This is a genomic window from Halorubrum sp. Atlit-26R, from assembly GCF_003666015.1.
GTDB lineage: Archaea > Halobacteriota > Halobacteria > Halobacteriales > Haloferacaceae > Halorubrum.
Window position 1 is genome coordinate 1 of sequence record NZ_QPLT01000013.1, and the last position, 57,671, is coordinate 57,671.

Sequence of the window (57,671 nt, forward strand, 5' to 3'; positions counted from 1 at the left end):
ACCCAATTCCTCAAGAAGAATAACTGTATTCGAAAGTGATAGTCCAGCAAGATGGTGGCGAATACCCTTTTCAATGATCTCGCGGGGTGTCCGCTCTCGCTCCACAAACTCCAAGTCGATCCACTCGATACACTCGGTGAGGCGGGCGGTTTTCGGCATAGAGCACTGAATCCTCGTCCCGCCTCTTCCTTAACTTAACACCGCGGTGAATCTCCAAAACGCAGGCCATCGATGGTGGCCGCCATGGAGTCGAGTTGAGTTGTTTTCGAGAACAAGACCGTCAGTCAGTGGATCACCTGTAGCTGCTTCTCAGTGGACCGAAACCGCGTCAAAGCAGTAGCACTACTCATCGACGTCGACGACAATCGCTTCCTCGGGGGGAGCGATCTCGATCTCGGCGGTACCGCGCTCAATCTCCTCGGGCGTTCTCCCCTCGGCCTCGGCGAGCAGCGCGGTGAGCTCCTCGTCCGAAATGATGTCGGCGTCGGCGGGGGCTTCGCGGCTCATGTCTTTCTCTACCCGTTGCAAAGAGATAAACCGGGGTGATGGTTCACCACCGTCTGACCACGACGGCGGCCGTCCTAGTGACTCGAGCACGCTGATCGACGCACAATCGAAATCCCAGACACTACAACATCATGACCCGAACACTCCATATCCAGATCAAGTCCGCGGATCGTAGCGGTCTTGAGGAGCGGCTCGAAGCAATCGACGCCGGCGACGATGTCGAACCCAGCGAGCCAACGCTGTCGATCGAAGATCTCGAAACGTTCGGTCGCGTCTTTCGGTCGACCAACCTCGAACTGCTCGAAGCTATCGTTGAGCACGAGCCAGAGAGCATCCGAGAACTCGCTCGCCTTGTCGACCGGAGCCCACCGGAGGTCCTCGACAACGTGAACGAGCTCGCCGACTACGGGCTCCTCGAGTTCGAAGAGGACGGCAGCGCAAAGCGCCCCGTCGTGTGGTACGACGAGATCGGCGCGGACCTCCCGCTCACATCGGCGTCGGGACGCGGGCGCAAGGCGAACGACTGAGCGCTGAGATGCCGATAGCTGGCGACGTCGATCTCGAGAATCTTCGATCCGACGGGCACTACCATGCGGAGCGAGATGCCGACTGGTTCTACGTCAACGACGAACTGGCGTCGACAATCGTCTTCAAACCTGTTACCGACGGGGGGGGGCAGGTGACGATTGGGTCCTCACTCTCTCGGTTGCGACGTCGGAAGGGGACACGGAAGCTGCGAGCGCGTCGGTATGGGTACTGAACCGAAGAACTTCTCGCCGGATGCCCGTCAGGCGGGCTACAGTACTGAATGTGAGCTCCGTGGAGAGCAGGTTTCACTCGATCAGGCGTGGCTCGACAACGCGAAGAGTCCTGCTACCCGGACTGTTACGAGAGGTATTAACGAACCAGCTCAACGGAACTTCTCTGTCGAACCATCGACCGTGACGTGCGGAACGATGTTTGACGAAGCCCTCTGTCCAGATACCCACGGCTACTGCCGCAAGTGCGACGCTTGGCTGTACTCGGTGACTACTGCTGGCGGTGATGCGACTGCGCTACACGGAGAGCAACAAGCGGCTCCCCTTTATTTAGGAGCTCTTCAACTTCCTCCCGTTTGCCTTCCGGGACTAGGTCTTCTGCGAGCAACTCAGTCACAATCGCTCGTGATTCGCGCTGATACCTCACCGTTAGTGTATCCTGAGGGCTGGGTTCGCTCATTACTCTGCTACAGGTTCCAATAAAAACACAAGAGAAATAAAGTTAATTTCACACACTCGAAATAACGCGAGATACTCCATACGCGTGCGTGACTGAGTGTTTAGCAACCTGAATCAAAAGCCCTGCTCACAGGAGCATATCCTGGTTGGGGTGCCTCTGACAACTGGGAGTGACCTCCCTAATGTGATGAGTGGTCAGACCAAGCAAATAAATTAGACAATCAGTAAATGCTGCCTTTTAAAACTCGGTGGTACAACCGCCAAGTTAATTCTCAATAACAACGGCGCCGGTCAGCAGGCTTTGTAACGCCAACGATATCCCAAAAAAGTATATTTACGGTAACGACGGACGTCTAGTACATTAATGAGATGATTCGTAGCATCGATCGGACAACTTTTGGCGAATCTCAGGCAGTTTGCGGTCAGTGTTGGACTTCTATTCAACACTTACAGGTGAGAGATGGCCCAGGAAGCGCTGTTCCAGTACACATACGTCAAAGCCGGTATCGTCGAGAACGTTGTGCTTCGGCCGACCGACGACCTCGACGACGTCGAGTTCCCCGGAATGGAGGACCGGCTTGTCGAGTTCTGAGTGAGTGCGGCCGAGTACTGGGACGCCAGCGGCGGCGAGCCGCCCCGGCCGCACTGACTGAGTAACAACACACGATACCCCGACCATGACCACACTCCACATTACCGTCGGCGACCGAGAACAGCTCCGTGAGGACGCGCTCCAGTTTGTCCAAGACGTCGAGGCCGACGATTTCAGCGAACAGGAGGGAAAGGCAACGCTTCAGTTCGGCACCTACGACGACTTCGTCGACAGTCTCACGCCGCTGCGTCTTCAGCTCATCCGGGCGATCGCAGAAGAGGCGCCCGAGAGCATGCGCGAGGCAGCGCGTCTCGTCGAGCGTGACGTGTCCGACGTCCACTCGGACCTGAAGCAGCTGGAAGTACTAGGCATCCTCACGCTCAAAGCGGGCGGACCCAGCGGTGCGATTCAACCCGTTGTTCCGTTCGACCGCATTGAGGTCCACATTGACTACCCGCTCATCGACAGCGGCGATGCCGATGGGACTCCCGCGAGCGCGTAGTCACCACGCACCGCTCTTGGAGTGTCCTCGTGTGATGGTTACTCACGATTCACAATCATACTGCTGTTCCGGAACAATACTTTCGCCCCGCTCACCTGAGCTATAAATCACAGAGTCTCTAATTTTGAGGGGAGGGAGCACCACTGGCCCGGTTTCAACAGCCGGATTATCTCTAAAACAGTGTCACACGCTCCCTCTCCCCCTCAAAATAGCTCGCGAGCTCGTGAGAATGACTACTGATGACCCAAAGACAATCCGTGGCGACTGCTCGTTCTGCGGCGAGACAGTCACGGGTCGGGACGCAATCATCCACTACGAGACCGCTGGCGGTGATCCGGGCGTGTGGGCCGAATGTCCAAGCTGTGGCGAGATCGTTGACCCCACCAATGCTCAGTAAACAGTTCATCCAGCAGATTGTGAGGCTCGAGCCGTCATCGACAACGCACCACGAGTGCCGTCACTGTGGGTACAGCGTGAAGAAGGAAGTCGATGAGTGTCCACAGTGTGGCTCTCACGAAATTGCGGCCTACGATCTTGAGTAATCGCTGAAGTGTTCACGGTTGGTAGCGATGGTTCAATTTCTTATGTAGCACCCCAACGCTAATATGGCCCCAATTGTTACATAAGGCATGGAGCAGCCGTCACCACCCACCTCGCTCCCGAAGTATCTCGCTGAGGGGCTCCCCAAACAGGACACGGAAACCCTCCATAAGATACTGAACTACGTTGAGGCGCTTATCGAGTATCGCGACCAGTCGGTTGACACCGACGAACTTCCCGAGACTGCCGAACCCGTTGAGGAGTCCGATAGCGAAGGAAGCGGGACCGTCGTCAAAGAGAAAGTTACCTGTGGCGACGATAGCTGTAAGTGCGCCAGCGGAGACCCCGCGGATATGCACGGCCCGTATCTCTATCGCTACTATCGTGAAAACGGGACGATGAAATCGGAGTACATCGGTAAGCCAGAAAGTGAGTAGGGGGATCGAGACGGTTGAGGTGTAGGTGACCCCGGCCAACAGACGGTCACCAGTACAACGACGTTACAGCGCCCGTGAGTCGTGTTCGGCAATGCTGGCAAACGCGACGTTCTCTTGAACTTGCTCGATCTCGACTGTCAGCTCATCACCGGGTTGTCCGCCGGGGACGATCACGACGTAGCCGCGTTCAACCTTCGCGATGCCGTCGCCTTGATCACCGGTCGTCTCGACCGTCACGTCGCGGACCTCACCCTCATCGACAGGCGGACCGTCCGACGTCGGAGTTGGTTCTTGCGCAGCCGATTGGGGTTGTTCTTGCTGGGCTTTCTGGCCTGTCGAAGATCCTGACGCCAGGAGCGCGATGCGGTACGTTTCGTCGGCAGCGAGTGTGTCGTGTTCGATTTCACTCGTCGGGATATCTATGACATATGACCCGTCACGTTCTTCGATTTGAGCGCTGAACAGAGAACGAAGCGAATCAGAAATTTCGATCATCAAGTATCACGATTTTAAGCCAGCCAACGTACCTAAATCTCGTGTTTTACTCCGAGGATATTCATATCCGAGAGGTGGTCACGGACACGACGTTCACTCACGCTATCAGCGTCGAGACGGCCGCAGATCTTCATGTATCGCTCGTAGAGATCACGGGATAGAACAGAATCTCGTACACACCCCCAATTGTAAGTGTTCTACCGAGCGCCGACCCCCATATTGTAAGATTTCACGGTCGCTACACACCCCCAATTGTAAGTGTTCTACCGAACGCCGACCCCCATATTGTAAGATTTCACGGTCGCTACACACCCCCAATTGTAAGTGTTCTACCGAACGCCGACCCCCATATTGTAAGAGTTCACGGTCGCTACACACCCCCAATTGTAAGTGTTTGACTGGTGGTCCGCCCTCCAGATTGTAAGTGTATCTGGTGCTTACAGACCGAGCTTTGTCTGAATATCGCTACGTGTGTCAGCCTCATACGTGTCTAGGAACTCCTCGGCGCTGTCACCGAAGAGATTTTCGAAGCGGTCCATATTGTAGAGCGTCTCGATGACAACTCGTGGCTCATCCACAATCGAATAAATATACGACCGGCCGCCACGACGACCGAGATTCACTTCTTCCGTTTCGAGAAGCCCAAACATATCAAGCGTGTCTAGATGATCCCGCACACGAGATTCAGAAAGCACATCGATATCGAGGCGATCGCAGAGATCCTTATAGAACGAATAGATGGTTTTGACTTTGGCGTCCGTACTCTGGTCGACATCAAGAAACGTCGTTGCAACCAACACAGTTTGCATTTGGACAGTCAGGCGATTGGTAACGATTCGCTCAGTATTCGCCCGGTCTACTTGCGAGCGGGCGATCCGAACGTGTTCTTCAACAACATGGTCAGCGTCCTCGTGACGAGCTATGTCGCCAGCAGTTTCCAAAAGATCAAGTCCCATTCGTGCATCACCCGTGTCTTGGGCGGTGAAAGCTGCGCACAAGGGAACAACATCGTCACTAAGCACATTCTCGTAGAAAACTAAATCTGCGTAGTAGTTCAAGATCGTTCGGAGTTCATTTGCGTCATACGGCGAGAACTGAATCTCTCGTTCGGTTAGTGTGGATTTGACTCGGGGCGAAAGGCTCTCACGGAATTTGAAATTATTACTAATGCCGATAATGCCTACCTTTGCGTGCTCAAGTTCGCCCATCGCATTCGCTCGAGGGAATTCATAGAGGAGCTCCTCATCTTCGCCGAGCTTGTCGATCTCGTCGAGGACAACAAGAATACTCCCCCCAAGTTCGTCGAGCGCAGTATAGATACGATCCCAGAGTGTATCTGGGTGATGACCTTGCTTGAACGTCTTTTCTGAGTAGAGTTCGTTGGCGAGGTGGGTGATGACTTTGTAGGTCGTATCTCGCTTGTTACAGTTGATGCTAAAGACAGTAAGGTTCACTCCGGCCTCTATGGCGTCAGCCTCAAGATATTCAGTTACCTTATGAGTCGTTGCAGTTTTCCCGACGCCTGTCTGGCCATAAATAAACACGTTAGGCGGCCCAAAGCCATCAAGTACGTCTTGTAAAGCCGCAGCAAACGTCTCGATCTCCTCGTCCCGTTCAAGAATCTCTTCAGGATGATATGCCTCTTCAAAGGGCTCCTTCGTCTGAAAGATATCGTTTGCACCCTTGAATGGCGAGTCCATATCACATCGTATTAGGCAATGTACTTGAAACCCCACCTTGTAAGTGTTGTAAGTGTTGTATCTGTTCCTATCTGTCTTCAACACCCCCACCCCGGATTGTAAGTGTTCCATGAGTCAAAACGGTAGGACCGGTTCTACACGAATTTGACATCCTCCCCGCTCTTCGTGAGACAGCACGCCGTTTGTGCGTCCCTGAAGGCGCCCTGACCAGAGCACGAGGGTCTGGCTGTGGTTTGTGAGGAGTGCATCGGGCTACCGAAGTGACGTTGTGTGCTTGGGTATCCACTTATACCTCACGGGCCGTGACATTAAGCCGACTCAACCACGTTGGTCGAGTAGACATCCGACGCAGGGTTGCTTTTTGTTGACCGAGGCTCCAATCTAACTCCAATTTTCGCCTGATGTGCTTACATTACGATACGCTGTCGGCCTAATTAATAATCGTGGTTGGCGTCTCCGTTGTCGGATTCACCCCCGCGCTAAAGCACGGGGCTTTCTCCTTGATTCTCCGTTAATCCACTGTCTTGCTGTCGGATCTACTTCTACCTATATAATATTTATATAGTTATGGGTAGAAGCAATATAATAGAGTATAGTTAAACTAGAAATTTCACATAATTCGGCTCTTAAGCGTGTGTTTACACTTACAATTAGGGGTGTACGAATGGAGCTATTTACCCGGCTTTTATATAGTACATCTCTGGGCAGTATGTCCCCCCAGGGACCCTAACAGTTGTGAGAACACTTACAATCCGGGGTGGGTGAGGTCACACTTCGAGCGTAGTGTGAAGCAGACAAACCGTAGTAGGTGTGCGATTATAAATCGCAAGGAGAATACCCGCGCCTTTACAGTAGGTGCCGAAGTAGCTGAGTCGTTGTTTTCGTTGTCGGTGACCAATCTGTGGTATGATCCACGCAACGGAGGCAAAACAGCTGTCTCGTGCTGCTTCTAGGCTGTTATTCACACATCTTGATTTTGCGACGAAGCCGAACGGACAGTATCCGAGCGAGGACTTCCAGAAAGTCCTCGCTCGGAGTTCCTTCGACGGCGAATTCGTCCATACAACCGCGAAAGAGCTTCAGCTTGCTCGGAATGAAGATATTGATCTCCAGCAACGGAGTCCGCTTGCCAAATCACTGCTCTACCACCTTCGTGGACTGAGCCCGGACGCCATCAACGCTCAGTTCGATGGCGTCCGGACAGCCACGTTCGCTCACGCCCGCCGCCAGCGGGCGTTCACTCGTCGTGTCGATGTTGCGCTCGATATTCACGAATGGCTCTACTACGGATCTGACGACACACCGCACGTCTGTGCGGTTAATCCAGACCGCGGAACAAACCTCGCGTACGCATTTGTGACGCTCTGTATCGTCGATCCCGCCGTTCGATTCACGCTCGCATCCGAATCTGTCGAGGCGAATGACTCCCGCACGCTGCGGGAGTCGATTCGCCGGCTCATCGGCACTGCTCGAGAATTCGTCGAGATCAACCGCGTCTACTGTGATCGCGGCTTCTACCGCGTGCCACTCGTTGAGACGTTCGTCGAGCTTGACCTCGAGTTCGTTGTGCGTGCGCCACAGACTGTGGGCGTCAAGCGCGCGCTTGACGCCCACGACACGTCTTCCTTTGTCACAGATTACGAGATGGTGCGAAAGAATCCACCGACTGGCCGGGTTCCCGTAACACTCGTCGTCGTCCCGCACCGCACACGGGACGACGACTCATTTTGCCTTGTGACGAACTGTGCGGTATCGAAAGATGCCGCTGAACCGCTCGCCGAAGCATACCGCCGCCGGTGGGGAATCGAAACCTCCTACCGAAAGATCGGTGAGTTTCTGCCGCGAACGTCGTCACCGACGTTTGCGGTGCGGCTGTTCGAGTTTCTGTTCGCGGTGGCGATGTACAATCTGTGGATTCTGGTGTGTCTGTTCCTTGCTGAGCAGCGAGAATTCACTGATCGACCAGCCGTCTCGACAGCACTCTTTCGGCTGTTCGTGCTGTCAGTTCCGGACGGATAGCGACAGATGCGACGGCTGACCCGGATTTCTTCGGGTCAGCACGCCGCTGACTACTGACAAGACCGTCAATCCACTCGCTGTTGCCATTTTCTCCTCTCTTGGACAGTGGTTCGCTGAGGAAAAACATCGACTTGATCGGTCTTTCTCAACCACGAGGAACGGAAATCGATTGAACCTCTCCAGTACTTCGGCACCTACTGTTTAGGCGCGGGATGAATCCGACAACCCGTTCAACAATCCACCGCCGATGGCAAGGCCGGATATTCCACGCTCTCAGCCGAAACTTTACAAGAAAAGCTCGTATAACAGGTTATACAGACGTTCAGAATGCTGGAGGTCCACCGCACCCACCGCGCAAAAATTCTCAACCACAATCAAGTGGCTGAGATACTCGACCGGCACGGGTGGAGCGCCAGCAAACTCTGGAACGTCGCCAACTACCACTCCCGAGAAGTCTGGGAAGAAACCGGGGAGATTCCCGATCACGGCGACCTCAAAGACGAGTTGAAGACTCACCACAAGTACAAGGGGCTACATTCGCAGTCCAGTCAGCGCGTTCTGGAGGAACTCGCTGAAGCCTTCAACTCGTGGTACGAAAAGAGGAAGTCCGACGACAGGGCGAATCCGCCCGGCTACCGCAAGCGCAACTACTACGATACCGACGGCAACCGCGTCCACGAAGAACACCCGCGTAGCACGGTGACGTGGAAGCAGAACGGCATCCGCCACGACACCAAGAACAATCGAGTGCGACTCTCGAAGGGTGCGAACCACAAGGAACACCCCCGAGCGCGGGAATACATCCTTGTTGAATACGAAACGCGCCCCGGCGTCACCGTCGAGAATCTTCAACAGGTTCGCGCCGTCTACGACCAAGCGAAGGAGCGGTGGGAACTCCACCTCGTCTGTACAGACGAGATCGAGACTCCCGCTGCTCCGGGTACCGAGACAGCGGGCATCGACCTCGGCATCAGCAACTTCGCCGCTGTCGCCTACAGTACCGAGGCCGCTGACCTGTACCCCGGAACCCGTCTGAAACAGGACGGGTACTACTTCCCGAAAGAGATTGCCAAGTGCGACGACAGCGGTGGTGAACGAGCCACACGTCTCCATGCGAAGTGGTCGGAACGCCGCACCCACTTCTTCCACGGTCTCGCCAAACACGTCGTCCAACGATGTATCGAGAAGGGTGTTGGCCGTATCAATGTCGGTAACTTGGAAGGCGTCTGTGAGGACGAGAACGGCAACTCGAAAAACTGGGGCAAGCACGGCAACCTCGATCTACACGGGTGGGCATTCGACCGCTTCACCAACATCCTCGAATACAAAGCGAAGGTCGAGGGGATCGAAGTTGTGGAAGTGGACGAGAGTGCCACGAGCAAGACGTGTTGTATGTGCGGGAGAGAGGAGGACAGCCAGCGCGTCGAGCGTGGCCTGTACGTCTGCGAGGAGTGCGATGCGGCGTTCAACGCGGACGTGAACGGAGCGGAGAACATCCGACTCAATATCAACGAGGAAAGTAACTCCGAGTCTCCCGGACAGTCGTTCGGAGATAGGAGTACCGGCTGGTTGGCACAGCCCGCAGTCCACCTATACGACTTGTCCAGCGGATTCCAACCGCAGGAACAAGTGGTAGACTGTAAACCCTAATATCCCAAATGCGGTCGGGATTCCTCCGCGTTCACGCGGAGGAGGATGTCAACTCCGTCGCCGAAACCGAGAAGTGACTTTCACCCTCCGATGACGAATTGATCGATAATCTCTGTGAGCAACCTCAGACATTTAGCATCTCGCTCTCTCAGAACAAATATGTCGTTTCGGGTCACCTGGCACAATCTTCTTGAGCGGTTAGATGACCTTCCGGAAGGGGCCACGTTCCGAACACCACTCTCGAACGACCGGTTTCAGATAACTGGCGTCCAGGAACACCGTGTCATCATCAGGTTCACAGACCGCGGTGAGTCGAAACCCCTCCAGCAAGACCAGTTCGAGAAACTATATCGGCGTGTCACCGACTCTACCGATGGGTTCGACCTTGATCGACTCCCACCCGATGCGGATCCATACCCGACGGTATTGAGTCTCCATCCACGATTCGAGGTGAATGACGACCAAGGTGTGATCATCGAGACCGAAGCGCCAACCACCTCATTGTTACTGGACGAGGGCCCGTCCTCTGAGCCTGCTCCCGATGAACGGACAGAACCTGATCTCGACGTCTACGCGGATGCGCTGTTGCTCGTCGACGCGCTGGAACGTCACGAGGTTACAGCGCTCGAAGAGGTCGAGACAGGGACACTCATCGACCTGTATACCTTGCTCTCGGACGTTCAACGGAACGCCAACGACCTCCGCAAGGAGATCGCGGACACGCTCTTAGACCGACTCCATCACGACCGACCGGTCTCGGGATCGTACGGCTCGGTCCAGCGGACCGCTCGGACGAACCGCTCGCTCAAAGATGACGAGGAGGTGCTGGACACCCTCGAATCAGCCGGGATCGACCGTGATCGGGTGGTGAGCGTTGATCGCGGGAAGGTTGACGATGCCCTCGAGGTGACTGATGTCGCTGAAAGCGACGTCTACGAGATTGAAGAAACCGAGTACGTTCGGAAAGCCGAGGTGGACGAAGATCGCAAGGAGACGCGGCTCCAAGGGCTGAAAGACCAACTTGCGGCGAGCGATGCTGACGACGCCGACCAGCTCCGCGACGAAGTCGAAGAGCTCGAATCGCGGATCGAGGAACTGACCGAATTCAAGTCTGGACAGTCGTATCATACGCGCTCGAATGCCGACCGATGAGTTGGTCTGGCGACGTGACGGGGCGAGACACGTTACGGTCGACGTCGGCCCTAACGTGAGTGTCTCTCAACGGTCAACGCGAGTCCCTCGAGCTCTCCAGCACAGGGTAGTTTATCCGTCTGATGTGAGAATTGCTGGTATGGGTGACCCGGATTCTCCAACCGTCTCGGTATCTCTCTCCAGTCCCACGGATATTCCAGCAGTCCTGAATCGAGCTGGCATCGATCACGTGAGTGTCCATGATCACCGACTCCTTGCTATCTATCACACGGCAATTCTCAACGTGACGACTGATCCGCATCAGATATCGGATGCACAAACACTCGAGGTCGAATGCTGGGAGGATCCAATTCCATCTCGTGCTGATGGAAAGTCGTCACAAGATATTCTTCAGGACTTCACCGACGTGTTCGACTGAAGATAGTGTATACACTGTTCTGTGACTACTCAGTCGGTGACTCGCTCGCGAGTCACAGCGATGAGTAGCCACAAGAACAGCCACGCGAACAGAAACACGACGAGGAGCCCAGTTGGAGACAGGGCTCCAAGCGGACTCATGAGATCGGCTAACACTGGGAGGGAGAGGAGGAAAATAATTCCAGCCCCCACGCTCCCACCGAGGCACTCAACGAGTGTCCAGACTGCGGTTTCACCCGTCTCAATGTCGCTATCTGGGTGGTGGTGCGACTCTGCCCCCGCATAGCTTGGTGTGGCCATACATACCACCTATCAAAAGTACATATTCGATCGTTATATATCTGTCTTCGGAAGCCTCATAGAGTGAAACGCCTTCTTAGTGGTTTTTAGCCCTGAGTAAGCCGTACCGCCCTACAACTGGCAACGTGACGAGATGGACAGACAGGCCACGGTCGATGTCGACCGTGACGTGGGCTCAGGATTCACTTGTCAGCGATGCCTGCTGCCTTATGTAACATTTACCGTCCCCTATTCACCGGATTTCTACATAAGGCATTGATTTACAATATCGATTGAACGAACCCGAAAAACGCCCGTTGCGGGTTTGTCGTGCCACCGAGTGGAAGAATTAGCACAATAATCTCGGCCAATCTCATAACCAGTGTTAGCGACAGAAAGAACGATTATAATGGATACACGTTAGCTGTTGGAATATGAGTGTGTCACAGGGTGAAGCTGATCTCTCGGAGGACGAACGTGCGGCTCTTGAACTGGTTCGCGAGACGGGTGGGATTCACCAGAGCGACTTTTGGAAAGAGTTGGATGTCTCTTCGCGAAAAGGAAGCCGAATAGTCGAAGCGCTTGAGAGTGCCGAGCTGATCCAGCGTGAAGAAGCGGTGTACGAAGGTCAGAGAGCCTACTATCTCGCACCGACTGCGCGTGAGTTTGACTTTTCACTGCTGATGGCGGGTGATATGCTCTCGCCATTCATCGGTGAAGAAGAGGTTGACCCGCAGTCAGACGTCTTCTCCCAATGGCTGATGAACCTCACGTACGAGGAAGAGTGACTCTGTTCTCGAGGGCTTCTGACGGCTCTTAGTCACTACATCTCATACTTTTGTATTAGAATCTTTCGCACAGGGGGTTCGCTGATTACTGCGATAATCCACACAAGAGCGTCGTTACTTAACCAGCATAAGATTGTAGATTAAGAACACACCACGCTTCCGGTGTCGGAATCGGGATCGTGGCTGCCGAGGTGGTGACCGTCACCATCCCGAATAGCAAGGACTGACGCCCGCCACCAGTTCGTTGGTGTTAGACACCAACAGAAAGTTTATTATATGTTGGTCGGTTACACCAACATAGGTAGCACAGATGGGATCGACGGTCATCTACGAAGACGAGGATACGTTCGACGACGGCTCCCGGTACGAGATGATTGCGACCGGCATCCCCAAAAACGACGATTACCCTGAAGGGGTCAAGTACCGGTTCCAGTACATGGCCGAAGACGGTCGAACCTTCCTACGGTTCGACAACTTTCCGGACCACCCCAAGGTTGATCGCCACCACTACCACACGCCCGATGGCGTCTACGACGACATCGAGTACACCGGCCTCAAATCTCACGTCCAGAAGTTCTACACCGAGATGGACGATCGCCGTGAGAGGTGACCCACCATGCCCGACGAACCCAACACACCCGACGACACCGACGACGTCAACAGCACTGGCTCCGGTGACGAGGAGATCGTGATGGACGACGCCGAAGCCGAGGCGGACTTCCTCGAGGACCGCGACCTCGAAGACTACCCCTCGGTGCTCCGGATCACATCCGACTCCGAACAGGCGCACCGGCAAGACGCGCTCGATCGGCTCGACCGCTGGGAAGCCGGCGAAGAGGTGCCGCACGTCATCAACTTCCAGAATCCGAGTGACCTCCGAGCGCTCCTTACCGATCGTCGCGTGGAGCTCCTCCGGAGCATCATGGCCGAGCGCCCGGACAGCATCCGCCAGCTGGCCGACCGGATCGACCGTGACGTCAAGACCGTCCACGACGACCTCCAGGTGCTCGCCGAGTACGACATCGTCCACTTTGAGCAGGCCGGGCGGGCGAAGCGCGCGTTCGTGCCCTACGACTCCATCGAGGTCAGTCTCGAGATCACGACGCCGCACTCAGCCGACGACGCTGCCCCCGCCTGACTGTTCGCCCGACCTCCCGGTCGTGACGCCGGTGGTTAGTCTTAATTACAACACCCAGTCTAACCAATATTGCCCGTAGTAGCAGCTTCTGTGAGAGCGTATGGTGTTCGAGGGAGAGTTATGCAACTAATCCGTCTCAGCAACGATCGGACTATAGGTGAGATCTTCATCGCCACTTCCTGCTCGAGCACTCCCCTCACCGAGGTCAGTGAGATAGTTCTGTGTGAACGCGACCTGTTCGTCTGTCAGGTCATACAACTCACCCATCAACACATCGACGTCGTCGACGATTGGGCGGAGTGCCGTCATCCGGAAGCTCGATCCACTAAACCCGTCCTTCATCCGGGACCAAAGCGTGTCTGCGAGTTCGATAATCTCGTTTTCGTACTCCTCAACCACAGATTCATCGGGCCATGGGAACGCCGAGAGTTGCGTCCAATTGTGGTGATGCTGATTGCCGTACGTCATCCAATAGACGTAGTACAGCGAGGAATTCAGCACCAAGAACGCTGTCTTCTGTTCTAATTCCGAGTCAAAGTAGACTGGGTCTACATCGGTTGCATCGTATAGCTTTCCTAGCATGGGGTTCATCCAGTAGCCGACCCCGCGGGTCCGCCATACTGAATAGGCATCACAGTCCGGCTGCTCTCGGGTATACTTGTCATCGAAGATTGTATTGGACTGCTCCTTCAGCGTCGTTAGCAGCTGATGTTTCGTTTCTCCTCCGATCTTGGGGAGGAGTGGCCCGTCAGATCCCTCGCCGCCAATACGGTCTCTAAGGATCAGCCCATCCACTGGACTGTATTCGAGAGTTTCGAAGCGGTGCTGTCTGTTATCTCGGTTGAACACGGTGAAGTCGCTCGTGTGGATGGTCCCCGTCGTATCTGTGTTCTTCTGCCCCGAAAGGAGCGCAACACGGACTAGGGCGTTCTCGAAGACACCGACCCGTCCCCACATCCCGAAACAGGCCACACGTGCGGGGTCAAGCGTGGAACGGAGCAGATCGTGGAACTCCTCAAGCGATGACTGATAGATTAACCGGAGGGTCGTGACGTTGCCGAAGTAGCCCTGGTCGGCCGTCAGTTGTAGCTGCCGTTCGACGAACGGCGCCGAAACATCGTTCACTGAGCCAGTGAGGTACGGCGCGGTGAACATCTCCTCATTTTGGTTGAGGATGTCGCCATAGGGCGGGTTGCCGATGACAATGTCAAACTCGATCTCGGGGTACATCCCGTTGGCTTCCTCGAGCGGGAGCAGCTCGGGGAACTCGATATCCCAGTGTAACGGCTTCCCCGTGATGTGATAGAGGTCGTACCGTGTCGGCTGCCGCTCAACGACGTCGAAGACGAATCCGGCGTCGAGGAGCTGGCGGAGGTCGTCGGCGATGTCCTGGTGTTCCGCGAGCTCGCCACGTGCGCCGCCGGCCTCTTGGATGCGCTCCCCGACGTCAAGTGTCGCGCTCTTGTTCGTGTCCCGCCACTCTTGCCACTCGAACCCGGCATCAGCAAGCAGTTCTTTGTCTTCTTCAGAGAGTGCGATCGTGTCGCCGTCCTCATCCCACCGCTGAGCCTTCACTGACTGTACGGTCGGGTGGAACTCGCCGTCCGGGATCGACGCAACGAGGGCATCAAAGTCCTCAACGCCGGTCACCTCCGACTCAAACGTGTGAGTTAGGTTTCGGAGGAACTTCTCATCACGGTCCTTGCGGATCTGTTGTTCGAGTTTCATCACCTCCTGGCGCGTGCCCTTGTTCTCGAACTTGTAGGCACGCCGCTTTTTTGCGAGCGTTGGGAGCCGCTCGTCGATAGCTCCGAACTGTGTCTGTACATCCCCTCTGACCGGGAAGCCAACGAGAGAGTTTCCGGCGACGATATTCACATCGATGTTGGGGAGCCGTCCGAACTCCTCGTTCCAACTGTTGCCCTCGATGATCTTCAGCCAGATGCGAAGCTTTGCGATCTCGACGGCGACGTCGTCAACGTCGACACCGTAGATGGCGTGTAGTGCGAGCTCCTGCTTCGCGTCGTATCGTTCCTGGGGCGACGGCTCTTCGCCGCCGTTGAGCCCACGGAGGAGCGAGAGCTGTACCTGGTGGAGCTCTTCCATTGCTGTCGTCAGGAAGTGCCCAGAGCCGCAGGCTGGGTCGAGGATGGTTAGGTCTGTGAGCCGGTCGAGGATGTCCTCTAGCGCACTCGGGTTCGCACCGTACATCGCTGCGCCGTCTTCGACGTGCCGCAGGATCTCACTGAGATCTGTCTGCTCAATCTGGGTGCGGACGTACTCCTCGGCATCGTCGTCAGAGTGCTCGACAAACGCCTTGACGAAGAGGTCCTTCACCTTCGGATCAACTGTCTGCTCGGAGAGGTGGCGCGTCACGTCGTTGGGTGTGTAGTACGCGCCGATCTCTTTCTGGCGTCCTTCCTCACCGCCGATGTGGTTGATCGTCTTCTCGAACACGCTCCCGAGGATCGCCGGATCGAAGTTTTGTCCGCTCATCTCCAACCGGTGTCCCTCGATGAGGTCTTCGATGACGGTGGGGAGTGTCCGGTCCACAAGGTTGTACTGCGACTCGTTCGGGACGTTCTCACGGAAGAGGCCGCCGTTCAGGTACGGCACATCTGCGTACCGGCCAGTTCGGAGTTTGGGACGGCGATCGCCTTCATCCGTGTTAAATAGGTCGTAGAACAGCGGCTTGATATACGCCTCGTAGAGCGTTCCAGGGATGGACTCGGCATTATCCTCGTAGTCTCGAACCAGTGTCCGCAGGAAGCCGTCTGGGAGGACGTCGCGCGTTTCGAGGAACTTGATGAACAGTAGGCGGTTCATCAGTGTGACAGCGAACAGGTCCTGGTCCTCTTCGGTCGTCTTCGGTGGAGCTTGGATGTCATCTCGAAGACACGTGTCGTACTCGTGTTCGTCGCTCTCGCCGAACAACAGCTCGATGTACAGCTCGTAGAACTCCTCGACGTCCGCGGTTCGGGTGTCGCGGAATTCCTTTGGAGCGGTCTGGGTCAGGAGTGTGTGTAGACCCTCTGGATTAAACACCGAGACGAACGTCTCCAGCGTCTCCTCAATATCGACATCACCTACACTGCCAGACCCCAAGTACCCGAGGTCACGGGCGACAGCGTTGATGACAGGTCGGAGGTCCAAACGCTCTACCTCACTGAATTCGAGGAAGTCACCTCCGTGCTCGGCACGGTAGACTACCCACTCGAATCCATCAGTAGCGATCCCGTAGTCGGGCCAGGCCTTGTTTGAGAGATAGTCGCCAACGAGCTCCTGTTCAGCGCGGTCGATCTTATTCGGAGACTTATTCTCCCCGATGACAACGAAATCACCACCGCGCTCAACCAGACGGAAGTCAGGGGCTTCCCGTTGGGTCGTGCCAGCAGCCGACCGTTGGCTGGCGGGACGGCCAGGTTCACGGTTCAGTCCGACGGCCTCGAGCAACGGCCAGATGAGATTCCCTTCAGTCCACTCTTCGGGCTGATTGCTTAGCGCGTCGATCGTAAGCGTTTCGTCGCCTGCGAGAACTCGTTCAACCAGGTGGGCGTCGGAAACGGTAGTGCCGAGGCTGTCCACGAAGTTCTCAAGTACTTCTCGCAACCGGCCTGACTGGGTAGAATCGGGGGACATAGGAGTACTAAATCAATCGGATGACTTTGTGAACACACTCCTCCCAAGTTTACCTTCCGGTCGATGAGAGTGGCTACGAAAAGACACAGGTACAAATCGGATCAGGGCGGCGTCGGACCGGCGTACGTATACTCTGAAGATCTTATAGCCTATTCGCGTTCTTTCCGCTGCTCCCGACTATCTCTCAGCGGTGGCTTACTCACCCTAGTGGCCACATATCCTGGACGGTCGAACCAAATGTCTAGATAGGGGCCGCAAGCTCGAAACGTGGTACTACGGCCTATCGCTCGGTTGGAATGATTCAGTAATGTATCCCCAGCGACCGACGCGGTTATCGCTCCCAAATCGGCGGCTGTCGGACCCACTCCTCGTGTTGCTGAGAGGCTCTTGTCTTATCTGGCGAAACAGGTATCGAATCATCGAATTTTGACTAATTGGCGTGAAGAATATAGGATGCGAGTCACTCATCTGCTACTGTCAACTGACCGTATGCGCCAGCATACGGACAAGCTACATACCTCTACTGCGAAGCCCTCAATGGCTGCCTATAGATAGCCTAACTCACGGAGACGCTCGCGCAGTTCATCATCAGAAACTGCTTCGCTAACTGCCACACTCACGTCTTCGTTGCGTTGTTCGAGGACGCTAAGCAATTGTCTCGCAGTCCTGAGTTTGTACCTGGCGTCCGGGTCTTCCACATCGCCTTGGACCCCCTCTAATAACCCTTCTATGGTTTTGAGTAAATCTCGTGTCACGTGCTGACTACGAGGATGGGTGTGATATAGATTACTGGCGATTCCCAGAGCAACCTGCGAGATAAATTTCCCGTACTGAGCGATCCGTGAATCGCCTGTACTGACCGCGACTGGGTCAGAATATCCCACTAGCTGAGGATCTCAACAGAGCGAGTGTACATGAACGCAGACATGTTTTTAACCGGCTGATTCGTATTACGTGTGATTATGACTGCGTCGATACGCGATTTTTTAACGAGATTGAAGATCCCAACCGGAACTTGATCGTTCTCGATCAGTCCTCACCGGCCCCTGTCCGTGGTCTGTTAGACCGGTTAGTTGAGGGCCAACCAGTGTCTATCAGTGAAATTGACACTTTCGAAACTGAATCCACCGGCGACGAGGATAATACTGATATCGTCGCACTAGTCGAAAACGGTGACATACTTGCTCGGTCCACCCTGGACGAATTGCTTGAATCGATCTTATTGATCAATTCCGATTTGTACAGAACGGGTGCAATCGATCTTGGCGATGTAGTCCTCCCAGACGTACTCAGAGGGCTTGATGAGGTTCCATTTCGACTTCGTGGGTATCCAAAGTCGAACAAAGAAAAACTTCTGTTGATAATCATTTCACGGGTTATCGAGCGAATTGCCGCTGAAACAGGGGACGGGACGCTTCGAGCATCATTTCAACGACTGTCACGAATCCAAGACGAGAAGAGTACCTACGATGTATATGACACCCTCAGCAACACAGGCGTAGAGGTCCATATCTATGGGGTCGACGATCTTGATTCCTCGGAAACACCCCCTGTTCTGGTTCATACAGGAACGTCTTATCCGTACAAGCGGTCGTGGTTTGTTGTTTTCAACCCGCCGGCAGGGACCGATACAGCGGATTATGCTGCACTCGTAGCACTCGAAGATGAACCCAACGTCTGGGATGCTTTTTGGACTTTCCGGCCCGAGCTTGTAAGCCAGATCGAGAATTATATCGCGGAGAATGTGTAGCAATTCCTCTCTTGACCACCAAAGACACTATAGTTGACATCTTCAGTCTTTTTTTTAGTCGAGAACCCCGACGTTTACAGTAGTTGCCGAATCAAATCTTGCTCCGTACTAACCACGCCGTTGAGTTCGCGCAGATCACAATCGTAGCGGATCTCGCTGTGACAGATTCACTGAAAGAGCGAGAGAACGCCGCGTCAGCGGTGTTCCCGAGCGATGCCTCTCCACGATAAGGTGTACTCACCGGTCATCCCGGTCTGATTCGAGTGTGAACTCAGCCGTAATCTGTTGAGAGAACGAATCTACGGAAGATCTGTGTTGAGATCAGAGGTGTCTCTGGGACCGTATCAGCTGACGCTAGCACGTTGGCTAACACCCATAGATTGTACAACGACACCGCAAACAGAAAGTAGAAGCGCCACTCGTGGAGATCGATGGCAACGTCGACGAACGTAGGAAGTCGGCGCTGAGGCCGAAAGACTTCGAGCACTCGATCCCGGACGCCATCGAACTGGTTGCTGATGGCGTCTGGTGAGAGATTGCGCAAGTGGTACAGCAGCGATTTAGCGAGCAGATTTCGAGCCGTAGCGGTGATATCGACGTGCTCGTCGCGGTCAAGTTGGAGTGCTTTCCCACCCGTATTTGCGAATTCTCGGTCAAAAGCAATCCGAGAGAGGATTTCTTGGCTCTGTTGAAATCCTCAGCAAGTGATATATTTCGACGTAGTCGCGGTCAATATAGAACATCACCGGACTGGTCAATACAAGAGACCAAGGCTATCAATCAGTGTATTCCGACTCATCGGTAGTCGTTTGTGTAACCGGGAATATCTCTGTGTCAGGTGAGTTGACCGGGCTGTCAGGTCCGGTGAGCCACGCAGAGAGGTAGACAACACAGGCGGCGATGACAGCCACCGGCAGCTGACCCGTAAAAACCCCATAGACAACCGTGACAGCAATCGTAGCGCGAGCGAGCGTGTGACGTTCAGCATCGCCGTAGTACACCAATGCCGCGACAACAAGCGCTGAAAGCGTGAACCCCGCTCCAATAAAGACCTGACCGATCAGGACCACCGAATACGCAAATCCACCTATGCCAATCAGCACCAACGCCGCTGCAATATAACCACGCTTTGGGGAGGGCATGTGGACTTCGTTTCATCCAAATGTCTTAAATCACGGGCATTAGTCACGAATAAACTCTCATCGACCAGCTTTTTCAGGTGAGAATATATCTGGAAAATAGTATTTCAACAGAGCCGTTACTTCAAATGGACGCGCGACTTCTCACAAAATAGCCGATAGGAAACGTATTCAGGCCCTGGTAGAAAGAACGTTATCCGCACGCAGCGCCGCCATAACATCGTCAACCAGTGTATCCGCTGACCGGTAAGGAAAGGCGAGATGGTGGCCATGGACAAGTCCGAGATCAACCGCCGGAACCCGGACACCGTCGGCCTCGAACACTGTTTCTGGGCCGTCTGGCAGCGCAGGAATTAGGTCGAATGTACTCTGTTGAATCCGCAGAAGGCGGTGGGATAGCGTCGCTCTGAAGGTGGAAGCGAAGCGGAAGAGCCGAATGTGTCCAAACTCCTCTTCCGCTTCGTTTAGCAAGCCGCGTCGCTGGCTCAAAAGCGCTGTGCCGCCAGTCCAACGGCGGTGAGTGATCCGACTGGCCACGGATTTCCCGGCTGGAAGCATGTCACGCTCCACTTTTTGCGGGTTCACATGGATGCGACGTACCGCGAGATCGTGGATTGGGCGAGTGAGATGGATCGCGTTCGTGGTCTGTTACAGCTGTCGCGGACGGCATTTCCCGCACCCTCAACGCTGTACCGGTCGTTTGAGAGGGTGCCCATGTCGGTGTGGCGCGGTTTCCTTCGGGAGTCCGCGACCATCTGCGATCCGGGCTCGCACGGTGCCATCGATGCCACATTCTTCGACCGGGAAACGGCATCGAGACACTACCAACACCGCTCGGATCGCCACATACGCACGCTCAAAACGACGGCGCTCGTCGATACAGACTCGTGTGCCATCCTCGATCTTCACTGCTCGGCACACTGGCCTCACGACACGCAAACTGGCCGTCGAGTCGCCCTTCGTAACACCGAGAAAATCGAGAGTCTCGCCGGCGACAAAGGCTATGACGACCAATCGCTCCGGGACGCCCTCCGATCAGAGGGCGTCCGGCCCCTGCCGCGTCATCGGTTGTTCGCTGCGTACGATCACGCGCACAACGCACGGTTGGACAGCGGGCTATACGGCCAGCGCTGGATGGCCGAGACCGCCTTTTCGGCCATCAAGCGTCGGTTCGGCCCCGCTGTCCACCCTCGCGCGTGGTACCGCGAGTTCCGCGAGCTCGTGTTGACCGCCGCAGTCTACAACCTCGAACAGGCTCTCAAACAGTGATCCCCACGCCGTCATCGGATTCAACAAAGCAGTCGAATGGAGACACGAGTGGATAGGACGCCTGGTCAAAAGCAGCTTCGAGCTCGCCACGCAGTGGATGACCGCTCATCGGTCCACACCTGTTCGCGTTTCCATTCCGTTGTCAACGAGATCTTCCACAGTGACAGAGATCTCTTCGACCCGCTCTGCCTGGCGTTCGTTGGCTGCTGCGACATCCGCGATCTCAGTACTGACTTCACGGGACTGCTCGAGTGTGTCATCGACCATCTGTGAAACCTCTTCGGTACTGGCCGCTTGGTCATCGGTTGCTTTGGCGACCTCGTCGATTCCTTGGGCGGCATCTGTGACAGCGTCGGCGATTTCTTCGAGGTTGTTCATCGCAGAGTCTACGCTCTCAACGCCGTTATCCACCTGATCGGTTACCTCATTCAGGCTCGACACCGTTTCCTTCGTATCGGCTTGGATAGTGCTCACGGTGTTTTCGATCTGGCCGGCCTGCTCCTGTGATTTCTCTGCCAGAGACTTTACTTCATCGGCAACGACAGCGAACCCAGATCCGGCGTCGCCCGCCCGAGCGGCTTCAATAGATGCGTTCAGCGCGAGCAAGTTGGTTTGATCGGCGATATCGTCGATAATCTCGACGATGTTGTCGATCTCGTTGATCCGCTCCTGAAGCTGGTCGACATCGTCGGCAACGGCCTTGGTAGCGGCGGCGACATCTTCCATGGTATCCATCGCCTCTTCAGCCGAGTCTCGCCCATCGGTGGCATGAGATTCAGCTTCGGCACTCGTAGATGCCACTTCGTCGGCGGTTGAGGCGACCTCTTCGACAGTCGCACTTAGATTAGACACCTCACTTGCGACCTGTTCCATATTGTCGACCTGTTCGGTCGCGATATCGGTGATCTCTTGCGTACTCTCCGCGACTTGATTCGTCGAGTTGCGCAGTTCCTCGACAGATGAATCCACGTTCCCAGCGACCGATCGCTGCCGCTCCAGTTCGGACTCAATTTGCGAGCTGTACGACTGGATGTACGTATCCATCGCGACCTGCTGGTCGAGATTAATGATCTTGAGTGCCGATAGCGCCTGCTCGATGGTCTCGTCGACGGCCGCCTCTACAGACGTTATCGGCGCATCGTCGTCTGAACTCTCAGAGTGTGACTCCTCAGCCGGGCGGACTGCCGACCCATCGCGGGCAACAGCACCCCCGTCAGTCTGGACGGCTCGGTCCTTGATATCCTCAGCGATGGCCTTAAAAATGCCTTCGTAGTAGATCGAATACGCCCCGAAGTACACTTTCGGACCCAAATCGAGCATATCGTGGATCTTTCCGATCCGAGCGCGGCTGTCGAAGTACGACTGATCGTACAACCCGCGTCCGAGGTCTTTGAGATACTCGGCTTGACTCCGCTTTAACGCCTCGACTGACTTAGTCGACGAGTCAATAATCGCCATCGACTCGGAATAGTCCTGAAGGTGTGCGTAAAAATCCTCGACGAGGTCGTCTGCGATGTCGTTGAGCAGCGGTTCAAGCCCACTCAGCCGCTCAACGTCATCTGAGTCGAACCGGGTGAAATCCTTTCGCCACTCAATTTCCCGACTGTCAATGCCGATCTGTTCTGTAAGCCGGCTCCCGTCTACCGTCTGTCTATTTTGATCGCTAACCTTGTACTCGTCAGATGATTGTTGCTTATCCATACCCTGTTCGAGTGACATTAACATAAAAAATAACCCCACTAATTATCAGACCTAGTAACAGATTATGCGGACGAAACCCTCGAATCGGTACAGACGGAACACGGGTCACCGATCGGCGCTACAGGACATATAAATAGCTCCGAGAATATTAAGAAAAATGAGTTCTGTAGTGACTTCGAGATGTTCAACGTCAACGTGTTGATCGCGACTGTCGCGAGGATCGACCCGTCGATCGCGTCCGTCGACGCCCCTGGACGACTCGACATGGGAACCGTAGCCCCGGTGAACGTGATATTGCGGAGTTCCGCGGAGGCTGACGTGGAACTCCTGCTCGACGCGGACCGAGGCGGTTCCGGCGTCAGCCTCCCGCTCGAACGCCCACACACCGTAACGTGTGTCCCGACAGAATCGACAGCAACAGGGTCAAAATCACAGTCTTAGACACGCACAAGATCGCATCACGGCGATCCGTGACAACCGTCACGGTGGTAGCTCACCGATACAAATCTAGGTGAGTGCGATTCTGACGGAACACTCCGTTCTGGGCCAGTCGCAAATCCAGACACACCTAGGAATTAGTCCGGCTGTAGCCTCTAAGTCTTGTACTGGCTGACCTAGCAAACTCCTAAAATACACAACCGATATGACATTTTGGCTCTGTTGAAATCCTATTCTTCAGATATATTTTCGCCTGAAACAGCCGGTCGATGAGAGCTGCTTTTTGAATCCGGTTACGTGTCCTGTTCATCTCAAACCTCGCTAAAACCTCGTCCGATCAAGTACCCAACTATTGTAATCACGCTAGATACGATTGCTCCGGTCACAAGTGGAAATATGAAAGCACCCGGTCCCGCCATGATTGGGATGAACAGATTGAGGGTGAAGCCAAAACAGGGGCCGGACGCGAGTATCCAATTCCCAACGATATCTGCTCCCTGAAATGCCCGGAAGACAACGATGCCAGTAACAAGGAGCGCACCCAGCCAAACAATAGCCGATTGTACTGAAGTCGAGGGTTCCAAGTCCCAGACCCGCAACCCAGTCAACTTCCCAAGAACAAACAGAAAGGCGGCCGTGGCCACCAAAATCTCACTTGTTCGCTTGTTCAAGAACATATGCATCTATCTCATCTTCCATGAGATGTGCTTTGTGGGCCAAACCGGGATGGACTAGGCGATCTGCGAGTTCCCTGTACTGAGAGGTTCTTGAGTATCTTGTATGTAGTACGGCTCCGAGAACAGATCACCAGTTGAGTATTTCAACAGAGCCATCATATAGAGTATTACTGTGAGTGTTAACCGAACACCGATGCTGCTACCACCTACGTTACGCTCCTACCTCAACGTGTAAATCTGAGTAAAATATTTATTCCTCTACTCGTTACTCTGCTGTCAAGAAAACATGACGGAGTATCGTGTAATCTACGTTGACGATGACCAAGCGTTTCTCGATTTAGGGGTCTCCAAGCTTCAACAATACCCATCGATAACAGTAATCGACGAAACATCACCACAGGCGTGCATAGAACACCTCTGTGGGGAAGGCAGAATCCACTGTCTGGTGGCTGATTACGATATGCCCGAGATGGATGGGCTTGAACTCCTTGCCCAAGTTCGAGAGATCAATCCCGACCTCCCATATATTCTGTTCACCGCGAGAGGAAGCGAGGAGATCGCTAGCCGAGCGATCTCTGCGGGCGTGACGGATTACCTGTCGAAACACGAAGGATCGAATCAGTTCGAGTTACTCGCAAACCGAATCCAGAATTACGCTGACCAATACCGGGCCAATCAGGCCTTACAAAAAGAGCGCCACCGGAACAAATACGCCCTTCAAGCGGTTTCTGATGTCGTATGGGAACGCGATCCCACTACGGGGACGCTTCAGGTCTCGGACGGGTTCACAGGGTTGACCGGATATGACAGTACAGACGTAGACCTCTCATTTGAGTGGTGGACAGAGCACATTCATCCTGACGATCGTGATCGAGTCAAGATGAATTTCAATGAGCGACTGTCTGCGGACCAGACCACGTTCTCGGGAGAGTACCGATTTCGACGTGCCGATGGATCGTATATTGTTGTTGAAGATAATGGATACGTCTTGTACGACGAGGATGATAACCCTCGCCAGATCATGGGTGCGATTCGAGACATTACCGTCCAACGGGAACGACAACAGGAATTAGAACGGTACCACCAAGTCATTGATACCGTCGCTGCGGGAGTGTTCGTGTTGAACGACGCTGGCGAGTTCGACCTGATGAACCAGCGATTGACGGAACTGACCGGGTACGACCACGAGGAATTACTCGGCGCCCCTGTGACGAAGATCGTACACGAAGACACGCGAACCGAGGTCGAATCCACCCACGAGCAGGTGATGGCCGATGAAGCGAGACCACTCGAATGGCGAATGACCTCAGCAACGAATGGGTCATTCCCTGTCGAGTCACGAGTTACTGGACTTGTTGACGAGTACGGTGGCGGCACAGTATGGGCCGTCGCAGATATGACTCAGCGAGAGCAGCGCGAACGGGAACTGCAACGACAGAATGAGCGACTCGATCAGTTTGCGACGATCGTCTCGCACGACCTCCGCAATCCGCTCTCCGTCGCCAAAGGGTTCTCCGAGATAGCACAGGAAACAGGTGAGACCGAGAAGCTCGACCGCGTCATGATGGCCCTCGACCGAATGGAGGCAATCGTCGATGATGTCCTCGAGTTAGCTCGACAAGGCCAGACAATAACGAATCCCTCAGCGATGAGCCTCAGACGGTCTTGTGAACGGGCATGGGAGAGTGTCAATACGAAAGATGCACAGTTACGAGCCGAGTGTGACCCCGACGTGCTGATTACTGCTGATGGCGATCGACTCCAACGATTATTCGAGAACCTCATACGGAATGCGATCGAACACGGCGGTGATGACGTTACCGTCTACGTCGACACGGACGAGAACGGGTTTTCTGTCACAGACGATGGATCGGGGATTCCAGCGAGCGATAGGGAGACAGTGTTCGAGGCGGGCTATTCAACGTCGGATCAGGGGACCGGATTCGGGTTAAATATCGTCAAGCAGATCGTCGAAGCGCATGACTGGCAGATCACGGTCACAGCCAGCGAATGTGGAGGTGCTCGATTCGAGATCACAGGCGCAACCATCACGGCGTAACCGGTTCTTCAATTCGATGGAAGACAGCGAGTACTCGCTTGAGGGCATTCGTCTTTCGCTCTTGTGAAGTACATTGTTGGTGAGTCAGAGAACTTCTCGAGAAGGTAGTGGTATACACGGAACCGCAAAAACACCCACTTGTTTAATCTAATTGCACGTCCTCGAAAACATGAGCGAAAACGGACCCACGACCGCGGCGATCTACGCCCGGGTCTCGACGTCAGATCAGGACGTGTCTCGGTAGCTCGACGAAGCGCGTGAATACCTAGTGCGTCTCGGTGTCGGAGACGTTGAGGTGCATCCAGGGGGGCAGTCAGCAAGACGTGGATCAAACAAGATTAAGAGTGTGTCGCGACATGCTTACGGAAGCGTAGGTGATCTAGAATGGGTTCCCAGAAACGGGTAGGAGTTGTGCTTGCAGGCGGATATTCTACTAGGTTCGGCGAGCGAGAAAAGGCGCTAGCAGAACTAAATAAACGTCCCCTTATTACCCATGTCGTCACGAGAGTGGACCCGACAGTCGATCGAATACTCATTAATTGTCGACGAGACCAACAGGCAGACTTCGAGAGCGCGCTCGATTCGACAACGGCAGATGTCGAGTTCGTCTGTGACCCGGTGCCGGATTCGGGACCCGCAGCTGGACTGCGGACCGCACTCGAAACCGTCTCCGAACCAGTGGTTGCCGTGGTCGCCTGTGATATGCCGTTCGTCGACTCATCGTTCTTGGACTGGTTGTTCGAAAAAATGGACGACGCAGACGGAACTGTTCCGTGCGTCGACGGAACACCCCAGCCGACTCACGCGGTCTTCGCAACAGAGCCTACTCGACGAGCTGCGGACAACGCAGTTAGGGCCGCGTCCGGGAGTCTGCGGGATGTCCTCGATCGACTTGACCTCGTTGAAATCCTAGAATCCCGAGTGCTGGAACAGACTAACAGAACGACTTTCGTAGACATAAACACCCCGGCAGATCTGGTAGCGTGGACTGACACCGATTCGGCTCCGTTGAGACGTATGGACTAGCTGCTCCGAGACGGCCCGGCGACACACCATCCGCAGCACAGACTTGGGCGTACCCGACGCTATTCTTCTCAGTGGTTGCTTCGTCGTACCTTGACGACGCAGCGGCCGGAATCGCTGAGCCGCTCAGTCGAACGCGGCGAAACCGGCGAGTACGCGTTTCACGGTCGGGTTAGACAGACCTGCGGCGTGTTGACGCAATTTATCAGCGGACAAGGCGAATACCCCGAGGCGATTCACCGGGTTCTATTTATCAGCCTATAACCGAGAATTTGTATGAAGGTACTCGGTGTCGCCGGACCGTCTGACTCCGGAAAGACGACCGTCGTTGAAGGGCTTGCTGCCCGACTCAGCCAGTGCGGGACAGTCGGGACTGTGAAACGGCTCACTCACGAGCCAGACATCGACACCGACGGGAAGGATACTGCGAGACACCGAGACGCCGGATCAGCGCACACAGTCGGGGTCACCGACGGTGGCGAATGGTTCGGTACCGGAGACGGATGGACGCTTCCTGATGTACTAGACGACTTTGCGCCCGAGTGCGACTACGTGATCGTCGAGGGGTTCAGTGGAAGCCACCTTCCGAAGGTGTCACTCGGCGACCGATCGACAGCGTCCCCGGTCGTGGCTACGGCCGCTGATGCCGACGCTCTGGACCTCGACGAGGTGACGGCTATTGTCAAGGACCTCGCGTCCTACGAGACGCCGGCATCTCTCGTAGTAACGCTCCGGGACTCGCTTCGACCGAAACATTACGAAACTACCGCGACAAGCACTATCCCAGCAGCAGTAGTAGCCTCCGACGACGGGGTGGCAGCACAGATCGAAGCGGCTAATCGGCGCCTCCGTTCTGTAGACGGTGTTTGTGCGGCATGCGTTCATCACCAGCGATCGCGCTTCGACGGCCGTGACGACGTCGTTCACCTGGCAGTACTGGCAGAGGGCACTGTCAGAGCAAACGAGGCGATCGGTGGCGAAATCGAACGACTCGTCAACACTGGCTGACTATCTGCGCATACGCAAGTGGTTCAAGATCGTCGTTAGGATCCTCGATATTGGGCAGTAGTTGAAAAGCGTGGAGATGAGTTACCAGAATTGGCGAGAGAATGCCTTTTCGTCAAAGAACGGTCGGCATCAGCCGTGAGCGAGTAGGGTGGTGTAGTTCACTCGTGGGGAGATATCACCCTAACACCTCTCGAGTCGTCGCTGCCAACGATTTATAGTACTGTTCACACGCTTCTTTTTCAACAAGCCTCAAGAATTCTTTAGTCCAAGCATTGAGGTGTTCGTCACAGAACTGGTCGAGGCGCTCATCGAACCCTTCTTTTGCTAGGTACGCGGCGAATTCTAACTCCGTCGCGATATGGTCTGGAAGGTCCGAATGGTCTTTCGCGGGCTGGACACCAAACTCTTGATACCAGCGCGTGACTGCCATTGTGGCTGGTCCCTTGACTGGACCGAGTTCGTCAGGGTCGTCGCGGTCGCGGTAGACACTCTCGTACGGCGGACATGGCGGTCCTGCCGGGCCGATAAACAGCCGCGTGTGTTCGGTTCGAAGGTCGTTGAGGTCTACCGAACCGAGGTCGCCGAACACCGGTTCTAACTCACCCGCTTCAACGGCCATGACGAGCCGGTGGCTAGGCTCCCGCCAACACTCGGCGAGGACTGCGTACATCGCCGCTACGTCTGACTGGAGCGCATCGCTTTCGGCGGTTCGTTCGGCCGATCGCTCGCGTTCGGTCAGTGCGTCGGTTTGGTCGGTCATTGGTCTTGTTTTCCGCCGTCAGTCGCGTACGATGGCTCTGCGTCGACTCGCTGAATTGGAACGTACTTCAGACCGAGTGTAACAATAAGCGCCCCGAAGGCGATGATGCCGAGGGTAACAGCGATCTCAACGAGGGTCGGGGTGTACGCCCCCGCAGTCGCCCAGATATCGGTCGTGATACCGGTGTACTCGCCGCCGAGCGAGATGCCGGGCGCAGAGTCAATGTTGGCGACCTCGTACCCCGTGAACACGAGGCGGATCCCCTCGAACATCGTCCCGACGACCGCGAGCACGCTCGCGGTAAAGATGACTGACACGCGCTTTCGGAGCGGCGGGAGTGCCAGCATAGCCAGCGGAACGGCGCCGCCGACGACGGTCCACAGCCAGAAGTACACCGAGTCCCCGATCAGGAAGTTACTCATGATGGCCCAGAACTCGAAGTGATCCGCCCAGGCGTGCGGTAGCCGCTCGGCCGCCAAGAGGTACACCACGTGGAAGGCGAGGAAGATCCCGAGGATCTTCCCGAGGCTCGTGAGCTCCTCTCGATCGACTTCGAAGTTCGTGTACCGGTCCGCGAGGACCGACACGATCAACAGCAGGCCGAGCCCGGAGACGAGTGCTTTCGCGATGAACACTGGGGCGACGAGCGGGCTGAACCAGTCACCGCGACCGACCTGCGTCGCGAATATCCAGCCCGTCACCGAGTGGAGCGCGACCGCGGTCGGAAGCGCGACTGCCGCCGTCCAGAACATGAGTGTCCGATCGCGATCACGGCCCGCCTCGGTGTTTTTGAAGCCGAGCGCGAGGGACGACCCGCGCGCGGCTAGGTCGCGGCGAGTCAAGAGCCACAGGTACCAGAGGTTTAACAGTCCGTACAGCAGGACGATACCGAAGTCCCACACCATCGGTGACCGGAAGTCCGGCGAGGTGAAAAATTGGTACAGCCGCCCCGGACGACCGATGTCCGGCAGGATAAGCAGCCCCGCGACGATGATACACGCGAGGCTGACCAGCACTCCGAGCCGGGCGAACCCCTCGTAGCGGTGCGAGTGGAAGAACTTCGGCGCGCTACTGATGATGAGTCCGCCCGCCGACAGCCCCACGAACAGGACGAACATCATGATGTACAGCCCCCACGAGAAGACGTTGCGCATTCCTGTGGCGATCAGCCCCGTCGTGAGCTGATACCCCCACGCGGCGAGTCCGGCGATCATAAGCGCGACGAGCAGGCCGATCCAGAGCTTGCCCTTCCCGCCGAACGAGGGGATCGCAACGCGCGACGATCCGGTCTTCGCTGCCATCAATCGTCACCTCCCGATTTCGCAGGTGTAGCGTACGGAATCTCGCCACCCTCGACCGAGTGGCTGCTACTGCTCGACTCGCTACCAACACTATCAGCTTCCTTCGACGGAACATCGTCGTCACCGTCGGACCACGGCGAGACGTCGTCGAGTTCGCTCTCCATCTTGTCCGACGTCTGCGGGCGTCCGGGGCTCATCTCACCGCTGATGTAGTGCGTCTTCGGCTTCGTCCCGCGGTCTTCGAGTAACTGGTCCGTCTCGTACTCGTTGATATACTTCGAGACCGTGCTGGTCTCGTCGTCAAGGTCCCCGAAGATACGCGCGTCTGCCGGGCAATTGACGACGCAGGCCGGATCGAGGCCGTCTTCGACCCGGTGGCTACAGAACGTACACTTCTCGACGACGCCCTGCGGTCGCGCCTCGACGTCCCCCGTCCCTTCTTCCGGCATGTGTTCGGGTTCGTCCCAGTTGAACACCCGTGCGTTGTACGGACACGCCGCCATACAGTAGCGACAGCCGATACATTTGTCGTAGTCAATCTCGACGATGCCGTCGTCACGGGTGTACGTCGCGTTGACCGGACAGACCTTCACACACGGCGCGTTCTCACAGTGTTGACACGCCGTCGGCTGGTACTGCATGTCCAGCGATCCACTCCCTCCGTCTTCGGGATAGCCGCCCGACGGGGTATCCATCTTCTCGCCGCCCTCAGTGAGAACGCGGTTCCAGAACTGTCCCATTGGAACGTTGTTCTCCTGTTTACACGACACTGCGCACGCTTGACAGCCGATACACCGCTCTTGATCGATTACGAGCCCGTAGTTTGTCATTGTTAGTCACCTCCGGTGGGGGCAGCTTCAGCACCAGCTCCGAGTGGGTTACCGGATTCGTATTTGTCAGTGTCGACGTCGTCGGGAGCGGGTTCGACCGCCACACGGACGTCGTAGAACGCCATCGTCTGGCCGACCTCGCTGACCTCGTTGTGCGTGAGGTCTTGGAGGTGACCCTCGACGAAGTCGCGACTCCACCACCCCTGGTCGGTATTGACCAGGCCGGGCTGGAAGGCATCGTTGTATTTCGCCTTCACGACCATCTCGCCGCGGTCGTTGTACACTCGGACGTACTCGCCATCCCCGATACCGCGGGCCTTCGCGTCCTTCGGGTGGATGTCCAGCTGCGGTTCGGGGTTGATCTCACGCACCCAGTTCAACATCTCGTACTGCGAGTGGATGCGGAACCGACTGTGTTTTTGCATGAACATCAGCGGGTACTCGTCGGCCTTCTCGTAGTCGTCGGCAGTCCGATCTTCGAGCGGTCGCGGAACATCGAACGTCACGCCCTCCTCGCTTGGGGCGTCGTCGTCGTACATCTTGATTCGCCCAGTTTCGGTGGGGAACTCGTCGGTGTACTTGACTATCGGAACGCTCTCTTTCTTTTGTGTCCCCTGCTCGAACAGCGTGTCAAAGTCGATATCATCATCTCGCCCGGCAAGCTTCCGGAGCATATCACGTTTTGTCTCGGGGAACCGGTCACCGAACCCGAGTCGGTCCGCGAGCTCTTGTATGGCGTAATAGTCGTCTTTCGTCTCCCACAGCGGTTCTTGTACCTTATGCCGGTAACCGAGATGTGGGTGAGATCCCCAGCCCGAGCTGATATCTTCCTGTTCGAACCAGTGAGGAACTGGGAAGATGATGTCGGCGTGCTGGACCGTGTCCGTGTGGTGCATGTCCGCAACCACGTACATCTCAAGGCTTCTGATGGCGTCCCGGAACCGCTGGCGGTCCGGGAACTGATTGCCCATCATATTCGACTCGATAGAGTAGACAGCTCTGATCTGGTGCGGGTCGCCGTCGATCATCGCGTCGGGGTAGTTGGGGAAAGTCAACGATGGGCCGGGGTCGGCATCCTCTGGACTGGCCCAGTTGCCGGCGGCGAGCGTCGCACCGCCAGAGTGGTGGGCGTGAATGTTGCCGTGCCGACCGTAGTCGCCAGTCATCCCCATCAACATGGCGTACGCCTGTCCGAAGATGTGGCCGTGCTTGTACCGCCCGAGTGCGTAACTCGGAGCGATACCGCCGGGACCGCGGGTCGCAAGCCACCGAATCGCAGTCCGGATGTTCTCGGCGTCAACCCCGGTCTTCTCGGCGACCTCCTCGGGGGCGTAGTCCGCCACATGGTCCCGAAGCTTCGTCAGGGCGGTCTGACACTCGACGCCAGCGACGGTGAACTCTCCGAACAACGCGTATGCACCGCCGGTCTCGGGTTCGAGTGCGACCGGGCTATTAGTGCCCTGTTCGACGGCGACGACCTGTTGTTCGCCGCCGTCTTCGAAGACGTCGCTCGCCTTGAGTAACTCTCCGGTGTCCTTCCGGATTAACGCGGGCGCAGTCGTCCGCTTTTGTAGGAAGTCCTCGTCGTACGTTTCGTCCTCGAATACGGTGTGCATCATCGCAAGCGCAAGATGCACGTCTTTGCCAGGCTCGACGGGAAGCCACAGGTCCGCCTTCGACGCCGTCGTCGTGTAGACCGGGTCGACGACGACGAGTTTTGCCCCGTTCTCGATCGCATCGAGGATTTTCGAGGCATCCATCTGGAACTGACTGGAGAAGATATCTGACCCCCAAACGATGATGGTGTTCGCATTCTCCCAGTCCTCTGCCTCGTTTGTTGGTGGGAGGAAGGCACCGACACCAGTAACACGATTGAAGCCTCGACCGACGTTGGTGTCAATACCCCAAGCGGATTGCGTCGCCCCGAACAGCGAGGCGAGTCGCTTAAACGATTTTCCCGTTTGCCCGTAGTTCCCCGATCCCTCGTGAAAGAGGACGCTTTCGGCGCCGTGGTCGGCTTTTAATGACTGCATCTTGTCGGCGACGAGGTCGAGCGCCTCGTCCCACGAGACGCGCTTGAACTCCGCATCAGGGCCGCGCCCCTCGGGATTTGGATCGTCGGGAGACCAGTCTGCCCGCTTCATCGGGAACTTCAGTCGAGTCGGGTCGTAGACGCGCTGCGTGTGCGAGAGGCCAAGCACGCAGGCCCGCTTGTACTGCTCGTCCTCGGGCGGATGGGGTTCGATTTTCTTTACCTGGCCGTCACGGACGTGGACGTCAATCGGACACTTCCCCCTGCAGTTCGGTGAGCAGACAGTTTGAATAACTTCGTTTTCACCGACAAAACTCTGAACAGACGCGTTCAGATCCTGATCATCTTCGCTTTCGACTAGGCTCTGGAGGAATCCGCTACCTCCGACTCCCAGTGCGGCAGCGGCGCCGCCAGCCTTCAGCACGTCACGTCTGTAGGTTCCGTCGTCAGTCATCGTCGAACCCCTCCGGTTTCGTTGGGCGTTGGTCTTCACCAAACTCTTCCAGTACCGCTTCGTGGTATTTTTCGTGGAACTCGGCGTCAGTCAACTCTCCGTTCGAGACCCGGATTGCGTCACGAGCCATCTGCACACCCAGATCGGTGTCGTACTCGACATCGTCTAACATCGCCTCAGCTTCGTCCTCCCACTCATCAATCGGCGTCAATCTCGGCTGTTGTGGGTCGCTCATGGCTCTATATGAAAAATACCACTTCTCTTCGAAGGACCTCGCGGTTTATACTACAGGGTTTTATATACCCCAGCAGAGCCTTGTCTAGACGCTCCCGAAGACTGCGGTTAGTTGCTCTGTCGGATGAATCGAATCACTCCGAGAGTAGGTCTCTACCCGATCTCGTTCGTTGGACACCGACTGTAGAACACGATCTGTACCGCGTTTAAACAACGTCTCCAAGCAGTTAACGCTGAACAAAGATGTTGTTTGATTTTGTATTGAGCTCTGCGGAAGATTGTCGAACGAACCGTGTCGGTAGCCGAGGCGGCCACCGCGGACTCCGAAGAACGGTCAGACTCCCTTGTCTACAACGCTATCAAAAAGCGAACGCTTACTGGAAGGCGGCGAGAGCGAGTTTCGACTCGACCGAGTTCAGGCGTTGGGACATCGCTGACTTCGTGATGTTGAGCTCCGTAGCGAGTTCACCGACGCTCGTCGCTCGCGGCGTCTCGTAGTACCCTGACGCGACCGCCATCGTGGCCGTCTCCTGTTCAGTTTCGGTTAACGCGGAGAGGTCAAGCGTGACGCGGTTCGATCGGTCACCGTCGGTGGTGTCGACCCGCGTAAGCTGCCGCAACGAGAGGTTGTCCGTTACCTCTCTGAGATCATCTATCAGTACAGAGAGACGGTCGCGATCAGGGAGATACGCCTGCATGACAACCGCTTCGTCGGTGACTTCCGTAATCTTCGGCATACAGTCATACTCGAAGAATATCGGACAGTAACACTCAGAGGTAATCTCCTTTTTTGCGTGACGAATCTCGGTCTCTGCCGAGGTCGTCGCCGTCCCGCCACCGGACTCATTCATGGTTTCGGTGTGGCACTCTCCGTTAGCGGACTGGCGGTCGATTCGGTCCGCATCTTGACCGAACTCCTCGACGGGGCAGGCGACCGCGCCGGACGCGGATAGTTCGAACTTAGCATAGAGGTGACGGGCTTCCTCTGTACCACCACTCTCTTGATTTAACGGTCGCTCTGTGGTGTTCATCAGTAACGGTTTAAACAAACAGGTATAAAACGCTGCCTCGGATTGCCGGACTTTGAAATAGCTGATCAGGCGGACCGACCCGTTCTGGTAGTCACTCGGCGTCGACGAGGTCGTCGATCCATGTCAGCACTGCCATCGCTTTTGGGAATCCAATCGTCGGTACAGCCAGCAGGGCGACGTGTCGGAGTGCCTCGGGGTCGACGTCCTCCTCAAGTGCGCGCCGAACGTGTGAGTGAACGGCTCCCTCAGACTCGGAGCCGGCTGCCAGCGCTAGTTTAACGAGGCGTTTCTCTTGGCCGTCAATCGGACCAGCTTCCGAGCAGGCCTTCCCTAGGTCGGCGTACTCCTCCCACACTTCCGGGTGTTTGTCCGCAAGGTCACTCGCCGTGGATGGCAGTTCGCTAGCGTCTTGAACAGCGTCAGACATACACCCTATATCGGGTGAACAGTAATAAAAAGTAGCTAGTGCGTTTCCATAAAATGACTATCCAGCTTGATCTGTTCGAACGGCTACTCCCTTTTATTGAATGTAATCGTCGAATTTTAGCGTGTCATAGAAACGTTCCCAACCCCGTACCGGTCATCAGTGAGTGCTCAATACAGTTGATTTCCTAAATGCTCTCAGTGTTTCGTACCACACAGACACGTATTAGAGGGCTGGGAGGCCGGTCCGGAACGTGGAGCAGTTCCGGAATGTCAGAGGCTCTCCCTGACCCCGGCTTCCATTTAGTCCGTGCCCAAATATATCCCGACAGTTACTCTCTTTCTCACAAAGAGCTCAACAAGCACGCTTACTGACTGGGTGATTCAACCAAATGTCGAGAAGATGTTTCTATGACAGGCTCGTCGAATTTAGCAACTGTTGTGGGCCATTTTTTCCACCACCTGTCGAACAATGGTCGCCTCGGCGCCGTGGAGACGTTGTGAAACCGCAGATTCCGACACGCTAAACTCAGCCGAAAGGTCTGTGAGTGTCACCTCCCGTGGTGTGGCGTAGTACCCGGCGTTCACCGCCCGAAGTAACGTCTGACGTTGTACCTCGGTCAATCTCTCGGGTTCAACCGAGACCGTCGGCTGGTCCTCGTCACGGATGCCACTGACTCGCGCCCCATCAATGTCGAGTTCTGCAATGGTACCTAATACAGCCGCGACATCGACACCGGGATCTATCTCTACTACGACCGTGTGCCCGTCGTGGCTGTAAGCGTCATTCGATCCCATTGATACTACTGGAGCATTGTATAAGAAAGAAAAAATTGACTCTGCTGAATTATTTTGATCATTAAATACTATACTTTCTTGTAGGTCGTCAGTTCGCTCTACAATACTATACTCCCGTAGTGTGGAGATCGGTAGTGAACCGTCTTGGGCTTGACTCCGAGGCACTCGCCTTGCTTATCTATCAAATTCCGCACATATTCTGCCTGGTGTTGTTGTGGGCTGTTAACGACCACTGACACTATATAAATAGGTGTAATATACAGGGACACTCCTTGGACAGTCGAAGTATACTTCACGAGTATGTGCCGAGACCATAGTGACTGCCGGTCGTCAGCAGACTCGGGGTTCATCTTCGAGTTTGAGGCGTTCAACGACAGGGCGACGTTTGACGAAAGCGACGCCCATGGGTCACAACTATCCGCTTTTCAGCCTGTCCGGTGATTTACCAATGGCATCCACCCTTCACAATGCGCTTGCCCGTGTCGATGATCCGGCCCTTGACAACGACATCGTTTCACTCGGCCTCGTCGGCGATATTGAGATAGATGGAGATACCGCTCACATCCCGCTCGCGCTCGGCGCACCTCACTCGCCGGCTGAGACTCGGATTACTGAGGACGTTCGAGCTGTCGTTCACGAAGAAGGCTATGAGCCGTCGCTGTCAGTTGAGATCCACGATACGACGCCTGCTGGCCAGATGGACGGGGCGCCGAACGTGGTTGCTGTCTCCTCCGGCAAGGGGGGTGTTGGGAAGAGTACCGTCTCGGTGAATCTCGCGACGGCGATGGCCGAGCGAGGTGCCAACGTTGGACTGTTCGACGCCGACGTCTACGGCCCGAACATCCCACGGATGCTTGGCGTTCAAAATACGCCGGGGAGGGCGGAAGACGACGAGACAATCATACCAGTCGAGAGCCACGGGCTCAAACTGATGAGCGTCGGGTTCCTTGTCGCCGACGATGACCCGGTCATCTGGCGAGGCGCCATGGTGAATAAGATTCTCACAGAACTCCTACACGACACCAAGTGGGGAAATCTCGACTACTTCGTCGTCGACTTGCCTCCAGGAACGGGAGACGTACAGTTGACCCTGCTCCAGCAGATGGGAGTGCTAGGGGCGCTCGCCGTGACGACGCCGCAAGATATCTCGCTGGACAACGCTCGCAAGAGTGTTCGCATGTTCGATAAACATGATACGTCAGTACTCGGCGTTGTCGAGAATATGAGCGGATTCCTCTGCAACGAGTGCGGGACTCAACACGACGTGTTTGCGACCGGTGGAGGTCAACGACTCGCCGACGAGTTCGATCATCCGCTCCTCGCAAAGATTCCCCTCGATCCCTCGATCCAAGAGAGTTGTGAGGTCGGTGAACCTGTCGTCACCGATGGTGACTCGGAACCAGCGAAGGCATTCCGCGATCTCGCTGAACAGACGATGGATCAAGTCGGTCGAGAGCGGCGACGTTCGCACGCCGATGGTGCCGCCGACCTCCAGCCGGAACCGTAGTCACACAACCTGGTCACCGAAGAGCGAACAACAGCAATCGCCACCAGATCGGGTGTCGAAACTAAAATCGGTCGCACGTGACGTGGAGTCGGCGATGACGTAACTATTACCAATAACTTCTCACGAAATAGTAACGAGAGTCGATTATATACTGCCAGTAGCTGAAGTATCTACCATGCAATCGCGTTCCCGGCGGTCGGTCCTCACGGCACTCGCCGGTGGGGGTGGACTTGGGATCGCCGGCTGTCTCGGCGGCAAAGACTCTGTTGACGTCCTCGCCGCCGGCAGCCTCGCAATCCTCGTTGACGACCACCTCGGGGAGCGGTATGAGTCTGAGACAGGAGTCGCTTGTCATGGGGAGTATTACGGCACGAACGCGGTGATGAGAATGGTGACCGGCGGCCGGAAGTATCCAGATGTCGTCGTGAGCGCGGACGCCGAGTTATTACGCGACCGACTCTACGGCACCCATACCGCGTGGGATATCTCGTTCGCGTCGAACGCTATCGGGATCGCTTATGCCCCAGACACGCGGTTTGGGGAACGGCTAGAGGCGGGCGACCCTTGGTATGAAGTCGCACGCGATGCGGACGACGGTGACCTTGCGATAAGCGATCCCGATCTCGATCCCCTCGGATACCGTGCCGTCCACGCGTTCCAACTAGCCGAGCAGGAACACGAATTCGATAGGTTTGCCGAGGACGTCATGAACGGAGCGTACCAGGAGCCGGAGGAACCGCAACTACTCGCCGGCGTTGAGACTGGGAATCGCGCTGCCGCGGTCGTCTACCGGAACATGGCCGCTGACCACGGGTTGCCGTTTCACCCGTTCCCAGAGACGTACAACTTCTCGAACCCAGAGTACGCCGATCACTACGCAGAAGCCTCGTACACGACGGATGAGGGGTACACAGCGACCGGGAGACCAATCGTGTACAATGCGACGGTGCTCGAAAGCGCGGACTCGCCAGAGGCCGGACACGAGTTTGTCCGATTGCTCGCGAACGCTGATGACACCTTGCGCGAGAAGGGATTTGAGACAGACGGGTTCCCGAGCACGCACGGCGACGTTCCTGCCGAGGTGACGGACGGATGAGCCTCGTCGACGCGACCCGGTCAGTTATGAACTCCCGGCGGCTGCCGCCGCTGCTGGTCTTCGGACTCCTCGGCGGAATACTGCTTGTCTACTTTGCGCTTCCCTTCGCAGTGTTTCTCGGCCGAACCGGATCGATTCCTGTCGTCGAGACACTGCTGGAGACATCGAGCACCACGGCGGTCCGGAACTCGCTTCTCACCGCGCCGGCTGCAACCGCGGTCGCGACCGCGTTCGGTGTTCCGCTTGCGTACGTCCTCGCGCGCAAAACGTTCCCGGGAAAACGGCTTATCGAGGCACTCGTTGTGCTCCCGCTCGTTGTCCCGCCGGTTGTTGGTGGGGCGATGCTGCTCAGCGTGATGGGGCGGTTTACACCGATCGGCGCCGCCGCAGCACGCGTGGGGGTGCCGCTGACGGGCAGCCTGCTTGGCGTCGTCCTCGCTCAGATGTTTGTCGCCGCGCCGTTCGTAGTGATTACTGCACGCGCCGGGTTTGGCGCCGTCGACGAACGCCTCGAACAGGCGTCTCGGTCACTCGGATATGGACCGATAGCCACGTTCAGACACGTGTCGCTTCCGCTCGCGAGCCGAGCGATCGTCGCCGGGATTGTGCTCACGTTCGCCCGGGCAATGGGCGAGTTTGGCGCCACGATGATGGTCGCGTACAACCCTCGGACCATGCCGACGCGTATCTGGGTTGACTTTATTTCGGGCGGAATCGACGCGATCGTCCCACTCGCGCTCGCTCTGTTGGCGGTCACGCTTGTCGTAGTCGTTACAGTACAACAATTCGCTGGCGTTCCAACAGTGGTGGAACGATGACCCTCAAACTTGATGGGCTAAGCCATCGATACGAGAGCGGACGTGCCCTCAACGATGTGTCGCTTGCCCTCGACGACGGAGAACTCGTCGCGCTGCTCGGACCGAGTGGCTGCGGGAAGACGACCGTCGTCCAGGCGATCGCCGGACACCTCAACCCAACAGCTGGACAAGTGTCACTCCGCGAAACCGACGTCACCAGTGCCCCGCCGGAGAACCGCAACGTTGGGCTTGTTTTTCAGCAGCCGACGCTGTATCCGCATATGACTGTCAGCGAGAACGTCGCGTACGGCCTGAAAAGCGGTGATCTCTCAGCCGAACAGGTGAGTAACCGCGTCGATCGGTACCTCGAACTGGTCGAACTCGCTGGCCGACACGACGCGTCTCCGGAATCGCTGAGCGGAGGGGAGAGCCGCCGGATCGAACTCGCTCGTGCACTCGCTCCCGAACCGGATGTTCTCCTACTCGATGAACCGCTGTCGGCACTCGACAAGGGACTGCGTGCGCGGCTCCGCGACGAGACCATCCGAATCCAGCAGGAAACTGGCGTGACGACGCTGTTCGTCACCCACGATCAGGAAGACGCGATGTCGGTTGCGGACCGACTCGTCGTACTCCGCGACGGGGAGGTTGTCGCGGCTGGACCGCCCAGAGAACTCTACGACTCGCCGCCGACCCGGTTCGTCGCGTCGTTTCTCGGACGCTCGAACGAACTCTCAGCAAGGGTCGAGAGCGACGAGTCGTCACTGGTGACAATCGGCGGGACCGACATCGCGGTCGACGCTTTGACGGACAAGTTCACTGATGTACCCCGAGCAGCCATTCACGTGCGCCCCAGTGACCTGACTGTGAGATCTATGACACGGTCTGGAAAGTCGTCAAGTGAGATTGAGAGCATGTCGGACCGGTCAGGCGTATCGGCCGATGGTGGGGCGCCCAACGAGCGACTGGGAACGATTAGGATGCCTGGGACAGTAGCAAACGTACGCGACATGGGGCGCCGCTACGACGTGTGCGTCGAGGTCGACTCCGGCGAGTCAGTGACCGTCGAGCGGCATCGTGGCGGACTCCACGAAAATGAACGCGTGACCGTTACCGCCGCAGTGAGCGACCTCACCGTATTTCCCGTCTCAGAGCGAACCTCTGACTAATTTTGAGATAAAGAAGAGACAATACGCTAACATAAAAATAGCGTACAGGATACGGGATTATCTGAACACCTACATTAGAACTAAGTTTAGACCTATACAGAGATGGCGAAAACGCGAGTCAGTTAGGGGGCGAACGGGCAGTACAAAGTCACCGTACCGAAGGGGCTCGCGGAGACGATGGAGTTCGACGGCTCTGATGGGATGAAAGCCTGCTAAGTCCCCAGCGTGCGTGAAGAGGTACTGGGGTGGTCAAAGGCCGATGATTCAACAGCGTCATAGAACGCGTGGCTCTGATTGGCCTACCTGCCAAGGACGCACTATCATGGGAGGCCGCCCGGATGCCGCCAGCATCCGGGCGGCGAACGCAAATAGGTGTGGCTCCCTTCACGCACTTCCCACTCCAGAGGAACCATGTACTACCTCGGAATCGACCTTCATAAAGATGAGTCGCACGTCGCTGTTTGGACGACGATGCCGAGGTTGTCGAAGAGATTCGCGTCGCAAACGCGAATCTCGACGACGTTGCCGAAGAGTACGCTGGAGCCAAAGCGGAGATCGAAGCAACCAGCAACTACTACACGGTCTACGACACCCTCGACGAACACCTCGACGTGGTTGTCGCAGATCCGAGCCAAACCAAGTCGATCGGCTATGCTGAGGTGAAAAACGACCGGCTCGACGCGAACTTGCTCGCGCAACTTCGCCGAGCCGGCATGATCGCTGAGAGTTACGTTCCGTCCGAAGAGCTCCGGGAGCGGTGCGCACTTGTGCGCGGCCGGAAGAGACTCGTCGAAAAACGTACCGACGTCAAAAACGAAGTCCACACCCTACTCGACAAACACGGGATCACCTACGATTGGGATCCGTTCAGCGTGAACGGGCGAGACATCCTCGCCGGCGAGGATGTCTCGCTCGGTATTGTCGGCGATCAGCTGATGGAGTCGTTCCTCTTGATTATCGACGAATTGACCGCTCAAATCGAGGAACTCGAATCGTTGATCGAGGAAACCGCTGCGTCTCTTGAGGAGACGCAGCTGTCGATGACGATTCCCGGCGTAAGTTTCTACTCGTCGCTGCTTATTACCTCGGAAATCGGTGAGATCGACCGATTCGACGAGGCGAAGCAGGTGGTGAGTTACGCGGGATTGGATCCGGTCGTCCGCGAGTCAGGTGACTCGCGGACGGAAGGGTCGATCTCGAAGCGCGGAAGTGGAGACTTACGCTGGATCCTCGTTCAGTATGTTCAAACAGCGATTCACCGGTGTAACGATCCGTATCTTGGACGGTTTTGCGCTCGACTGAAACAGCGGAAGAATCACCAGATAGCGATCGTCGCAACGGCGCGAAAACTGCTCGTGTCGATCTTCCATATGCTGGAGCGTGAGGAGGTGTACGATCCACCAGAGGTGAGTGCCTGAGGGCCGCCGGCTCGGCGGCCCTCATCGGCCGGTCGCAGCGGATGTGAGCCACAGCTAACGCGTTCACGTTCTGACCGCCTCCCTGCTGGTTCCTGAGCTGTCAGCGTGCCTGCTTGTGATTTTCTCTCGTTACCAGGCCCGGCATCGATCCCGGCGAAAAATATAGTATCGCAGACGTGGTTCGTTGAGCTAGCAGGCTTTCATAGGTGTTGAAATCCTCAAGAAGTGATATATTCTGACCCGGTTGCGCTCGATATACTGATCACAGTATCCTCACGACTACTTGACCAGCTGTAGTAGAAACCGCTAAGAGAAGCCCCATTTTCACGGAGGCACGATCGGTGAGAAAACTAAAGCAGAGGCCGACGATAGCAGAGGCGACAAAACTGTAGGCGATAGTTGCTGACAGAGAGAGGGCCATAGTCGATTCGAACCCGACGAGTTCATGAATATCTTATGGCCAATAGGTACGTCCAGCGACCAGCTGTTTCAGACAAGAACCTGTCTGAAGAATAGGATTTCAACAAAGCCAGATCGTTGATATACGAAATCGATGCTCCCACTTCCGAATCGAGGTCCTGAGGGGGCCACTCGTGATCTATTATGATTCGGGCAATCGTGACTTTTCAATATAATTGAAGCGGTGGGCTGCTATTCGGCTTGGTCCGATGACGGCATCTGAGTCCCTGAACCTACCTCTGAAGAGCCTCTCGGCCCTTCGTCGACAACACGGAACCCACCGGTTTCATTCCGGCCGGCGAGTTCGCGTTGCGGGAATGAGATTTTGATTCCTTCTCGTTGGAAGGCACGCATCAAATCTATCCTTCAAGGTTGTGAGCATTTGAAAGCACGGAGTATACCCATGTTTACATCGGCATCACATACCCGTTCGTGTAGACAAGTGACGATTTAGGATGACGCTCGAATCAGTATCCTACGAGGAGAGCTGAGCGTCAGTGATTTCGAAGCGGGCGCCGCCAGCGGACGCGTCCGCTATAGTAATCGACCAACCGTGTCCCTCGATGATACTCCGGACGATCGAGAGCCCGAACCCGGTACCTCCCTCGCCCGTCGAGTAGCCGTGATCAAACACCTGATTACGAGCATCGTCGGGGATCCCGTTACCTGAATCTTCGACGTAGAACCCGCTGTTGATTGTCCCCACTCGGACAGTGACGTCTTCGCCGCCGTGTTCGATGGCGTTCCGAAAGAGGTTCTCGAAGGCTTCTTCCAGTCGATCCCGGTCGGCCTCGACGATGGTGTCATCAGTGTCGAGGTCGAGAGTTGCTGTTGCCGTTTCGACGTTCCCCCATGCGCTCTTGGCAATCGTTTGTAATTGAACGGGTGTCGTCTCGCCAACGGCCTTCCCGGATCGAGCGAGTGTCAAGAGGTCTCCCGTCAGATACTCGATTCGTGTGAGTGCGTTCGCAGCGTTGTCGAGGAACTCGCTGTCACATTCGTCTGCTGCCAGTTCAAGATTACCGACTGCGACATTCAATGGGTTTCGGATATCGTGTGAGACGACGCTTGCGAACTCGTTGAGCCGCTCGTTTTGCCGTTCGAGTTGCTGTTCGTAGTCTTTCTGTTCGGTGATATCGCGGATAGCACCGATCATCTGGGTGGGCGTTCCATCGGTGTCATAGATGATGTGGCACGTATCCTCGACGTAGGCGTACGACCCGTCAGCTCGCTGGATTCGGTATTCTTGCTGGAGCCGTTCTTGTTGTGCCTCAAATGCCTGATGGAGCTGCTTTTTGAACCCCGCCTCGTCGTCGGGGTGAGTCTGTTCTTGCCACCAGTCGAACCCGTACTTTTGATCGGCCGGGTAGCCGAATGTGTCTTCGATCCCTTCCGAGAGCCTGATGTCGTTCGTCTCGACATCTCGCTCCCAAATAATGTCTGAGGCCGCTCGAACCGCCAGTTCGTATCGTTCCCGTGTCTGATCGATCTCTCGTTTGAGGCGATGTTCTCGGACAGCGTTCCGAATCCGGTGTGCCAGCACATCATACTCTTCCGTTGTGCCCCGCGAGATACAGAAGTCGGAGGCATCCTCCGCAAAAGCTCGCTTTACAGCTGATGCGGATTCTTGATCCGTGAACAGGATAAATGGAAGCTCGGGATAGTTGTCTCGAACGGCGCGAAGAAGTTCCAGCCCGGAGATCTCTGGAAGGCTCTGACTACTGACGATACAGTCGATCGACTCATCATTCTCGACTCGATTGATGAGTGTCTCTGAATTAGTGAATATCGTGGTAGTGAGTGGGTCGTTTCGCTGTTCCAATGCTGTTGAGACGTCTTCGCGAATTGTCTCGTCCGGATCGATGAGAGCAACATGTATTTTTGCTACCACTGCTTGTCACTACCAGTTATTTATTTGTCAGAGTACTAAATACTGCTACATCCAATTCTCATATTCAGGAACTGGGTGACTGTAGACTTACTAAACAGCTTCAATCGAACGGTGTCACCGTGTGGAACACTTGAGCCACCGTGCGGCGATTCGGTCCGCTAGATCTGTAGAAAGGGAACTGGTTCCTCCCTCCGAGTCATGAAGACAGCTATCGAAGGCACTGCCATGCCAAGCGTTGTAACCTTCACGAGCAGCACAGCTGTGAACGCATACCCCCACGGCTACTCCTCTTGGAGCCAGTATGCTTTGATATCTTCCTCGCCGGCTCTGTTGAAATCCTCTTTTTCAGACAATTTTTCACCTGAAAAAGACGGTTGATGAGAGCTACGTACTGCTCAATCTGATATCCAGTTGAGTCTTACTTGACCGTCAACAAGGACTCTGCCATCACTATGTACAGTTACACTATGGTTTGGGAGTTCAAATTCGAGACTCCATGTGCTGGTACTGTGTCTTGCGAGTTGCTCTACGGCGGCTATGTCGATATAATCGGCAACAATAACATCTAGCTCATTCGGGTCAACACTCTTGTGCTCAGCGATCGATCTGATTAGAGTTGAGGTTAACGCCTCGTACATACTATCGCCTCGTATGTAGGATAGCATCAAATATAAACGAAACTATAAGTCACACAGTTACCCGGGTAGTACCAACGTGTGGACTGTATTGACGGTCTGTGAGTACTCTGCGTTGACCGCGACTGCGTCAAAATATATTATTTTCTAAGGATTTCAACAGACTCAGACCACGCTATAGACGTGGTTCGTGAAAGGAAGTGTCGGATTCATTCTGACCCTAATGAATCAAGAATTCTCTTGAATTTCTGTAATTTAATCAAAAATTTTGTATTTGTTGCCCGCAGAAAAATATCTAAACCCCCTATATAGCCCCTTAGTTCACTCATTTATCGTTTTTCGACAGACCTTGTGAGACCGAGACGTCCTTCGACAAAGGTTCCGAAGTCAGCGGCGAAGGCTTCGACTTCTTGCCAGTCGGTATACTCGTAATCTTGGGACGCGTCGGTGTCGCCGGTCGCTTCCTTCGCGATCTGTTTCATCATCAAGCGCTTGAGAAAGCCGTACTTTGAATAGCTGAGTGCGCCACCGAACAGCCCAATCCGGTCGGGGTGCCACCCGGTTTCTTCGAGGAACGAGTCAACGTATCCTGCAGCTTCAGCTCGGCTGGACGGATCAGTTGAGGCGCTCGACAAAGAGACTTGGAAAAACGCCGTTGGTAGTCGCTCCATTTCGTTACGGTGGGTCTGAACAAACTCATACACTGCTGGTTGATGCTGTCCCATATGAATTGACGCACCGATACAAACGGCATCGAATTCCTCAATTATGAAGTCTGGTGGCAGTTCACTGAGGTTCTTCACGGTGGTTTCGTGACTGCGGTCGACGAGGCACCCACTGACTCGGTTCACGATTTTCGCTGTCTGTCCTTCGCCAGTTCCGTATCCGATGAGAATCGAAGCCATCGTACAGTCTCGTTTGAAGAACTTCACCGGTGATAAACAGTTGTAAGCATACTAGAAATCTCAGCCAGAACATCCGTAATTCCCTTCTGCGAGACGGAGTCAGTTGTTTCTTGGAGAGTATCTTCTCTGTTGGGGGATCGACGCTCGATGTACTTGACATCGGTTCAGTGGGGAAAATTTGTTAGTGTCTCTTGTGGTCTACTCTATCATATGGGACGCGATTTAGATGACGTTGACCGGAGCATCCTCTACCTACTCCAGCAGGATGCTCGTAACAGCACCGCTCAAGAAATCGCAGACACGACGGGCGTGTCGGCCAGTACGGTTCGCAACCGCATTGACCACCTCGAAGACGACGGCATCATCAAAGGCTATCACCCAGAGATCGACTACGAGGAAGCCAATCTGCCGTTACAATTGACGTTCATTATTTCGGCGAAACCCACCAAACTCCCAGAGTTCTCCGAGCAGATTCGGAGCATTCAGGGTGTGATAGATGTCCGCGAGATGCTCACAGGCCGACGGAATATCCACGTCGATGTCGTTGGCACGAGTACGAGCGATATCACCCGAATCACCGATGCGATCCACGAGCTTGGGGTGGAAATCGAATCCTCAGAGATGATGCGCCGGCGCCACGTTCAACCATTCAACCACTTCTTCCTCCAAGGCACAGAAGACATGGAAGCGCGCGCAGACGGCTCTGAAGACGAAGAATAACCAAGTAACAGAATTCTAATTTCTATACCACTTTCCGCAATCTAAGAGGCAAATATACAAGAATTTAACACATCTGGCTGCCAGAAACCGCAGAAGAATATCGATATCTGTGTGGGATGAATAAAATATTAATTTACAGTCACAACAGCGTTATTTGTTCGCTGGATCCACAATTCTAGAGGGATGTGACCACCGAAGAAAGCTAGCGATCTTCAAGGTGGGCATCTTCAGAGACACTATGAACGACACTGCCTTCGATGCGCTGGCGAACGAACACCGCCGAGAACTGTTACTCGACCTTCTCGATGAAAATCCGCAGGAGGTAGCTGTTGAACTCCCTGCGGGTGACGATGCTGGAGAACCGAATACCACTCATCACCGGAGAATCGAAATGTATCATATACATCTCCCAAAACTCGATGACTACGGCTTCATCCAATGGGACCGCGACACCCACGAAGTCACTAAAGGGCCACGATTCGAGGAGCTCCGCCCCCTGCTTGAGTGTATGGTCGAGCACGCTCAAAAACCAATCAGTTCGAGAAATTAAATATAAATATAGTAATATATAATGAATCAATTTCGACTACTGATACTGATACGAGCGCATACCCCGTTTTTAGCTGGATATAGGCGCTAAGCCCCGACCTCAACGGAGCGAGCGAAGGGAGCGGAGTAGGGTGGGGATACAGCGTCCCCAGAAATCGGAGATTTCTGGTGTGCGAACGAGACGCGGAGCGTCTCGTCAACGCCGTCATCATCTGTTCATACAGCGATACGGTTACAAGCCCACAGACCCACGTAGTTACAACGTTTTTTCACTGGGGTACCGTAGTTGTTCGACAACCTCAAAGGACTCTCCGCGCTCAAGGAGAACGGCTACGGCGTCGGTCAACTCAAGTGGAAGCCGCCACGGGAGTTCCGCAGTTTCACGTACAGTCAGTCTGGCTTCAAGCTCGACAAAAAGGGCGGTCAGACTGTGCTGTCACTCTCGAAACTCGGAGACATACCGATTCGGCTCCACCGCGCCATTCCCGACGACGCGAAACCTAAACAAATAGTACCTCAAACGATAGGATGATTGGAGCCTCTGAGAGCGTTGTAGAAAGGTGAAGCCCCGCTGAGTAAGCCGAGATTTGCCGGTGGCGGTGGTCTATATAACTATCCTGAAAGGAAGACGGTAAAAACGACGGTGAACCGCGAGCGTCGTGGCTCGTGATCGGGGCTGACGCAGCGGCAGAACGGGCCGGCTAGCCGAACTCGATGTCGGGGAAGACCTCGTTGTGTATGTCGATGATGAATATCTTCTTGCGCCAGATGATCTCCTCGTTGTCTCGGTGGTCCATCTCGTCCGCGACGATGAGGTTCAGCAGCACCCAGCAGTTGTAGAGCAGCAGGCACAGCATGAAGAAGAACCGCCGGACGCCGAGGCACCGACTCCGTGGGTTCGCCAAGAAGTTCTGCTTGATGTCGCGGAACGCCGTCTCGATGCTCCACCGCTTCTGGTAGAGCTGGCCGACGCCGAACGCAGTCGTTTCAGCGCGTCGCGCCCCGGTCCCGCTCGGATGGAGCCCGCGAGCCTCTACGTCCAAGCTCGTGATGAACGCCGCGTACTCCACCTCAGTCCCGTCGCCTTCACCCTCGTCGTCCTCTTCGTCGGGTCCGTTCATACCCGGCAGCGTCGTCTGTGAAGTGCCGTCGTTTGTCTCGCCGGCCTTCCGCTTCTCGCCCTTCTTCGTAACCGAGCGCGTGATCTTCTCCAAGGCGAGCAGCGTCGTCTTGTGCATCGTGTGGTCGGCACCCTCTATCTCGTAGTCCGTCCAATCGGCACGTCCCTCGGCTCCCTCGGCGAGGAACTCCTTGACTGCGCCGCGGGTCTTCCGCTTCTTGATGACGTAGTCAAGGCCGCAGTGGGTGATGTACGAGCAAATCTTCTGGGTGCCGTACTCGCTGTCGGCGTAGACGTTGTTGACGTTCACGAGGCTGCAAGCGCGGTCGATGAGGTAGCGCACACACTGGTACTGCTCGTCCGATTTGACCTTCGAAACGGACGCCAGAACGATGGCGCGACCACGGTAGATGGCGGTGAGCGTGATGTCCTCGTACGCGTAGCCGGTCTCGTACTTGGGGTAGCGGTGAAGGACGCCGTCAGGCTCCTCGACGTCGGTGTCGTTGCGGTTGTGGTACTCGCGGGCCGTCCCGTCGATGCAGATGTCCACGGGCCGGTCCAGCATCCCGCGCTCCCTCAGCATCTCCACCTGCTTGTCGATCCCGTGCTCCGTGCGCTTGTGCCACGACTCACCTTCGCCGAAGTCGCGGTCCTCGGGGTTGACCGACCAGTCATAGGAGGTCTCGCCCGGAACCAGTGCGTTGTTGCGTGCGTAGTTGAGTTCGGCGAGCTTTCGAGAGTAGTTTCGGAGCGGCTTCGCCAGCGCCTCTGAGCACATGTAATCGTCGTCGGTGACGCGGTGCTCGGACACGTACACGTCTCTACCGCCGGTCACCGATTCGTTTCGCCGGCTCGTAAATGTCGCCTGCTCGGTCAGCTTTTCGGCGTCGATTCTCTTGTTCGTCCCGCGCCCGTAGTCGATGACCTCGTTGAAGAGCTCACGATATTCCTTGAACACGCGGTCGCGCGTCTGTTGCTCGATCTGGTGCTCGTCCGGAATTTCTGTGTCTTCCTCGGGTTCCGTCGGCAGGAACTCGTGAATCTGTTCGTCGATGTCCTCGACGAGGTTGAAGTCGTGGCTCTTCAGCTTCGCAGCGATGCGAGCGGCTGCGAATCGCACATGCTCACGGAAGGCCGGTCGGTAGCGCTCCCACCATTGCGTGGAGAACGTCGTGCGGTTGGGTACCTTGCCGTCCTCGAACCCGAATCCGGAAGCAATCTCGGGGTTCTGTTCAAGATACCACTGAAGGGAGTCGAATCCGCTGATGTCGTCCGAGATCATCTTGAGAATGTATGCCCGCATCATCGCCATCCCGTTGAACGAGGAGTTGATGAGATCGTCTTGCGGGACAACGTCAACGACCTCGTACTGAAGCTGGTCGGCGATTGAATCCCGATTCGCGTAGGACTCCGCACGCGCTTGCTCGATGGCTTCTATTAGCTCCGCGGACTTCCCAGAGCAGTCATCTGGTTGGGAGAGCGCAGCGGAAAGCTGGTTTTGACGGGTATTTGAGACGTGTTCAGAGATATCCGCAGTCGTGTACGGCCCACCCGAATCCTCCAAGACAGGAACGGCGTCGTCGGGTGGGTGGTCAGTCATACATCAGATCAGCGCTTCTTAACTTATAAAATAACTGTTGTGTTGAATAGCGGTCCTTGAGCCACGGTGAGGGGATATCTATTTTGGAACCACCAGCTTCAGCCGGTAACAGGCCAATTCACATTCTAACCACCTCAACTAGCACCGCTATTCAACACAGCAAAAATAACGGCTCTGTTGAAATCCTATTCTTCAGACATATACACAGATGAAACAGCCGGTTGGTGAGAGCTGCATACTGACCGGTGGATAAAGACTCTCTAGTTAGCGGAGAACACCGTATCGAGAAAGATGAACTATTCGAGGATTATTGGGATTGGGGTGGCTACCTTGAGCTACTACAACATTAGTCAAATAGTTGGTATATCATACTTCCCAATATGCCAATAATCAACAAATAGACCATAAACTCGACGAAAGTAGGGAGTATTCCGACTAAGAGCTGCCCTAAGTCGGGATTGTAGAGTGACACCATAATTACAATTCCCACGACTGAGATAATCGTCGCGGCAAACAGGTCCACGATATTGTCCCCGGACATTAGCTTTCACTCTCCATTTCGCTGATTTTCTTGAGGTTTCTCAGTGACAACACGATAATCAGGAATAGTATCGGACCGAGCGCTGAGAGTAGTAGTGCGGATGGGAAGGAAAGATCGGTTGAGAACACTTGATACAATTGGTTCATCAACGCCAATACAATACTTCCCCCCGCGCTCAGTGTTGCAACTATGGAGAAGGTATCATTATCAAGTAAACTCTCAATTAGTCCCCCTGCCATCCGTATTCCTATCTCTCTCCAACAACCGATCTCCGTTTATTCTTTTCGTACCGGCTGGTCTCCACGCATCTACGGTTCAACATTTGCCCCAAGGTCCGAGATGCTGTACTGAACGATACCTGGGTCTCCTGTACTGAGCGATTGTGGGATCAAAACTATCAACTACTGAGGATTTCAACAAAGCCAAAATAACGGCTCTGCTGAAATCCCATTCTTCAGATAGATTGTCACCTGAAACAGCCGGTCGGTGAGAGTTGCTTATTGAATCCGGTTACGCGTCCTGTTCATCTCAAACCTCGCTGAAACCTCGTCCGATCAAGTACCCAACTACTGTAATCACGCCAGACATGATTGCTCCGCTTCCAACTGGGAATATGAAAGCGCCCGGCCCCGCCATGATCGGGATGAACAGATTGAGTGTGAAACCAAAACATGGGCCGAATGCGAGTATCCAATTCCCAACGAGATCTGCGCCCTGAAACGCCCGGAAGACAACGATGGCGGTAATAAGGAGCGCACCCACCCAGACTATAGCTGATTGTACTGAAGTCGAGGGCTCCAAGTCCCAGACCCGCAACCCAGTCAACGTCGCAAAAACAAAGAGAAAGGCGGCTGTGGCCGCTAAAATCTCACTTGTTCGCTTGTTCAAAATCATATACATTCAAATTGTCCTACATTACGTATGTGTCTTATGAGTCAAACCGAGATGGTCTAAGCAATCTGCGAGTCTCCTGTATTGACTACAACCGGGGCAGAATATATCACCTACTGAGGAGTTCAACAGAGCCACATAGACCTATACCACAAGGTGTGGTGGTAGGCGGTTCTAAATTAAACACTTCAAGATGGAGCCAACCAAGGGGTGCCAGCAGCTTTTAACATATAATAATACGCTCTAATTAACATTGAATTACCCAATTTAAAACCTCACCAAGATTATTTATAGTAGATTCTGCTCTATTAAAGATAATCCCACTCTATTAGTGTATAGTAAATTAACAAGATTTATGTTATTATTCCATACTATATTCGGTTGTGGTTAATACAGTAACCCGTCGAAAGTTTGGTCGCGTCGTTGGAACCACCGCCGGAATCGCAGGCGTGTCCGGTATTAGTAGTGCGGCTGACGAAAAGGAGGATCAGGATGAACCGCAGAGTAACGTTGAACTGCGGCATGACCGTACTGTCGAGGATGGCAAAGTGTATGTCATCGCAATAGCCCGTAACACAGATACGGGTGAGACTGAAGCTGCTGCCTTCGTTCGACCTACTGGATCTTCCGATTCAAAAGAATCAGATTCTGAGCAGTCTGAGACGGGAGAACTCCTTGATATCTCTGACGATGTTGTTGATGACATAGAAGCGACGGTCTTCGACAATCAAAGCGAACGAAAAGCCAACACGGAAGGAGAACTAAAAAAGTCGAGTGGTAATGAACAGACCGACATTTGGGGCCCCATCCGTGAGAAAACACAACCTTCTGGCATTACCACCCAGCAGAAAAATATCATACAGGACGTTCTTGAGGAGATTGCGGCTGGTGCGAAAGAATCTGTCAATCGAGTTGGGTTCTACTTCATCGATAGTCCCGATGGAACAGACTGTGACGCGGAAATAACTGATCAACACCCCCACCGTCAGCTGGGCGTCTCTATTGACTACGACGAAGATATAGGTAATCTCACAGTTGCGCTCATCACCCCAATTGTATCGGGTATTATTGGTACGGTGTACAGCGGTACCCCCGTTGGTGGGATCGGAGCCGGTCTTCTTGGAGCAGTAGTTGGATTCGGGATTAACGAACTCAAAGATACCTCCAATATCACGGTGGCTTACCGTGATATTGACAAATCTGCCTTTGGGAAGACCGATGCGGCGATTCAACCTCTGGTGAGCGGCATCTGGATGGATGAGGACACCGACATGCTCACTTACACGGCAGATTATCCCCTCGTTCACTTAGAAGACGCTCCGGTAGATGTGGAGGTTGGTGCGGAAGAAACTTTCAACCAGTAGGGGAGAGGACAACAATTATAAACAAACAGTCTTTATTTTGAATTAATGATTCGAAAGATGATTGATGCTTATATAAAGGAGTACCAACGATCAGGTTGGGAGTTCCATACCCAATATATGGGGCCGATACTGCTTAATCTCAGCCTGTTGGCTGTGCTGATCGTGGTTGTGGGTACTGCTCGAACCTACTATGAAGTCTCAAATTTTGAATTATTTCTCTTAGTTTCAATCAACTGTATTATTGTTCCTATCCTAATGTGGTATCCAATCCGAAAGGCTGGCTATTAGCAGAATTTCTTTCATATCTCTATTCTGTGTTTCTCTCTTCTGTAGGAGATTGTTGATACAGGTGAGCTGCCGCTGTGGGGTCGAAGAGGACAATGACACCGCGTCAGCGGTGTCCGACACGGATGATTCCACTAGATGTGTTTGGGTCGGAATCGGTCGCAGCGGGCCTGTTACAGTAGGTTCGCTGCGGTGACAGTATTTTATGTCCTCGCTGGCGTTCTGACTGTTCGGTAAGACCGGCACGATCTTCGCTTGTTCGAAGATCGCACTCCGCAAATGGTTGTTCTCGATCTACGCGTTTGCGGTTTAACACCAGCTACAGGCAGTTACAGTACGAAACCGAGGCCACCCACAAAATGGTCCACAGGCGTGTCGAGCGCTTCAAGAAGCGCTCGACGCGCCGTCACTCGATCTCTGTGGCCCGGTCGAAATTGACGAGCGCTCTTGTGTAGCACATTGTTGATGTAATGTTATCCTGCGATTTACAGATTCGTGAATCAAATTTGGAGTCCACGGTAGAGGTGCTTAGAAGGTCAATTAGTGTTCCCACTCAGCTAGCGACAACTGCATCAACAATCAGCTACTGATGAGTGTTCTATATTTATGGTGGAACTGGTCGGGCAAGACCCAACCACGAGTGAGTGAAGATGGTGTACACAGGCTTTGTTGAAATCCTCAGGGAGTCACATGTCCGCCGTGTGATTCGATGAGATGGTCGGCAACCGCTGCTAGGTCGTCGCCGATCTCGTTGTGGAGTTCGAGGACGACTACGACCCGCGCGGGGGACCGTGCGGAATCGGTTAGAGTATCTCGTTGAAGAGCAGTCGGTCGAACGCGTGAAGCACGCGACCGGTACAGTGACGTATCGGTGAGTAGAGTAGTTCTCTCGATCACCAGGTCGTCCGAGGTCGCAGTAACACCGTGTTAATTCCGCTACTGCGAGTCACCAAGAATCATCGTTTGAGGTACTAAACAAATCACGGTCAAGAAGGAACCGACGGGCGAGTGGTTCGCCACGTTCGGAGTCGAAATGGACCGTGAACCGCCCGAACCGCCTGAGAATCCCGAGCGGTGCGTCGGCATTGACGTGGGGATTCTCAAGTACGCCCACGACACCGACGGGACCGCCGTCGGGTCGCCCGACCTCTCCGCCGAACGGGAGCGTCTGGAACGCGAACAGCGGTCCCTCTCACGGAAGGAACACGGGTCGAACAACTACGAGAAGCAACGACGGCGGGTCGCGGAGTGTCACGCCGATCTCCGACGGAAGCGCCGCGACTTCCTACACAAACTCTCGAACTACTACGCTCGGGAGTACGACCTCGTGGCGGTCGAAGACCTGAACGTGAAAGGGATACTCGAATCACCGTCGAACAGCCGCAACACAGCGTCGGCGGCGTGGCGAACGTTCCTCACATTACTCGAATACAAGTGCGAGCGTGAAGGAACGCAGTTCGTCGCCGTGAATCCGAGAGGGACGACCAAAGAGTGCGCGTCGTGCGGCGTTTCGACCGACAAACCGTTGTGGGTCCGTGAACACACCTGTCCCGCCTGCGGATTTAAGGCGGACAGGGACGCGAACGCGGCGTGGAACATCCTTTCTCGCGGCCTCGAAAATGTAGGAGTGGGACACTCCGAATCAACGTCTGTGGAGACTGCGCTCCCTGTGGACACCGACTCGGTGTCTGCAAAGCGCGTCGTGGAAGCAGGAAGCCCTACCCTCAAGGAGCAAACGGCGTCAGCCGTGAGCGAGTAGGGTAGGGTAGTTCACTGATCGGCTTTCTGTGATTCGTCTGCGTGGCTGGCTTCCTGCTGGAACACGCTTACGTGATCTTCGACGAACGCTCGCATCGTCCGGGGAGGGCGTCCAAGCACGTCTACAACGTCGTCAGTCACTCGGCCTGCCAGCCCAAGTCGGGCGGTCGTATAGATGCCCAGCATCACGATGACGAACGGAAGCGGTGAGCCGCGGCGGTACATCGTCGTGGCGAATTCGATTGGGCCGGGTTGGGTGTATTCGATTTCCCGATCCAAGACTTCGGAGAAGATTTCGGCCACGTCGTCGTATGTCAGTGCCTCCGGCCCAGTCACGTCGTATGCGCGATTCTCGTGGCCCGGTTCGGTGAGAGCTGCCACTGCGACGGCGGCGATATCTCTGGCATCGACGAAACTCGTAGTTCCGTCACCCGCGGGAACGAACATCTCATCACGGTCAACGATGTCTTCTCGATGGACCTCAGATAGATTCTGCATAAAAAACGACGCTCGCAGGAGCGTGTAGGTCACGTCGGTCTCACGAAGCGCCTCCTCGATGCGGTGATGGGGTAAGAGCGGATTCTTTTCGGCCCCGAGTACCGAGAGGTAGACGACATGGTCGACACCGACCCGAGCCGCAGCGTCGACGGCCGGCGTGAGATGGCGCTTCACGCGACTCACTGATGGCGGTCGGATGAGAAACATCGCGTCGACATCCGCGAACGCTGCGCCCCACGTTTCTGGTTTGTGGAAATCGAACGCAACACATTCGACATCACTCACGAACTCCTCGCGGGCCCGCTCGGGATTACGGACGCCCGCTCGGACGGCGACGTCTTTCTGGGTGAGTTGGCTAACGACGTGACTTCCCACGGTGCCAGTGGCTCCGGTAACGAGGATGCGTTTCATTGGTCGGTGATCTTCGGTAGTTGTTCGACGTACAGGTCGTCTTCTATGCAGTCGAGGATGAACTGGGCGACGTTGGCCCGGGCGGCACTATCGCGTAGCCCCAGCTGGAGTTCCATTCCGTGGCGGAACTGCCCCGTGTGTTCATCCTCTGTGAGTCGTGGGCCACGGACGATCGTCCACTGGGCGTTGCTCGCTCGGAGCATCTCCGCATGCGATTTGGCGTCTTCGAGGACGCCGCCAGCCATCACTTTCAGCAGTGAGCCCATCACCTTCCCGCCGAGACTCACCGACTCGCCGTCTTCCCGAACGCCAGCCCCAACCAGTGTCACGATGCGTTCGACACCGGATTCATCCATCGCATCGAGGATGTGCCGTCCAGCTTCGGTTAGGAGGTCGTCGGGGCCCGACGGGGTTTGGCCGAGGACGCAGATGACCGCATCGACCGCGCTGGCTTCGTCACTGTCGATTCCGCCGGCGACGGCGTCAGCGACGCCAGCACCGGTGTAGGCATCGCCCTCTACGACGGTGAGTGCGTCGTGGCTGCGAAGCGAGGCGGGGATGTCATTCGCGTTGCGGGCGAACGCGACGACGTCGTGGCCGCGTTCTAGTGCCTGTTCGACGAGGGGAATTCCGGTTCGTCCGGTAGCCCCGAACACCGCGATTTTCATACCCCTACTACGACAGGCAGAGTCATATACTTGTGACTTCGGAGTTTCGTAGTAATGGCCGCCACACATCCCTGTGTTGCCGAATTCACACTCGAATATTCTTGGCGCTGGGGCTCATATTGAACTGTATGGATGATGTACCCCAGGGGCGTGAAGCCGCTCGTGACCGGCAGAAATCGATGTCGCCGGCCGAGCGCGAACGGGTCGAACAGACCGTCTCGGAGTTACTTGACCTCTTAGGAAAAGCGCACACGATGGCGATTCTCCGTGAATTCGCGTTTTCTGAAGGGCCGCTCAGATTCTCCGACCTCGAGACCAAGCTAGGTATCTCACCGAACACCCTCTCGGAGCGACTGAAAGAACTCGTCGCAACAGAGTTGCTCATTCGAGAGTCCTACGACGAAATCCCACCTCGCGTGGAGTATGAGCCGACGGAGAAGGCTGAAGCACTATTTCCCGCGTTCGGCCACTTTCATCGATGGGCTGCCGATTTCGCACTCGAACCAACAGACCCGGACATGACTTCAACTTTTGAAGTAAGTTAGCAAATTCGGACTCGAAAGTATTTGACTACGAAATTCATAGTAGGATCTGATTACAGCCGTGACACAGATCTCTGCCAGCAGCGGAACTGGCAGTCCAATTGAAACGGCAACTGATTCCACGATGAATACACACGACAACACGAACCCAGCGGCTGACGATGCTGGGGAGCCGCGCTACGCGATTGACGCACAGAACGTTCAGTTGACCTACAGTGATGGAACCCGAGCCGTGAACGGTGTCGATATCCAGATTCCGGAGGGTGAGTTCTTTGGATTCCTTGGTCCCAACGGGGCTGGAAAGACGACCACGATCAAAACGTTGGTTACACTCCTGTCGCCCACTAGTGGTGAAATTACTGTCAACGGGTTCGACGTTCGGACGGACCCGCGAGCCGTTCGCGAGTCAGTCGGCTACATGGCTCAGGAGACGAGCGTTGACTCCGAACTCACTGCCAGAGAGAATATCCGATTTGCCTGTGAGGCCTATGGCGTCCCACGGTCGGCACGTGGTGACCGTATCGACGAACTACTTGATCTCGTCGACCTCGCCGGCGTTAGCGACAAGCAGGCCGAAGAGTTCTCTGGAGGCATGAAAAAGCGTCTCGACGCTGCGATGGCACTCGTTCACCAGCCGCCCCTCGTCTTCTTGGACGAACCGACGACCGGCCTCGATCCAAAAGCCCGCAACCGGCTGTGGGAGTACTTCCAACGAATCAACGACCAGGGGACCACCATCTTCCTCACGACCCAGTACCTTGAAGAAGCCGACCAGCTCTGTGATCGTCTCTCAGTCATCCTTGACGGGGAAATCGTCGCGACCGGGCCGCCAGCCGATCTGAAACGAC

The 57,671-nt window shown here is 55.3% G+C and carries 50 protein-coding genes and 6 pseudogenes (1 of these 56 running past the window's edge); 29 read left to right on the forward strand and 27 right to left on the reverse strand.

Going from position 1 to position 57,671, the window contains the following annotated elements; all coding sequences use genetic code 11:
• Positions 1-159, reverse strand: a pseudogene (locus tag DVK07_RS23655) (IS6 family transposase); the annotation flags it as partial.
• 183 nt (positions 160-342) lie between these two features.
• The gene (locus tag DVK07_RS13930) at positions 343-507 is read right to left on the reverse strand and encodes a hypothetical protein (RefSeq protein ID WP_233565430.1); all 165 of its coding nucleotides are present in this window, start codon (positions 505-507) and stop codon (positions 343-345) included.
• A 131-nt stretch (positions 508-638) separates the two neighbouring features.
• Here DVK07_RS13930 and DVK07_RS13935 point away from each other — a divergent pair, with 131 nt between their 5' ends.
• The 4 genes from DVK07_RS13935 (at position 639) to DVK07_RS13950 (ending at position 3,795) form a co-directional block, all read left to right on the forward strand.
• Positions 639-1,034 carry a hypothetical protein gene (locus DVK07_RS13935; protein WP_121597618.1) on the forward strand — a complete coding sequence of 132 codons (396 nt, stop codon included), beginning with the start codon at positions 639-641 and terminating at the stop codon, positions 1,032-1,034.
• A gap of 1,150 nt (positions 1,035-2,184) precedes the next feature.
• Positions 2,185-2,316 carry a hypothetical protein gene (locus DVK07_RS24220; protein WP_255410376.1) on the forward strand — a complete coding sequence of 44 codons (132 nt, stop codon included), beginning with the start codon at positions 2,185-2,187 and terminating at the stop codon, positions 2,314-2,316.
• An 85-nt stretch (positions 2,317-2,401) separates the two neighbouring features.
• A complete protein-coding gene (locus tag DVK07_RS13945; RefSeq protein WP_121597619.1) occupies positions 2,402-2,818 on the forward strand; it encodes a transcriptional regulator in 417 nt (138 codons plus the stop codon).
• A gap of 629 nt (positions 2,819-3,447) precedes the next feature.
• Positions 3,448-3,795 (forward strand): DUF6788 family protein, encoded by a 348-nt coding sequence (locus DVK07_RS13950; RefSeq protein WP_121597620.1) that lies wholly within the window; start codon positions 3,448-3,450, stop codon positions 3,793-3,795.
• 63 nt (positions 3,796-3,858) lie between these two features.
• On the opposite strand, the gene DVK07_RS13955 is transcribed toward DVK07_RS13950, so the two are convergent.
• The 3 genes and pseudogenes from DVK07_RS13955 to DVK07_RS13965 form a co-directional block, all read right to left on the reverse strand.
• Positions 3,859-4,290: a TRAM domain-containing protein gene (locus DVK07_RS13955; protein ID WP_121597621.1), complete on the reverse strand. Its 432-nt coding sequence runs from the start codon at positions 4,288-4,290 to the stop codon at positions 3,859-3,861.
• Between the two features lie 47 nt (positions 4,291-4,337).
• Positions 4,338-4,454: pseudogene (locus DVK07_RS24345) on the reverse strand (hypothetical protein); the annotation flags it as partial.
• 273 nt (positions 4,455-4,727) lie between these two features.
• Entirely contained in the window at positions 4,728-5,990 is a 1,263-nt protein-coding gene (locus DVK07_RS13965) for a Cdc6/Cdc18 family protein (protein ID WP_121597622.1), read from the reverse strand.
• Between the two features lie 906 nt (positions 5,991-6,896).
• Here DVK07_RS13965 and DVK07_RS13970 point away from each other — a divergent pair.
• The 4 genes from DVK07_RS13970 (at position 6,897) to DVK07_RS22240 (ending at position 11,229) form a co-directional block, all read left to right on the forward strand.
• A complete protein-coding gene (locus DVK07_RS13970) occupies positions 6,897-8,009 on the forward strand; it encodes a transposase (protein ID WP_121597623.1) in 1,113 nt (370 codons plus the stop codon).
• Positions 8,010-8,336: 327 nt separating this feature from the next.
• Complete coding sequence (locus DVK07_RS13975; protein ID WP_121597624.1) at positions 8,337-9,659, forward strand: RNA-guided endonuclease TnpB family protein; 1,323 nt, start codon at positions 8,337-8,339, stop codon at positions 9,657-9,659.
• A gap of 159 nt (positions 9,660-9,818) precedes the next feature.
• Entirely contained in the window at positions 9,819-10,811 is a 993-nt protein-coding gene (locus DVK07_RS13980) for a hypothetical protein (RefSeq protein ID WP_121597625.1), read from the forward strand.
• A 139-nt stretch (positions 10,812-10,950) separates the two neighbouring features.
• The gene (locus tag DVK07_RS22240; protein WP_147441164.1) at positions 10,951-11,229 is read left to right on the forward strand and encodes a hypothetical protein; all 279 of its coding nucleotides are present in this window, start codon (positions 10,951-10,953) and stop codon (positions 11,227-11,229) included.
• 29 nt (positions 11,230-11,258) lie between these two features.
• On the opposite strand, the gene DVK07_RS13985 is transcribed toward DVK07_RS22240, so the two are convergent.
• Positions 11,259-11,528 carry a hypothetical protein gene (locus DVK07_RS13985; protein WP_121597626.1) on the reverse strand — a complete coding sequence of 90 codons (270 nt, stop codon included), beginning with the start codon at positions 11,526-11,528 and terminating at the stop codon, positions 11,259-11,261.
• A 413-nt stretch (positions 11,529-11,941) separates the two neighbouring features.
• Here DVK07_RS13985 and DVK07_RS13990 point away from each other — a divergent pair, with 413 nt between their 5' ends.
• The 3 genes from DVK07_RS13990 to DVK07_RS14000 all read left to right on the forward strand — a co-directional run bounded on the left by DVK07_RS13990 (position 11,942) and on the right by DVK07_RS14000 (position 13,433).
• Positions 11,942-12,295 carry a MarR family transcriptional regulator gene (locus DVK07_RS13990; protein ID WP_121597627.1) on the forward strand — a complete coding sequence of 118 codons (354 nt, stop codon included), beginning with the start codon at positions 11,942-11,944 and terminating at the stop codon, positions 12,293-12,295.
• A gap of 310 nt (positions 12,296-12,605) precedes the next feature.
• Complete coding sequence (locus tag DVK07_RS13995; RefSeq protein WP_121597628.1) at positions 12,606-12,905, forward strand: DUF6516 family protein; 300 nt, start codon at positions 12,606-12,608, stop codon at positions 12,903-12,905.
• A gap of 6 nt (positions 12,906-12,911) precedes the next feature.
• Positions 12,912-13,433 (forward strand): transcriptional regulator, encoded by a 522-nt coding sequence (locus DVK07_RS14000; RefSeq protein ID WP_121597629.1) that lies wholly within the window; start codon positions 12,912-12,914, stop codon positions 13,431-13,433.
• Between the two features lie 126 nt (positions 13,434-13,559).
• Here DVK07_RS14000 and DVK07_RS14005 read toward each other — a convergent pair whose 3' ends face one another.
• Together DVK07_RS14005 and DVK07_RS23660 are read right to left on the reverse strand one after the other, a co-directional pair.
• A complete protein-coding gene (locus DVK07_RS14005) occupies positions 13,560-17,042 on the reverse strand; it encodes an Eco57I restriction-modification methylase domain-containing protein (protein WP_147441165.1) in 3,483 nt (1,160 codons plus the stop codon).
• 575 nt (positions 17,043-17,617) lie between these two features.
• Positions 17,618-17,827 (reverse strand): hypothetical protein, encoded by a 210-nt coding sequence (locus DVK07_RS23660; protein ID WP_121597631.1) that lies wholly within the window; start codon positions 17,825-17,827, stop codon positions 17,618-17,620.
• A 260-nt stretch (positions 17,828-18,087) separates the two neighbouring features.
• Between DVK07_RS23660 and DVK07_RS14015 the strand changes: the two genes are divergently transcribed.
• Positions 18,088-18,822: a DICT sensory domain-containing protein gene (locus DVK07_RS14015; protein ID WP_233565431.1), complete on the forward strand. Its 735-nt coding sequence runs from the start codon at positions 18,088-18,090 to the stop codon at positions 18,820-18,822.
• A 776-nt stretch (positions 18,823-19,598) separates the two neighbouring features.
• Here the strand turns inward: DVK07_RS14015 and DVK07_RS14025 are convergent.
• A complete protein-coding gene (locus DVK07_RS14025) occupies positions 19,599-19,964 on the reverse strand; it encodes a hypothetical protein (protein WP_121597633.1) in 366 nt (121 codons plus the stop codon).
• 168 nt (positions 19,965-20,132) lie between these two features.
• The gene (locus DVK07_RS24350; protein ID WP_394338884.1) at positions 20,133-20,519 is read right to left on the reverse strand and encodes an MTH865 family protein; all 387 of its coding nucleotides are present in this window, start codon (positions 20,517-20,519) and stop codon (positions 20,133-20,135) included.
• Between DVK07_RS24350 and DVK07_RS14035 the strand changes: the two genes are divergently transcribed.
• The gene (locus DVK07_RS14035; protein WP_233565440.1) at positions 20,442-21,230 is read left to right on the forward strand and encodes an IS5 family transposase; all 789 of its coding nucleotides are present in this window, start codon (positions 20,442-20,444) and stop codon (positions 21,228-21,230) included. The genes DVK07_RS24350 and DVK07_RS14035 overlap by 78 nt on opposite strands.
• A gap of 105 nt (positions 21,231-21,335) precedes the next feature.
• Here the strand turns inward: DVK07_RS14035 and DVK07_RS14040 are convergent, their stop codons facing one another.
• On the reverse strand, positions 21,336-22,949 hold the full coding sequence (locus DVK07_RS14040; protein ID WP_233565432.1) for a globin-coupled sensor protein: 1,614 nt from the start codon (positions 22,947-22,949) through the stop codon (positions 21,336-21,338).
• A gap of 1,383 nt (positions 22,950-24,332) precedes the next feature.
• Here DVK07_RS14040 and DVK07_RS14050 point away from each other — a divergent pair.
• The 3 genes from DVK07_RS14050 to mobB all read left to right on the forward strand — a co-directional run bounded on the left by DVK07_RS14050 (position 24,333) and on the right by mobB (position 28,136).
• A complete protein-coding gene (locus DVK07_RS14050) occupies positions 24,333-26,105 on the forward strand; it encodes a PAS domain-containing protein (protein WP_121597636.1) in 1,773 nt (590 codons plus the stop codon).
• Positions 26,106-26,489: 384 nt separating this feature from the next.
• Positions 26,490-27,131 (forward strand): molybdenum cofactor guanylyltransferase, encoded by a 642-nt coding sequence (locus DVK07_RS14060; protein WP_121597637.1) that lies wholly within the window; start codon positions 26,490-26,492, stop codon positions 27,129-27,131.
• Between the two features lie 273 nt (positions 27,132-27,404).
• Positions 27,405-28,136, forward strand: a complete 732-nt coding sequence (gene mobB / locus DVK07_RS14065; RefSeq protein WP_121597638.1) for a molybdopterin-guanine dinucleotide biosynthesis protein B — start codon at positions 27,405-27,407, stop codon at positions 28,134-28,136.
• Between the two features lie 175 nt (positions 28,137-28,311).
• Here mobB and DVK07_RS14070 read toward each other — a convergent pair whose 3' ends face one another.
• The 8 genes from DVK07_RS14070 to DVK07_RS14105 form a co-directional block, all read right to left on the reverse strand.
• Positions 28,312-28,896: a molecular chaperone gene (locus DVK07_RS14070; protein ID WP_121597639.1), complete on the reverse strand. Its 585-nt coding sequence runs from the start codon at positions 28,894-28,896 to the stop codon at positions 28,312-28,314.
• Positions 28,893-30,197 (reverse strand): NrfD/PsrC family molybdoenzyme membrane anchor subunit, encoded by a 1,305-nt coding sequence (gene nrfD, locus DVK07_RS14075; RefSeq protein WP_121597640.1) that lies wholly within the window; start codon positions 30,195-30,197, stop codon positions 28,893-28,895. Before nrfD ends, DVK07_RS14070 begins: the two co-directional genes overlap by 4 nt.
• Positions 30,197-31,027 carry a sulfate reduction electron transfer complex DsrMKJOP subunit DsrO gene (gene dsrO / locus DVK07_RS14080; RefSeq protein ID WP_121597641.1) on the reverse strand — a complete coding sequence of 277 codons (831 nt, stop codon included), beginning with the start codon at positions 31,025-31,027 and terminating at the stop codon, positions 30,197-30,199. Before dsrO ends, nrfD begins: the two co-directional genes overlap by 1 nt.
• A gap of 2 nt (positions 31,028-31,029) precedes the next feature.
• Positions 31,030-33,513: a molybdopterin-dependent oxidoreductase gene (locus DVK07_RS14085; protein WP_121597642.1), complete on the reverse strand. Its 2,484-nt coding sequence runs from the start codon at positions 33,511-33,513 to the stop codon at positions 31,030-31,032.
• On the reverse strand, positions 33,506-33,748 hold the full coding sequence (locus DVK07_RS14090; protein ID WP_121597643.1) for a 4Fe-4S ferredoxin N-terminal domain-containing protein: 243 nt from the start codon (positions 33,746-33,748) through the stop codon (positions 33,506-33,508). The genes DVK07_RS14085 and DVK07_RS14090 overlap by 8 nt, the downstream gene beginning before the upstream one ends.
• Positions 33,749-34,121: 373 nt before the next feature.
• Positions 34,122-34,778: a helix-turn-helix domain-containing protein gene (locus DVK07_RS14095; RefSeq protein WP_121597644.1), complete on the reverse strand. Its 657-nt coding sequence runs from the start codon at positions 34,776-34,778 to the stop codon at positions 34,122-34,124.
• Between the two features lie 91 nt (positions 34,779-34,869).
• On the reverse strand, positions 34,870-35,205 hold the full coding sequence (locus tag DVK07_RS14100; RefSeq protein ID WP_121597645.1) for a carboxymuconolactone decarboxylase family protein: 336 nt from the start codon (positions 35,203-35,205) through the stop codon (positions 34,870-34,872).
• Positions 35,206-35,630: 425 nt separating this feature from the next.
• Positions 35,631-35,999 carry a helix-turn-helix domain-containing protein gene (locus DVK07_RS14105; protein ID WP_121597646.1) on the reverse strand — a complete coding sequence of 123 codons (369 nt, stop codon included), beginning with the start codon at positions 35,997-35,999 and terminating at the stop codon, positions 35,631-35,633.
• Positions 36,000-36,447: 448 nt separating this feature from the next.
• On the opposite strand from DVK07_RS14105, the gene DVK07_RS14110 reads away from it, so the two are divergent.
• From DVK07_RS14110 to DVK07_RS14130, 5 genes and pseudogenes are all read left to right on the forward strand, one after another.
• Positions 36,448-37,506: an Mrp/NBP35 family ATP-binding protein gene (locus DVK07_RS14110; RefSeq protein WP_121597647.1), complete on the forward strand. Its 1,059-nt coding sequence runs from the start codon at positions 36,448-36,450 to the stop codon at positions 37,504-37,506.
• 175 nt (positions 37,507-37,681) lie between these two features.
• A complete protein-coding gene (locus DVK07_RS14115; protein ID WP_121597648.1) occupies positions 37,682-38,602 on the forward strand; it encodes an extracellular solute-binding protein in 921 nt (306 codons plus the stop codon).
• A complete protein-coding gene (locus DVK07_RS14120; protein ID WP_121597649.1) occupies positions 38,599-39,420 on the forward strand; it encodes an ABC transporter permease in 822 nt (273 codons plus the stop codon). The genes DVK07_RS14115 and DVK07_RS14120 overlap by 4 nt, the downstream gene beginning before the upstream one ends.
• Positions 39,417-40,568 (forward strand): ABC transporter ATP-binding protein, encoded by a 1,152-nt coding sequence (locus DVK07_RS14125; protein WP_121597650.1) that lies wholly within the window; start codon positions 39,417-39,419, stop codon positions 40,566-40,568. The genes DVK07_RS14120 and DVK07_RS14125 overlap by 4 nt, the downstream gene beginning before the upstream one ends.
• A 411-nt stretch (positions 40,569-40,979) precedes the next feature.
• Positions 40,980-41,986: pseudogene (locus DVK07_RS14130) on the forward strand (IS110 family transposase).
• Positions 41,987-42,920: 934 nt separating this feature from the next.
• Here the strand turns inward: DVK07_RS14130 and DVK07_RS14140 are convergent.
• Positions 42,921-44,336: an ATP-binding protein gene (locus DVK07_RS14140; protein WP_121597652.1), complete on the reverse strand. Its 1,416-nt coding sequence runs from the start codon at positions 44,334-44,336 to the stop codon at positions 42,921-42,923.
• A gap of 198 nt (positions 44,337-44,534) precedes the next feature.
• Here DVK07_RS14140 and DVK07_RS23665 point away from each other — a divergent pair, with 198 nt between their 5' ends.
• Positions 44,535-44,714: a hypothetical protein gene (locus DVK07_RS23665; protein ID WP_233565434.1), complete on the forward strand. Its 180-nt coding sequence runs from the start codon at positions 44,535-44,537 to the stop codon at positions 44,712-44,714.
• 17 nt (positions 44,715-44,731) lie between these two features.
• On the opposite strand, the gene DVK07_RS22245 is transcribed toward DVK07_RS23665, so the two are convergent.
• Together DVK07_RS22245 and DVK07_RS14145 are read right to left on the reverse strand one after the other, a co-directional pair.
• Positions 44,732-44,974: a HalOD1 output domain-containing protein gene (locus DVK07_RS22245; RefSeq protein WP_147441166.1), complete on the reverse strand. Its 243-nt coding sequence runs from the start codon at positions 44,972-44,974 to the stop codon at positions 44,732-44,734.
• Between the two features lie 326 nt (positions 44,975-45,300).
• Positions 45,301-45,876 carry a flavodoxin domain-containing protein gene (locus DVK07_RS14145; RefSeq protein ID WP_121597653.1) on the reverse strand — a complete coding sequence of 192 codons (576 nt, stop codon included), beginning with the start codon at positions 45,874-45,876 and terminating at the stop codon, positions 45,301-45,303.
• 210 nt (positions 45,877-46,086) lie between these two features.
• Between DVK07_RS14145 and DVK07_RS14150 the strand changes: the two genes are divergently transcribed.
• A complete protein-coding gene (locus tag DVK07_RS14150) occupies positions 46,087-46,596 on the forward strand; it encodes an Lrp/AsnC family transcriptional regulator (protein ID WP_121597654.1) in 510 nt (169 codons plus the stop codon).
• 289 nt (positions 46,597-46,885) lie between these two features.
• Here the strand turns inward: DVK07_RS14150 and DVK07_RS22710 are convergent, their stop codons facing one another.
• Complete coding sequence (locus tag DVK07_RS22710; RefSeq protein WP_158603158.1) at positions 46,886-47,122, reverse strand: hypothetical protein; 237 nt, start codon at positions 47,120-47,122, stop codon at positions 46,886-46,888.
• Positions 47,123-47,431: 309 nt separating this feature from the next.
• On the opposite strand from DVK07_RS22710, the pseudogene DVK07_RS14160 reads away from it, so the two are divergent.
• Positions 47,432-47,656, forward strand: a pseudogene (locus DVK07_RS14160) (RNA-guided endonuclease TnpB family protein); the annotation flags it as partial.
• A gap of 190 nt (positions 47,657-47,846) precedes the next feature.
• Here DVK07_RS14160 and DVK07_RS14165 read toward each other — a convergent pair.
• Complete coding sequence (locus DVK07_RS14165) at positions 47,847-49,865, reverse strand: transposase (protein ID WP_121597656.1); 2,019 nt, start codon at positions 49,863-49,865, stop codon at positions 47,847-47,849.
• A gap of 1,069 nt (positions 49,866-50,934) precedes the next feature.
• The gene (locus tag DVK07_RS14175) at positions 50,935-51,300 is read right to left on the reverse strand and encodes a hypothetical protein (protein WP_147441167.1); all 366 of its coding nucleotides are present in this window, start codon (positions 51,298-51,300) and stop codon (positions 50,935-50,937) included.
• A gap of 380 nt (positions 51,301-51,680) precedes the next feature.
• Between DVK07_RS14175 and DVK07_RS14180 the strand changes: the two genes are divergently transcribed.
• The 3 genes and pseudogenes from DVK07_RS14180 to DVK07_RS14195 form a co-directional block, all read left to right on the forward strand.
• Positions 51,681-52,661: a hypothetical protein gene (locus DVK07_RS14180; protein ID WP_121597659.1), complete on the forward strand. Its 981-nt coding sequence runs from the start codon at positions 51,681-51,683 to the stop codon at positions 52,659-52,661.
• A 485-nt stretch (positions 52,662-53,146) separates the two neighbouring features.
• Positions 53,147-53,388, forward strand: a pseudogene (locus DVK07_RS14190) (IS1595 family transposase); the annotation flags it as partial.
• A 531-nt stretch (positions 53,389-53,919) separates the two neighbouring features.
• A pseudogene (locus DVK07_RS14195) lies at positions 53,920-54,705 on the forward strand (RNA-guided endonuclease InsQ/TnpB family protein); the annotation flags it as partial.
• Between the two features lie 11 nt (positions 54,706-54,716).
• On the opposite strand, the gene DVK07_RS14200 reads toward DVK07_RS14195, so the two are convergent.
• Together DVK07_RS14200 and DVK07_RS14205 are read right to left on the reverse strand one after the other, a co-directional pair.
• Positions 54,717-55,613, reverse strand: coding sequence for an SDR family oxidoreductase (locus DVK07_RS14200; RefSeq protein WP_121597662.1), 897 nt, complete (start codon positions 55,611-55,613; stop codon positions 54,717-54,719).
• Positions 55,610-56,281 carry an NAD(P)-dependent oxidoreductase gene (locus DVK07_RS14205; protein WP_121597663.1) on the reverse strand — a complete coding sequence of 224 codons (672 nt, stop codon included), beginning with the start codon at positions 56,279-56,281 and terminating at the stop codon, positions 55,610-55,612. Before DVK07_RS14205 ends, DVK07_RS14200 begins: the two co-directional genes overlap by 4 nt.
• A gap of 128 nt (positions 56,282-56,409) precedes the next feature.
• Between DVK07_RS14205 and DVK07_RS14210 the strand changes: the two genes are divergently transcribed.
• Together DVK07_RS14210 and DVK07_RS14215 are read left to right on the forward strand one after the other, a co-directional pair.
• Positions 56,410-56,826 carry a helix-turn-helix domain-containing protein gene (locus tag DVK07_RS14210; RefSeq protein ID WP_121597664.1) on the forward strand — a complete coding sequence of 139 codons (417 nt, stop codon included), beginning with the start codon at positions 56,410-56,412 and terminating at the stop codon, positions 56,824-56,826.
• A 121-nt stretch (positions 56,827-56,947) separates the two neighbouring features.
• On the forward strand, positions 56,948-57,671 hold the 5' portion of the coding sequence (locus DVK07_RS14215; protein WP_121597665.1) for an ATP-binding cassette domain-containing protein. Its footprint extends 332 nt past the window's final position; 724 of the gene's 1,056 nt are visible here — the first part of the coding sequence; the start codon lies at positions 56,948-56,950; the stop codon falls past the right edge of the window.

Excerpts from the sequence above, each read along its gene's own strand:
- DVK07_RS14115 (WP_121597648.1), top strand. The coding sequence starts at position 37,682 with ATGCAATCGCGTTCCCGGCGGTCGGTCCTCACGGCACTCGCCGGTGGG.
- dsrO (WP_121597641.1), bottom strand. The coding sequence starts at position 31,027 with ATGACAAACTACGGGCTCGTAATCGATCAAGAGCGGTGTATCGGCTGT.
- DVK07_RS13955 (WP_121597621.1), bottom strand. The coding sequence starts at position 4,290 with ATGATCGAAATTTCTGATTCGCTTCGTTCTCTGTTCAGCGCTCAAATC.
- DVK07_RS14120 (WP_121597649.1), top strand. The coding sequence starts at position 38,599 with ATGAGCCTCGTCGACGCGACCCGGTCAGTTATGAACTCCCGGCGGCTG.
- DVK07_RS14000 (WP_121597629.1), top strand. The coding sequence starts at position 12,912 with ATGCCCGACGAACCCAACACACCCGACGACACCGACGACGTCAACAGC.
- DVK07_RS14150 (WP_121597654.1), top strand. The coding sequence starts at position 46,087 with ATGGGACGCGATTTAGATGACGTTGACCGGAGCATCCTCTACCTACTC.
- DVK07_RS24350 (WP_394338884.1), bottom strand. The coding sequence starts at position 20,519 with ATGCTTCCAGCCGGGAAATCCGTGGCCAGTCGGATCACTCACCGCCGT.
- DVK07_RS14040 (WP_233565432.1), bottom strand. The coding sequence starts at position 22,949 with ATGTCACTCGAACAGGGTATGGATAAGCAACAATCATCTGACGAGTAC.
- DVK07_RS23665 (WP_233565434.1), top strand. The coding sequence starts at position 44,535 with ATGAAGACAGCTATCGAAGGCACTGCCATGCCAAGCGTTGTAACCTTC.
- DVK07_RS13950 (WP_121597620.1), top strand. The coding sequence starts at position 3,448 with ATGGAGCAGCCGTCACCACCCACCTCGCTCCCGAAGTATCTCGCTGAG.
- DVK07_RS14090 (WP_121597643.1), bottom strand. The coding sequence starts at position 33,748 with ATGAGCGACCCACAACAGCCGAGATTGACGCCGATTGATGAGTGGGAG.
- DVK07_RS14210 (WP_121597664.1), top strand. The coding sequence starts at position 56,410 with ATGGATGATGTACCCCAGGGGCGTGAAGCCGCTCGTGACCGGCAGAAA.
- DVK07_RS14085 (WP_121597642.1), bottom strand. The coding sequence starts at position 33,513 with ATGACTGACGACGGAACCTACAGACGTGACGTGCTGAAGGCTGGCGGC.
- DVK07_RS24220 (WP_255410376.1), top strand. The coding sequence starts at position 2,185 with ATGGCCCAGGAAGCGCTGTTCCAGTACACATACGTCAAAGCCGGTATC.
- DVK07_RS14105 (WP_121597646.1), bottom strand. The coding sequence starts at position 35,999 with ATGGGATCGAATGACGCTTACAGCCACGACGGGCACACGGTCGTAGTA.
- DVK07_RS13935 (WP_121597618.1), top strand. The coding sequence starts at position 639 with ATGACCCGAACACTCCATATCCAGATCAAGTCCGCGGATCGTAGCGGT.
- DVK07_RS13985 (WP_121597626.1), bottom strand. The coding sequence starts at position 11,528 with ATGGCCACACCAAGCTATGCGGGGGCAGAGTCGCACCACCACCCAGAT.
- mobB (WP_121597638.1), top strand. The coding sequence starts at position 27,405 with ATGAAGGTACTCGGTGTCGCCGGACCGTCTGACTCCGGAAAGACGACC.
- nrfD (WP_121597640.1), bottom strand. The coding sequence starts at position 30,197 with ATGGCAGCGAAGACCGGATCGTCGCGCGTTGCGATCCCCTCGTTCGGC.
- DVK07_RS14175 (WP_147441167.1), bottom strand. The coding sequence starts at position 51,300 with ATGATTTTGAACAAGCGAACAAGTGAGATTTTAGCGGCCACAGCCGCC.
- DVK07_RS14205 (WP_121597663.1), bottom strand. The coding sequence starts at position 56,281 with ATGAAAATCGCGGTGTTCGGGGCTACCGGACGAACCGGAATTCCCCTC.
- DVK07_RS13980 (WP_121597625.1), top strand. The coding sequence starts at position 9,819 with ATGTCGTTTCGGGTCACCTGGCACAATCTTCTTGAGCGGTTAGATGAC.
- DVK07_RS14165 (WP_121597656.1), bottom strand. The coding sequence starts at position 49,865 with ATGACTGACCACCCACCCGACGACGCCGTTCCTGTCTTGGAGGATTCG.
- DVK07_RS13965 (WP_121597622.1), bottom strand. The coding sequence starts at position 5,990 with ATGGACTCGCCATTCAAGGGTGCAAACGATATCTTTCAGACGAAGGAG.
- DVK07_RS13975 (WP_121597624.1), top strand. The coding sequence starts at position 8,337 with ATGCTGGAGGTCCACCGCACCCACCGCGCAAAAATTCTCAACCACAAT.
- DVK07_RS13990 (WP_121597627.1), top strand. The coding sequence starts at position 11,942 with ATGAGTGTGTCACAGGGTGAAGCTGATCTCTCGGAGGACGAACGTGCG.
- DVK07_RS14200 (WP_121597662.1), bottom strand. The coding sequence starts at position 55,613 with ATGAAACGCATCCTCGTTACCGGAGCCACTGGCACCGTGGGAAGTCAC.
- DVK07_RS13970 (WP_121597623.1), top strand. The coding sequence starts at position 6,897 with ATGATCCACGCAACGGAGGCAAAACAGCTGTCTCGTGCTGCTTCTAGG.
- DVK07_RS14100 (WP_121597645.1), bottom strand. The coding sequence starts at position 35,205 with ATGTCTGACGCTGTTCAAGACGCTAGCGAACTGCCATCCACGGCGAGT.
- DVK07_RS14060 (WP_121597637.1), top strand. The coding sequence starts at position 26,490 with ATGGGTTCCCAGAAACGGGTAGGAGTTGTGCTTGCAGGCGGATATTCT.
- DVK07_RS14145 (WP_121597653.1), bottom strand. The coding sequence starts at position 45,876 with ATGGCTTCGATTCTCATCGGATACGGAACTGGCGAAGGACAGACAGCG.
- DVK07_RS13945 (WP_121597619.1), top strand. The coding sequence starts at position 2,402 with ATGACCACACTCCACATTACCGTCGGCGACCGAGAACAGCTCCGTGAG.
- DVK07_RS13930 (WP_233565430.1), bottom strand. The coding sequence starts at position 507 with ATGAGCCGCGAAGCCCCCGCCGACGCCGACATCATTTCGGACGAGGAG.
- DVK07_RS14125 (WP_121597650.1), top strand. The coding sequence starts at position 39,417 with ATGACCCTCAAACTTGATGGGCTAAGCCATCGATACGAGAGCGGACGT.
- DVK07_RS22240 (WP_147441164.1), top strand. The coding sequence starts at position 10,951 with ATGGGTGACCCGGATTCTCCAACCGTCTCGGTATCTCTCTCCAGTCCC.
- DVK07_RS14050 (WP_121597636.1), top strand. The coding sequence starts at position 24,333 with ATGACGGAGTATCGTGTAATCTACGTTGACGATGACCAAGCGTTTCTC.
- DVK07_RS22245 (WP_147441166.1), bottom strand. The coding sequence starts at position 44,974 with ATGTACGAGGCGTTAACCTCAACTCTAATCAGATCGATCGCTGAGCAC.
- DVK07_RS14110 (WP_121597647.1), top strand. The coding sequence starts at position 36,448 with ATGGCATCCACCCTTCACAATGCGCTTGCCCGTGTCGATGATCCGGCC.
- DVK07_RS14025 (WP_121597633.1), bottom strand. The coding sequence starts at position 19,964 with ATGCCCTCCCCAAAGCGTGGTTATATTGCAGCGGCGTTGGTGCTGATT.
- DVK07_RS14095 (WP_121597644.1), bottom strand. The coding sequence starts at position 34,778 with ATGAACACCACAGAGCGACCGTTAAATCAAGAGAGTGGTGGTACAGAG.
- DVK07_RS13995 (WP_121597628.1), top strand. The coding sequence starts at position 12,606 with ATGGGATCGACGGTCATCTACGAAGACGAGGATACGTTCGACGACGGC.
- DVK07_RS14070 (WP_121597639.1), bottom strand. The coding sequence starts at position 28,896 with ATGACCGACCAAACCGACGCACTGACCGAACGCGAGCGATCGGCCGAA.